The organism is Stenotrophomonas sp. CCNWLW162, assembly GCF_037203745.1.
Taxonomy (GTDB): domain Bacteria; phylum Pseudomonadota; class Gammaproteobacteria; order Xanthomonadales; family Xanthomonadaceae; genus Stenotrophomonas; species Stenotrophomonas maltophilia_AQ.
In genome coordinates, this window is sequence record NZ_JBBCBL010000005.1 from 57,614 (window position 1) to 115,284 (window position 57,671).

Sequence of the window (57,671 nt, forward strand, 5' to 3'; positions counted from 1 at the left end):
GCGGTGACCATGAAGATGATCAGCAGCACCAGCATGACGTCGATGTAGGGAACGACGTTGATTTCCGATTTCAGCTTGCGGCGCTTGCGGCGACCGATGGCAGCGGACATGGCATGGACTCCCGGGTCAGGCGCTTACTCGTCGCCAGCGCTCTGGCGCTGCAGGATCGAGCTGAACTCGTCGGCGAAGGTCTCGAAACGCACCGACATGCGCTCCACGCGGGTGGTGAAGCGGTTGTAGGCCCACACCGCCGGAATCGCCACGAACAGGCCGATGGCGGTGGCGAACAGTGCTTCGGAGATGCCCGGCGCGACGGCGGCAATACCGGCCTGCGCACCGCTGCTGATCATGTCGTGCATGGTCACCATGATGCCGAACACGGTGCCGACCAGGCCCACGTAGGGGGCGGTCGAGCCGATGTTGGCCAGCAGTTCCAGGTTGCGTTCGAGCTGGTCGACTTCGCGCGTGTAGGTGGTGCGCATGGCACGCTGCGCGCCTTCCAGCTGCGCACGGCCGTCCAGCCGGCGCTTGTCGCGCAGGCGGCTGTATTCGCGGAAGCCGGCTTCGAAAATCGCCTCCAGGCCTCCGACATTGCGGCTGCGGTCGGTGGCAGAGCTGTACAGCTTGCCCAGGTCGGCGCCGGACCAGAAGCGGTTCTCGAACTCGTCGGCTTCGCGCGTGGCCTGCTTGAAGATGCGGGCCTTGCGGAAAATGATCACCCAGCTGACGAACGAGCCGACCAGCAGCGCCAGCACGATGATCTTCACCGGCAGGCTGGCCTTGGCCATCAGTTCGAGGTAGTTGATGCCGCCGCCGGTGGTGGCCTGGGCAAGGGTCTGTGTCGCGGCGTTGCTGACGTCGGCCGGCAATGCCTCGGTGACCGTGGCCTGCAGGGCCAGGAGCGTTGCGATCATCCGTTGTTCCTCAATGTTCGGATTCGGGGTGGAGGTGGGGTTTCAGCACGGCAAGGACGGCTTCGTCCATGCCACGCGGGCGAAAACTGGCCGCTTCCAGTGCGGCGATGCGGACCTGGGCCGACAGCAGCAGCTCGCCGTCGCGCAGGATCTGCTGGTCGAAGGCCATGCTGGCCTTCTTCAGCTGGACCAGCGTTGCGCTCACCTGCAGGGTGTCATCCAGCCGTGCCGGCTTGATGAAATCCATCTGCATCGAACGCACCGCGAAGACCATCCCGTGCTCGGCACGCATGCGCTCCTGGCCATAGCCCAGCGCACGCATCCATTCGGTCCGGGCCCGTTCCATGAAGGCCACGTAGCGGGCGTGGTAGACCACGCCACCTGCGTCGGTATCTTCCCAGTAAATGCGTGTCGGCCAACTGAATCGGGGCTCAACCGACATCGGGAACCTCGGCGAACAGGTCCTGCGGCGGGTTCTTCGGCTTCAGGCCCATGTGCCGGTAGGCCTTGTGGGTGGCCATGCGGCCACGCGCGGTGCGCACCAGGAAACCCTGCTGGATCAGGTACGGCTCGACCACGTCTTCCAGCGTGCCGCGCTCTTCAGACAGCGCCGCAGCAAGCGATTCGATGCCGACCGGGCCGCCGTCGAAGTAATCAACCATGGTCTTGAGCAGTCGCCGATCGAGCTCGTCGAAGCCTTCCGGGTCGACCTTGAGCATCTTCATCGCAGCCTGAGCCACGGCTTCGTCGATGTGGCCGCCGGCCTTCACCTGCGCATAGTCGCGCACGCGGCGCAGGAGGCGGTTGGCGATACGCGGGGTGCCGCGCGCGCGGCGCGCGATCTCGCCAGCGCCATCGGCGGTGCAGTCGATGGCCAGGATCGCCGCCGAGCGGCGCACGATGCGGGTCAGCTCTTCAACGCTGTAGAACTCCAGGCGCTGGACGATGCCGAAGCGGTCGCGCAGCGGCGCGGTCAGCAGACCGGCACGGGTGGTGGCACCGATCAGGGTGAACGGCGGCAGGTCGATCTTGATCGAGCGGGCGGCGGGACCCTCGCCGATCATGATGTCGATCTGGAAGTCTTCCATCGCCGGGTACAGCACTTCCTCGACCACTGGCGACAGGCGATGGATTTCGTCGATGAACAGCACATCGTGCGGCTGCAGGTTGGTCAGCAGTGCGGCCAGATCGCCGGCCTTTTCGATCACCGGGCCAGAGGTGACCCGCAGGGCCACGCCCAGTTCGTTGGCGATGACATGGCTGAGCGTGGTCTTGCCCAGGCCGGGCGGCCCGAAGATCAGCACGTGGTCCAGCGCGTCGCCACGCCCCTTGGCCGCCTGGATGTAGATCTCCATCTGCTCGCGCACCGGCACCTGGCCGAGGTAGTCGGCAAGGCGCTTGGGGCGGATGCTGGCGTCGGCGGCGTCATCCTCGCGGGTGGCGCCGGCGGCGATGATGCGGTCGTCGGTCATGTGCTGATTATGCGGCAAAAGTACGGGTTTCGGCCGGGCTGCGCCCGGCACCCGCAGAAGACGAAGCAACGTCAAAGGCCGGGCTACTGAGGAATGGCGGGGTGGGTCCGGCAGCGGGGGACGCTGCAAGTACGTCCATGTAAGCTCGGTCGCCGCATCCATGCGGCTCACGCCCCCGCAACCGGACCCACCCCGCCTTCGACAGTTGGCCGCGATCTGTTGGAACCTGCTGCTGATGGTGGGTGCCGACCGTCGGTCGGCACGGGGCGGATCTGGTAGGTGTCGACCTTGGTCGACACGGTAGATCCACGCCATGCGCGGATAGACCTGAGGAGCCGAGTGGACTCTGCTTCCAGAGCGCACCGTCTCCGCAAGCGGAGCCCCCTTGTTGTTCAAGGGGGCGCGCCGACAGGCGGGGGGATAAGGTGGAATGCGGGCGGGGCCCACGATTTGCGCAGCAAATCGTGGGACGTAGCGCAGGTGGAGATTAAATCTCCACCTGCGCTCCGAGCTCCACCAACCGGTTGCCCGGAATCCGGAAGAACCCAGTCGCCGGGGCGGCGTTGCGATGCATCAGCGCGAACAGCTTGTCGCGCCAGATCGGCATGCCGCGGTTGGCGGTGGCGACGATGGTTTCGCGGCTGGCGAAGAAGGTGGTGTCCATCGGGTCGAAGTAGATGCCGCCGTGGTCGCACGAACGCATCAGCGCCAATGGTACGTCCGGAGTCTCCATGAAGCCGAAGCGCACGTAGACCCGGTAGAACTCGTCGCCCACCGATTCAATCTTGAGGCGCTGCCCCTCCGGCGCATACGGTACCGGCAGGGTCACCACGTGCAGGAACACGTTGCGCTCGTGCAGCACCTTGTTGTGCTTGAGGTTGTGCATCAACGCATGCGGGGCCACGGTCGGATCGGCGGTCAGGAACACGGCCGTGCCCGGTACGCGTACCGGCGGCGCCAGCATCAGGCCCGGCAGGAAGGTGTCGATGCGGATGCCGTCCTTGCGGATCTCGTCGCGCAGCAGTTCGCGGCCACGGCGCCAGGTGCGCATCATGGTGAACAGGAAGATGCCCAGCACCACCGGGAACCAGGCGCCCTGCAGCAGCTTGGCGCCGTTGGCGATGACAAAGCCCAGATCGATGATGAAGAACACCACGCACAGCGGCAGGATCCAGTTGCGTGCCTTGGGCCACAGCGAACGTGCGACCAGGGCCAGCAGCAGGGTATCGATCAGCATGGTGGCCGACACCGAGATGCCGTAGGCCACGGCCAGGTTGGACGAGCTGCGGAAGGCCAGCACCAGGCCGATCACCATCACCGCGATGCCCCAGTTGATGCCGGGGATGTAGATCTGGCCGATGGTGTCGTGCGAGGTGTGCTTGATGCGCATGCGCGGGATGTAGCCCAGCTGCATGGCCTGGCGCGAGACCGAGAACGCACCGGTGATCACCGACTGCGAGGCGATCACCGCAGCCATCGTGGCCAGGATGATCATCGGGTACAGCGCCCACGACGGCACCGCCTCGAAGAACGGGTTCTTCACCGCCTCGGGATGGTTGAGCACCAGCGCGCCCTGCCCCAGGTAGTTCAGCACCAGGCAGGGCAGCACGAAGAAGTACCAGGCGTGGCGGATCGGCTTGGCACCGAAGTGGCCCATGTCGGCATACAGCGCCTCGCCACCGGTCACCGCCAGCACCACCGCGCCGAGGATGAAGATGCTGTGCCAGCCGTGCTCCATGAAGAAGCGGATCGCCCACCACGGGTTGAACGCCTTCAGCACTTCCGGCGCGTCGACGATGTTGTAGATGCCGATCGCGGCCAGCGAAATGAACCAGATCGAGGTGATCGGGCCGAACAGCTTGCCGATCTTCGCGGTACCGAAGCGCTGCACCGCGAACACGGCCAGCAGCACCACCACGGTGATCGGCACGATGAAGGCGTGCAGCCCGGGCGCAGCGACCTCGAGGCCTTCGACCGCACCCAGCACCGATATCGCCGGGGTGATCACCCCATCGCCGAAGAACAGCGAGGCGCCGAAGATGCCGAGGATGCCGACCACATAGGCCGAACGCGACCCGTTGCGCAGCGTGCGCTGGGTCAGCGCCATCAGCGCCATGATGCCGCCTTCGCCGTCATTGTCGGCGCGCATGATGATGGTCACGTACTTCAGGGTGACCACGATGTTCAGCGCCCAGAACGCCAGCGACAGCACGCCCAGCACGGTGTCATGGTCGCTGTTGAGCCCGTAGTGCGGCGAGAACGCCTCCTTCAGGGTGTACAGCGGGCTGGTGCCGATATCGCCGAAGACCACGCCGATCGCACCGATGATCAGCGCCAGGCCTCCTGCTGGAGGGGCGTGACCGTGGCCGCCGGGGGCGGCTGCGTGCGGGGTTTGACTGCTGGACATGGGACTCCTGGCGAAGCTCAGGCGGTTCGTTGAGGGGAAGGAAAGCGGGTCAGCGCAACGCCGACTGCAGCGCCTTGCGGATCACGGTGGCCACTTCGTCACCTTCATTGAAGGCATCGCGGGCCATCCGCGCCGCTTCAGCCGGCTTGTAGCCCAGCTGCTGCAGGGCCACGGTGGCATCGGACAGCGGATCGGCCGGGGCCGGACCACTGCCGGTCGGCAGCGCGCCACCGGCACCGAACTGCGCCGCGCGGTCGCGCAGTTCCAGCACCATGCGCTCGGCGGTCTTCTTGCCGATGCCGGGGATGCGGGTCAGCGCCGTGATGTCGCCGGCCTGGACCATGCGGGCGAATTCTTCGACGGTGACGCCGGACAGTACGGCCAGCGCGATCTTCGCGCCGATGCCGCTGACCTTCTGCACGTCGCGGAACAGCCTGCGCTCGCCCTCGCGCAGGAAGCCGTACAGCGAGACGCTGTCTTCCTTCTGCGAGTAATGGGTGTACAGGGTGACCTCGCGGCCGAGTTCGGGCAGGTCGTAGAAGGTGCTCATCGGCGCCTCCAGCTCGTAGCCCACTCCGTTCACGTCCACCACCAGCCACGGCGGCGCCTTGTAGGCGACGATGCCGCGCAGTCGACCGATCATTGCGTGCAGCTCCTCATTTGCGGCCCCACGCCTGGCGGGCACTGAGCCCCAGGCGGTTGGCCGTTGCCCTTACGTGGGCATGGGTGATGGCCACCGCCAACGCGTCGGCCGCGTCGGCCTGCAGCTTGGTTTTCAGGTTGAGCATGAGCCCGACCATGTGTTGAACCTGTTGCTTTTCGGCGCCGCCACGGCCAACCACTGCCAGCTTGATCTCGCTGGCGGCATATTCGTGCACCGGCAGGTCGCGCAGCACCACGGCCGAAATCGCCGCGCCACGGGCCTGGCCCAGCTTCAGCGCCGAATCGGGGTTGCGTGCCATGAACACGCGTTCGATGGCCACTTCCTGTGGTTCGTACTCACGGCAGAGGTCGGCCAGGCCCAGTACCAGCAGCTTCATCCGCTGCGGGAAGTCATCGGCGCCCAGCAGCACCAGCGGTTGGTGATGCACATGGCTCACCCGGCCGGTGGCATCGACATCGATGATGCCGACCCCGGTCCGCTGCGAACCCGGGTCGATGCCAAGAATACGGGTCATGCGGCACACACGCGGCTGCCGAAGGTCCGGAACGGACGCTGGCAGCGGCAATGGCAGGAAACGGCTGGGGTCATCATGGTGCGCATTGTCCGCTCACCGGCCGCCAAAGGCGACCGGTGATGCGTCCGTTCAGGCGTACGCGTCCGCGCCGAGATCGGCGTTGGAGTACACATCCTGCACGTCGTCGAGGTCTTCCAGCATGTCCAGCAGCTTCTTGACCTGCAGGACGGTGTCGCCTTCGACCTTGATGTCGTTGTCGGCACGGAAGGTCAGTTCCGCATGATCCGGCGTGCGCCCGGCCGCTTCCATCGCTTCCTTGACCGCGTGGTAGCTGTCTGCGGCGGTGAGCACGTCGATCGCGCCATCTTCGGGATAGACCACGATATCGTCCGCACCGGCCTCGATGGCCGCTTCGGAAATGGCGTCCTCATCGGCACCTGCGGCGAAATGCAGCACGCCCACGCGCTTGAACATGAAGCTCACCGAGCCTTCGGTGCCCATGTTGCCGCCGCACTTGCTGAACGCATGGCGGACATCGGCCACGGTGCGCACGCGGTTGTCGGTCAGGCAGTCGACGATGACCGCCACGCCACCCGGGGCATAGCCCTCGTAGCGGATTTCCTCGTACTCGACGCCTTCCAGCTCGCCGGTGGCCTTCTTGATGGCCCGCTCGATCACATCCTTGGACATGTTCGCGGTCAGGCCCTTGTCCATCGCCACGCGCAGCCGCGGGTTGTTGTTGGGGTCGCCTCCACCGCCGCGCGCGGCAACGCCGATCTCACGGATGATCTTGGTGAAAATCTTGCCGCGCTTCGCGTCAGACGCGTTTTTGCGGTTTTCGATGGAGGGGCCTCTACCCATGGGTCTTTCCGTACGTGCGTTGATGGATAAGGCCGCGGATTCTACCTGATCGGGCCCGTTGACCGTGTCGAGGCCGGCCAGATGCCGCCGGGCATGGCCCGGCGAAGAGCGTGCGAACCAACGGTTCGCCCCCACCGATGGAGGTCGTTCGCACCCACCGACTTACGCGGCGGCGGCGTCGCGACCGTGCTGGAACTGACCGTGACGGAGGAAATGCGCGGTCTGCCGGGCCGCATCCGGCGACACCACCAGGCCGCTGTGGCTGGTACGCACCACGCAATGGTCGGCCAGCCCCGGCAGCCGGGTCTCGGCCAGCGCCACGGTACCGTCGGAGGCATCGTCAATGGCGCCGAGCAGGCTGCCCAGCCCGTGCGGGACCGAACCGGCGATCAGGCCGACCTCGGCTTTACCCTGCCAGTCCGGCAGGCCGTCCAGCAGCAGATCGCTGCTGCGGCCCAGGGCCAAGCCCCAGCCATGTTCGGACAACGAGCGCGCCGTGCCGCTGCCGCGCAGCGGCGACCCCAGGCAGACCACGCGCTGCACCGGCAACTGCGGATTGCGACGCAATGCCTCCAGCGCCAGCAGTCCGCCCAGGCTATGGCCCACCAGCGACAGCGGGCCGGCATCGGCCAGCCGCTCCAGCAACTGCGGCACGGCCACATCCGGGCCGCCGAACACCGAGGAGTAACCAAACGCATGCACCTGGAAGCCACGCGCACGCAGGCGCCAGGCCAGCGGCCCGACCCAGGCGCGGGCATTCCAGATGCCATGCAGCAGTAATACGGGGGGAGTCATGCAAACAGCCTGGCGGTCAGCGGGGCAGGAACGTACGGTGATTGGACACGCGCGCGCAGCAAGCGGCGGTGAACGTCAGGCCTCGCGCGGTGCGCGGCGCAGGATGAATTCAAGATCGTTCGTGTCGCCAACCGGGAACAGGTACTCGCCGACCTTCTCGAAACCATAACGGGCGTAGAAGCGCTGTGCACCGAAGTTTTCCGACCACACGCCCAGCCACAACGTACGCGGGCCCTCCTGTTCCAGCCAGGCCAGTGCGGTTTCCAGCAGCCGGCTGCCCCAGCCGCAGCTCTGCTGAGTCTTGATCAGGTACAGGCGCTTGAGTTCGCCGTCACCAGGTTTCACCTCGGGATGCGGCAGGCCACAGGGGCCGGCGGCGGCATGGCCGACCGCCTCCCCATCCAGTTCCAGCAGCCACACCGCGTAATCGGGGTGGGCCAGGATCGTGCGCTGGCGCTCGACCGTATAGGACTCCTCCAGGAACGCCTGCAGGTCCTGTGGCGGATAAAGATGTCCGAAGGTTTCGGTGAACGTGCGGGCGGCCAGCGCCGACAGGGTCGGCGCGTCGTCCACGGTAGCGCGGCGGATCGAATACATGGGTCGAGTTGACGTCAGGACAACGGTTCGGGTCAAGCCCGTTCTGCCGGTGCCTTCTCGTCTTCTTCCTCTTCCTCTTCGTATTCCTCGTCGTCCTCTTCTTCCTCGCCGTCTTCCTCTTCTTCGCCTTCCTCGTCCTCGTCGTACTCTTCCTCTTCGTCGTCCTCGTAATCCTCGACGCCGAAGTCCTCACCATCCCAACGGCCTTCGCCGTCGGCGACGAAGGTCAGGGCCATCGCCGCCGGGTTGGTACCGACACGGACCAGCCAACCACCGAACACACGTGCACGCTCGGTGACCAGGGTGGCCTCGGAGCCTTCATTGCCCAGCTTTTCCCACTCCAGCGAAAACGCAAACTCGGTCATTGCCTGGATCTCCTGATCAGTTGGTCTTGGGGCGAACCTGGATGTGTACTTCGGCCAGCTGCACGTCGACGATCGGCGACGGCGCGTCGGTCATCAGATCCTGTGCACCGGTGGTCTTGGGGAACGGGATGACGTCGCGGATCGACTCGGTGCCAGCCATCAGCGCAGCAATGCGATCGATGCCGAAGGCGATGCCACCGTGTGGCGGCGCGCCAAAGTTCAGCGCGTCGAGCAGGAAGCCGAACTTGGCGCGGGCCTCTTCGGCGCCGATGCCCAGCAGTTCAAACACCGCGCTCTGCATGTCCGGACGGTGGATACGGATCGAGCCGCCGCCGATTTCATTGCCGTTGAGCACCATATCGTAGCCGCGCGAAACGGCGGTACGGGCATTGGCACGCAGGTCGGCGATGTCGTCCACCGCCGGTGCGGTGAAGGGGTGATGCAGGGCGACGTAGCGCTGCGCTTCGTCGTCCCATTCGAACATCGGGAAGTCGGTGACCCACAGCGGGGCCCAGCCATCGGCGACCAGGCCGAAGTCCTTGCCGGCCTTCAGGCGCAGCGCGCCCATGAAGTCGGAGACCTTGTTGTAGCCGCCTGCACCGAAGAACACGATGTCGCCGTTGCCGGCACCGACGTGCGCGACCAGGGCGGCGAAGGATTCCTCGCTGAAGAACTTCTGGATCGGCGAGCTGACTTCGCCGTTGTCGGCGATCTTGATGTAGGCCAGGCCCTTGGCGCCGTACTTGGCGGCATGCGCGGCATACTCGTCGATCTGCTTGCGGCTGAGCGACGCACCGCCCGGAATGCGCAGCGCGGCCACGCGGCCGTCGGCATCGTTGGCCGGGCCGGTGAACACCGGGAACTCACTGTTCCTGACCAGCTCGGCCACGTCCACCAGCTCCAGCGCGATGCGCAGGTCCGGCTTGTCCGAACCGTAGCGACGCATCGCCTCGGCCCAGGTCATGCGCGGGAAGCTTGCATCCAGTTCGACGTTGACCACTTCCTTGAAGATGTCGCGGATCATGTCCTCGACGAAATCCTGCACGTCACGCTCGCGGACGAAGGCGAACTCCATGTCCAGCTGGGTGAACTCCAGCTGGCGGTCGGCACGCAGCGCTTCGTCGCGGAAGCAGCGCGCGATCTGGTAGTAGCGGTCGAAGCCGGCCACCATCAGGATCTGCTTGAACAGCTGCGGGCTCTGCGGCAGGGCGTAGAACTCGCCCGGGTGCATGCGCGCCGGCACCAGGAAGTCACGCGCGCCTTCCGGGGTGGCCTTGGTCAGGATCGGGGTCTCGATGTCCTGGAAGCCCTTCTCATCCAGGTGGCGGCGCAGGGCCTGCACCAGCTTGATGCGGGTGCGCTGCATGCGCTGCATTTCCGGACGGCGCAGGTCCAGGTAACGGTACTTCAGGCGGGTTTCTTCGCCCGGGTTCTCGTGGGCGTGGAACGGCAGCGGCGCGGCCTTGTTCAGCACGGTGATGGCAGTGGCGATCACTTCCACCTTGCCGGTACGCATCTTGTCGTTGACCGCGTGGCGAGCGCGCACGACGCCTTCCACCTGCAGCACGTCCTCGTAGCCCAGCGACGCGGCCACGGCGAACACTTCGGCGTTGTCGACCTCCACCGTCACCTGCACGATGCCTTCATGATCTCGAAGATCGATGAAGCAGACGCCGCCCTGGTTACGGGCCACGTCGGTCCAGCCGGCGAGGGTGACAGTCTGGCCAATCAGGGTCTCATCGACCAGGCCGCAGAAGTGGGTACGCATGGGGGGAAGCTCCGCTGGAGAACGCCGGCGCCCGATGGAGGCCGGAAAGCCTCGTATTCTGCGGCCGAGGCCCCGGCCGGGGCAAATCCTGCCAGTCACACCGGCTTGATCGCCCCTCTCCCTATAGTCGGGCACCTGCCACCGTATGGGATGCCGCCATGAAACCGCTGTCCCTGGCCAGCCTGGCCGTGAGCCTCACCCTGGGTGCACTGGGCACCCTTGCCCTGCCCGCCCCTTCCGCGCATGCGCAGAGCGGCGTGGTCCGCTGCGAAAGCCAAAACAACCGCGAACGGGTCTGCAACACCGGTTGGCGCGGAGCGCAGCTGGTCCGCCAGCTGTCCGGCTCGGACTGTGATGAAGGACGAACCTGGGGCAGCCGTAACGGCAGCATCTGGGTCACCAACGGCTGCCGCGCCGAATTCGTCGAGGCCCGCGGCGGCTGGGGCGGCGGCAACGGCGGTGGCTGGGGGGGCGGCAACGGCCGCCCGGGCGAAACGATCCGCTGCGAAAGCCAGAACAACCGCGAGCGCAGCTGCCAGGTCGGCTGGCGCAATGCCCGCATGGTCCGCCAACTGTCCGGCAGCCCCTGCGATGAAGGCCGCACCTGGGGCGTGCGCAATGGCTCGATCTGGGTCAGCGGCGGCTGCCGTGCGGAGTTCGCCGAGGCCCGCGGCTGGGGCGGCGGTGGCGGCGGCTGGGGTGGCGGCGGTGATCGCAACTACTCGGTTACCTGCAGCAGCAACAACAACCGCTCGCAGACCTGCGACTGGGATGAGCGCCAGGGCCGGCCGGTGCTGCAGCAGCAACTGTCCGGCAGCGCCTGCCAGGAAGGCCGCAGCTGGGGTTACTCGCGTGGCCAGGTGTGGGTAAGCAACGGTTGCCGGGCCCGATTCGGCACGCGTTGAGTGCAGGGTCGGATCCCTGGCCGACGGCCAGGGCGCTGACCCTTGGATTCAGCATCGGGGTCGGGGCCCTCCGCAGGAGGGATCCGACCCCTGGGTCACGGCGGGGCTGCCTTCTCGTCGCCCCACGGCGCTGGCGGCAGGTCCACCGGCTTGCTCAGATCGAACTGAACGCGGAAGCGACGGCCATCGGGTCGGGTCAGTTCGTAGACGAAGGTCTGGTCGGGATCGATCTCCATCGCCCAGGTGTTGTGGGTCGACGCCAGCATGTCGGCGCGGCGGAACATCGCCACCGAATCCGTATCGGCCGGGAACTGCTGGCGCTCGGCGGTCCCCGGCGGCGTGCTGTCGCCGCCATACAGCGTGATCGCATCGGGGCTGCCGTCTGCATGGCGATGATCGTGCTTCAGGCGCAGGCCGGTCGCGGTACGGGTCAGCACCCAGGTACGCGAGTGGTCATCGCCGACATGGAACGGGATACGCAGCTCATGCGCCGGGTCGGCACAACCACGAACGTGCATGACCAGGCGCTGGCCAGCGAACGGGTCCTTGCCAGTGGGTGCCGGGGTGTCCTCCACCACCTTGCCCGCGTAGGCCTGGCCGCAATGTGCGGCCACGGCGGCCATGAAGGCGTCGGCCGGTGCGGTCGCCAGATCATGGGCGACCGTGTCGGAGCGCTGCGTACACGCAGCGAGGCTGAGCAGGAGGGCGGATGCGGTGACGGCGGCGGGCAGTTTCATGCCCCAACCCTAACGGCCATGGCCGGTGGGCGCAAACCGCGCACGCTCCCCGATCAACGTTCAGCCGTCTGCGCCACCGGCAGCGTTTCAGTGGCGGCCACCGGTGCCGCCTCGCCCTCGCCCGCCGGCTCCTGTTCAACCGGATCGACATCGAACGGGGTGCGGAACACCAGCGACGGCAGCAGCGTGGTCAGTGCCGCATACAGCAGCAGCGCACCGAACAACACCGCCGGAATCTGGAAACGCTCGCGCATGATCGCCGCCAGCACCAGGGTGAAGATCAACGTCGGGGCCAGCGCCAGCGAAACCCGCAGGCTGCTGCGGAAGCTTTCGCCGAACATCACCCGGCGCTGCAGCCAGACCACGCCGATGCGCAACGGCAGCACCACCAGGGTGATCACGATACCCAGCCCCAGTGCCTCGAAGCTCAGCGCTTCGCTGGGCACCTTGGTGCCGGCATTGAAAAAGTAGAACGGCACGAAGAACGAGGCGAACAGGCGCAGCGCGTGCAGGTTCTCGTGCGAGGCCAGCAGCGGCATGCGCTGGTGCAGCAGGCGCGCGACCAGGCCGGCGATGAACGCGCCGACCAGGTAGTACACGCCCAGCAGGTAGGTGATATAGGCCGCGACCATGCCCACCATCACCAGCAGCGAGAACTCCGAGCCCGGCGCGTGCGGTGCCACCCAGCGCCCCAACGCAATGAACAGCAGCGGCAGGCCGATCATCATCGCCAGCAGGGCCAGGCTGGACAGCGCCATATGACCCGGATCGCCGGCCTGCAGCACGATGAACAACGCCGCCAGTGCCAGCAGTTCACCGGCAATGGCCTTGCTGGTGACCCAGAACCGCTCGTCCTCGCTCAGGCCCAGCCGCGACAGCGAATCCATGATGAAACCGGTGGAGGGGGTCAGCAGCGCCAGCGCCAGCAGGCCGGCGGCCTGCCACGGCAGCCCCGCGTAGCGCCAGGCCAGCCAGCCCACCCCGAACAGGGTCGCACTGCGGATCACCAGGTGCGCCAGCAACGGCCACATGCCGCGGCGCAGTGCCTGCAGGTCCACTTCCAGGCCAGCAAACAGGAACAACGAGGAAATGCCCAGCGTGGCCAGCAGGCCGATCACTGCGTCGTGCGCCTGGTCGCCCAGCCAGAGCATGCCGATGATGCCGAACAGCAGGCAGGTCAGCGGCGCCGGCAGGCTGAAACGCTGCAGCGCGCGCGGGATCACCAGCAACGCGAAGATCAGCAGCAGGTAGATCAGCTCATGGCTCATGGGGGACATCCATGTAGTTCGAAGGCGCGCAGGATGCGCGCGCCCGACCGATCCGGCAAGCGACTTTTGAATGACCCCGGTTACCTCAACCGATCAGGCGATCGGCGATCCGCCCCACCTGCGCCAGCACCGTGGCACGTTGTTCATAACTGATTGCACCCGCCTGCAGATAGGCGGTCAGCACCCACGGTGCGCCGCCGGCTACCGGCCACAGCACGGCGATATCGTTGCGCGCGTCTTCGCCATTGCTGCCGGTCTTGTCGCCGACCCGCCAGCGCTTGCCCAGGCCCGCGCGCAGGCAGGCATCGCCGGTTTCGTTGTCGATCAGCCAGTCGGCCAGCTGCTGCCGCGAGCCCGGTTGCAGCACTTCGCCCAGCACCACCCGTTGCAGGGTCGCGGCCATCGCCGCGGGCGTGGTGGTATCGCGCGGGTCACCCTTGGCAAAGCTGTTCAGCTCAGGCTCGAGCCGGTCGCTGCGGCTGAGCGCATCGCCACTGGCGCGCAGGAAGGCGGTCACCGCGGGCGGGCCACCGACCACGCCGAACAGCAGATTGGCGGCGGTGTTGTCGCTGGTGATCAGCGTCGCCCGGCACAGGTCACGCACGGTCATGTCCTTGCCGGCGTGGCGACGGGTGACCGGCGCATGCGAGAGCAGGTCGGCATCGCGCACCGGGACGCGCGTGTCCAGCAGCGCGGGAGTGCGCTCAGCCTGGCTGAGCACGGTGGCGGCCAGCACGCTTTTGAAAGTGCTGCACATCGGGAAACGCTCGTCCTGGCGATGGCCGATGCGGCGGCCGCTGGCGGTATCTAGCAGGGTTACGCCAAGGCGTCCCGCACAGGCCTTTTCCAGCGTCGCGAAGTCGGTGGCCGCGGTGATCGCAGCTTCGGCCGGCGCGTTGGCGGTGGTCTTGCCCGTCGCGCGTGCCAGCAACGGAAGAGCAAGCGAGGAAGCCACGGCAGCACCACTGAACTGCAGGAATCGGCGACGGGCGAGCATGCGGGGTTCTCCTGGGGGGACCGTTCGATTATTGAAGCCTCGCACGCAGGCGACCAGCGCGAAAAATCAGCGGAAGACATTAGCTTAATTCATGCCTGTCGCAATCAACCCATTAATTCTCCTGGAATTTGCATTGAGCAGGTAGGATCAGCCATCACCCTGACTCACGACTCCCCCGATGCTGCACCCGACCCTGCCGCTGAACGCCCTGCGTGCCTTCGAGGCGGCCGCACGCCACCAGAACTTCACCCGCGCCGCGCTGGAACTGTGCGTCAGCCAGGCCGCACTCAGCCACCAGATCCGCGGGCTGGAAGACCGCCTCGGCATCCGCCTGTTCCATCGCCTGCCGCGTGGCGTGGCGCTCACCGACGAGGGCGCGGCGCTGTATCCGGTGCTCAATGAATCGTTCGAGCGCATCTCGGCCAGCATCGCGCGCTACACCGGCGGCCCGGCGCGCGAGGTGCTGACCCTGGGCGTGGTCGGTACCTTCGCTACCGGCTGGCTGCTGCCACGGGTGGCCGCATTCGAGGCCGCGCATCCGGATATCGAGCTGCGCCTGCAGACCCACAACAACCGCATCGACCTGGCCGGCGAAGGCCTGGATCTGGCGATCCGTTTCGGCAACGGCGACTGGCAGGGCCAGGCCTGCACGGCGATCCTCGATGCGCCGTTCGCACCCCTGTGCGCGCCGGCATTGGCGCGGCGGCTGAAGCAGCCACGCGACCTGGGCACGCTGCCGCTGCTGCGCTCCTACCGCAGCGACGAATGGCCGCGTTGGCTGCAGGCCGCCGGGATCAGTGGCCTGGAAGCACGCGGGCCGGTATTCGATTCGTCGTTGACCGTGGCGATGGCCGCAGTCGGTGGCGCTGGCGTGGCACTGCTGCCCTTGCGCATGTTCGAGCAGGAACTGGCTGAAGGCCGGTTGCTGCAGCCATTCGGCACCACGCTGGATCTTGGCCGCTACTGGCTGACCCGGCTGCGCTCACGTACCGAACGCGAGCCAGCGAAGCGGTTCCGCGAATGGCTGCAGGCGCAAGGCACATAACAAAAAGGGGACGGAGGGGATTAAGTCGTTTGTGACACAAACGACTTAATCCCCTCCGTCCCCTTTTCTGCGTGATCAGGACTCCAGCAGCTCCATCCACGCCGCTTCGGCCTTCTCCAGCTGCGCGGCGGTGGTTTCGCGGTCGCGGCCGATCACCGCCATGCGGGTGGCATCGGCGTAGTTGGCCGGGTCAGCCAGCTGGCGGTCCAGCTCGGCCAGGACGCCTTCCAGCTCGGCCACCTTGGATTCGGCCGCGGCCAGCTTGTGCGGATTCACCGGCTTCTTCTGCACCACCTGCGCCACCGGCGCGGTCTTGACCACCACCGGCTCTTCCACCTGCTCCATGCGCGCCTTGGTGCCCTGCGCCTGCGGACGAGTGCGCAGCCATGCGGCGTAGGCGTCAAGGTCGCCGTCGAACGGCTCGACCACGCCATCGGCCACGCGCCAGTAGGTATCGCAGACCAGGCCGATCAGATGGCGGTCATGCGAGACCATCACGATCGCGCCTTCGAAGGTGGCCAGTGCCTCAGCCAGCGCCTCGCGCATTTCCAGGTCAAGATGGTTGGTCGGTTCGTCCAGCAGCAGCACGTTCGGCTGCTGCCAGGCGATCAGCGCCAGCGCCAGGCGCGCGCGCTCGCCGCCGGAGAAACCATCGACCGGCTCGAACGCACGGTCGCCCGGGAAGTTCCACTTGCCGAGGAAATCGCGGAACGACTGGTTCGGTGCGTCCGGGGCGATCTCGCGGAAATGCTCCATCGGCGACTGGCCTTCGTGCAGCGACTCCACCGTGTGCTGGGCGAAGTAGCCGATTTTCAGGTCAGGGTGCGCCATGCGCTCGCCGACGATTGGTGCCAGCTCGCCCACCAGGGTCTTCACCAGGGTGGTCTTACCGGCGCCGTTCGGGCCGAGCAGGCCGATGCGCTGGCCCGCTTCCAGGCCGAAGCCGACGTTGTGCAGGATCACCGCGTCCTTGCCGTAGCCAGCCTCGACGTGGTTCAGGCGGATCAGCGAGAACGGCAGCTTGGCCGGCGGCGCGAACTCGATGCGGAACTCGCGTTCGGCGCGTACCGCCTCGGTGCCAGCCAGCTTGGCCAGGCGCTTCATGCGGCTCTGCGCCTGCGCGGCCTTGCTGGCCTGCGCCTTGAAGCGGTCAATGAAGCTTTGCAGATGGGCGCGCTCGGCCTGTTCCTTGTCGTGCGCGATCTGCTGCTGGCGCAGCTGTTCGGCGCGCTGGCGCTCGAAGTCGGTGTAGCCGCCCGGGTAGAGCTTGGCGCCACCACCGTGCAGGTGCAGGGTGTGGGTGGCCACGTTGTCGAGGAACTCGCGGTCATGCGAGATCAGCAGCAGCGTGCCCGGGTACTTCAGCAGCCACTGTTCCAGCCAGTACACCGCGTCCAGATCCAGGTGGTTGGTCGGTTCGTCCAGCAGCAGCAGGTCGCTGGGCATCATCAGCGCGCGGGCCAGGTTCAGGCGCACGCGCCAGCCGCCGGAGAACGAGGACACCGCGCGGTGATGGGTCTCGGCCGGGAAACCGAGGCCGTGCAGCAGCTTGCCGGCGCGCGCTTCGGCGTCGTAGGCATTGAGCTCGGCCATTCTGGTGTGTGCCTCGGCCACGGCCTCCCAGTCCTCGCGGGCGGTGGCATCGGCCTCGGCGGCCAGCACGGCAGCCACTTCGGTATCACCGCCCAGCACGAAGCTCAGCGCCGGGTCCGGCAGCGATGGGGTTTCCTGGGCAACGCTGGCGATGCGCACCTTGCCGGGCAGATCGACGTCGCCCTTGTCCGCCTCCAGCTCACCCTTCACTGCCGCGAACAGGCTGGACTTGCCGGCACCGTTGCGGCCGACCACACCCACCCGGTAACCGGCATGCAGGGTCAGGTCGACATTGGACAACAGCAGCCGCTCGCCGCGGCGCAAGGCGAAATTACGAAGGGAAATCATCGGGGGAGGGGTCCATATAACCGAATGGAATGTGCTGGTGAGCACTGTTCCTGCGACGCAATTCTAACGTTAACGAATACTTGACGGGCCCCGGGATGCGCAGCGGCCGACGTTCCTCTCTCCCACGTTCTCGCCGCGCGCCTCCCGGGTCCCCTCCCCCGTCAGTGCCGATCCGGGCTAAATGGTTGCTGCTGCAACGTTTTTTCTGATGACCGGCATTTGACAGGCGCTGAATATCCCGTTAATTCCTGTATTGCGCACCGCAACAACCGCCGTCCGCCTCACCCCCGTGATGTCGATTCCGGTGCCGCCCCCGCCAACCGGAGCCCCATCCCGATGACCCGCAAGACCAGCCTGATCGCCGCCGCCGTCGCTGTCGCACTCGGTGGTTCTCCGTTCGTTGCCGCTGCCCAGCAGGCCGGCACCGCCGCCAACACCCTGGACACGGTGATCGTCACCGGTACCCGCGTGGCCGACCGCACGGTGGCCGAGTCACAGTCACCGATCGACATCATCACCCCCGAAGCCCTGCAGTCCACCGGCACCAGCGAGCTGGCCACCGCACTGTCGCGCGCCCTGCCCTCGCTGAACTTCCCCCGCCCTGCCCTGACCGATGGCACCAGCGGCGTGCGCCCGGCGCAGCTGCGCGGCCTGTCGCCGGACCAGGTACTGGTGCTGGTCGACGGCAAGCGCCGCCACACCTCGGCGATGATCAACGTCAACGGCAGCATCGGCCGTGGCTCGTCGGCCGTGGACATCAATGCGATCCCGATCGCTGCGATCGAGCGCGTGGAAGTGCTGCGCGACGGTGCGTCGGCGCAGTACGGCTCTGACGCCATCGCCGGCGTCATCAACATCGTGCTCAAGGGCAGCGGCAGTGGTGGCAGCCTGGCGGTGGACTACGGCCAGTACTCGGCCGGCGACGGCAACAAGTACCAGCTCTCCGGCGATACCGGCGTCGAGTTCGGCAACGGCCGTGGCCGCGTGCACGTCGCCGGCCAGATCAGCCAGCAGGACGAGAGCAACCGCGCCGGCCCGTACCGTGGCACCACGCCGAACACCGGCAACTTCCCCAGCATCGGCCAGACCACCTTCATCGTCGGCGACCCGCGCGTGGACGCCACCGCCGCCTCGGTCAACGCCAGCTTCGATTTCAGCGACCACGTGACCGGCTACGCCAGCGCGCTGCTCAGCAACCGCGACATCACCTCGTTCGCGTTCTACCGCTCGCGCAACCACAACAGCCAGGGCGCACTGCTGGCGCAGACCTACCCGGACGGCTTCGTGCCGGAGATCAACCAGTATTCCAAGGACCGCTCGCTGGTGGCCGGGGTCAAGGGCAACACCGACAGCGGCTGGACCTGGGACCTGAGCCTGAACCACGGCGAGAACACCCTCGACTTCCACACCCGCAACAGCATCAACTACAGCCTGGGTGCGACCAGCCCGCGCTCGTTCTACGACGGCACGCTGAAGTACCAGCAGGACATCTTCAATGCCGACCTGACCAAGTCGCTGGACTGGGGCCTGGCCTACCCGGTCACGCTGTCCTTCGGCGGTGAGTACCGCAAGGAAAAGTGGGACCAGAAGCCGGGCGAGCTGAACTCGTACACCGGCAGCGGCGCGCAGGGCTTCGGCGGCTTCACCCCGACCAATGAAGTGCATGCCGACCGCCACAACTACGCGGTCTATGCAGGTCTGGAAGCGGACCTGACCGAGAAATTCTCGGCCGGCGTCACCGGCCGCTACGAGGACTACTCGGACTTCGGCGACCGCTTCTCCGGCAAGCTGTCGGCGCGTTATGCGTTCACCGACAAGGTCGCGCTGCGTGCCACCGCCTCCAGTGGCTTCCGTGCACCGTCGCTGGCCCAGCAGGGCTACCAGGCGGTGACCAGCCAGTTCACCAACGGCGTGTTCGTCGAACGCGGCACGTTCCCCACCACCAGCCAGGCCGCGCAGGCGCTGGGCGCTTCGCCGCTGAAGGCCGAGACCTCCACCTCCTACAGCGTGGGCCTGGTGCTGCAGCCGGTCGACCGCCTGTACATCACCGTCGATGCCTACCAGATCGACATCGATGACCGTATCGCACTGTCCTCCAGCATCACCACCAATGCGGCAACCAGCGCGCTGCTGGGCACCCTGGGCCTGCCGCAGGTGACCGCGTTCTCGTACTTCACCAATGGCCTGGATACGCGTACCCGTGGCGTCGACTTCGTCTCCAGCTACACCGTGCCGTTCAGCGCCAGCAGCCTGGAACTGACCGCCGCCTACAGCTACAACGACACCGAAGTGCGCCGCGTTGGAGGCACCCCGGCGGTGTTCGGCACGCTGGGCCTGAACCAGTCGCTGATCGGCCGCGATGAAATCGGCCGCATCGAGGACAGCTTCCCGCGCGACAAGGCGATCCTGAGCGGCACCTGGCGTTCGGATCACTGGGAACTGGGTCTGGCGGCGACCCGTTACGGCAAGTTCACCGTGCGCAACTCGGCCACCGCGCTGCGAGACCAGACCTACGGCGACGCCTGGGTGGTGGATGCCTCGGCCAGCTACAAGCCGAGCAGCAACTGGACCCTGACCGTGGGCGCCGACAACCTGCTGGACAAGTACCCGGACCGCACCGAAGACCTGCAGAACTCGACCTTCGGCATGCTGCCGTACAGCAACTACTCGCCGTTCGGCTTCAACGGCGCGTACGTGTACGGCCGGGTCAAGTACACCTGGTAAGTGGTAGTGCCGGCCCCTGGCCGGCAACTCCGTGGCGGGGTCAGATCCCTTTTCCTGCGGGAAAAGGGATCTGACCCCATTCGCATTTAAGGTTTGCCGTATCTGGCGTCATCGGTGAAAATCGGGATACCCCCGTTTTTCTGCGAGAGCCGATGCACCATGACACCGACCTGATCAACATCGTTGCCGTTGGCCTGGGGCTCGCCTTCATCTTTGGCGCGCTGGCCAACAAGCTGCGTTTGTCTCCGCTGGTCGGTTACCTGGTTGCTGGCATCTGTGTAGGTCCGTTCACCCCCGGCTTCGTCGCCGACCAGGCGCTGGCCAACCAGCTGGCCGAACTGGGGGTGATGCTGCTGATGTTCGGCGTCGGCCTGCACTTCTCGCTGAAGGACCTGATGGCGGTCAAGGCCATCGCCATTCCCGGTGCGATCGGCCAGATCCTGGTCGCCACCCTGCTCGGCTGGGGCCTGGCAGCCTTGATGGGTTGGCCGGTCATCCACGGCATCGTGTTCGGTTTCGCGCTGGCCACCGCCAGTACCGTGGTGCTGCTGCGGGCGATGGAAGAGCGGCGCCTGCTGGAAACCCAGCGCGGCAAGATCGCGGTCGGCTGGCTGATCGTGGAAGACCTGGCCTGTGTGCTGGCGCTGGTGATGATGCCGGTGATGGCCGGCGTGTTCGGTCCCGATGCGGCCAACGAGCAGCACACCCTCGGCAGCGTGCTCGCAAGCATCGGCTGGACCTTCGTGCAGCTGGGCCTGTTCGTGGCGGTGATGCTGGTGGTCGGCCGCCGGGTCATTCCATGGATCCTCGAACGCATTGCCGGTACCGGTTCGCGCGAGCTGTTCACACTGTCGGTGCTGGCGATCGCGCTGGGCGTGGCGTTCGGGTCGGCGATGCTGTTCGGCGTGTCCTTTGCGCTGGGCGCATTCTTTGCCGGCATGCTGCTCAACGAATCCGAACTGAGCCACAAGGCGGCCAGCGATTCGCTGCCGCTGCGCGATGCGTTCGCGGTGCTGTTCTTCGTCTCGGTGGGCATGCTGTTCAATCCCAGCATCCTGATCGAGCACCCGTGGCAGGTGCTGGCCACCGCCGCGATCATCATGTTCGGCAAGTCCGCCGCCGCGTTCTTCATCGTGCGAGCGTTCGGCCATCCCACCGGTACCGCACTGACCATCTCCGCCAGCCTGGCGCAGATCGGTGAGTTCGCCTTCATCATCGCCGGCCTCGGCGTGACCCTGAAGATCCTGCCACCCACCGGGCAGGCTCTGGTGCTGGCCGGCGCGCTGATCTCGATCATGCTCAACCCGCTGGTGTTCGGCCTGCTCGACCGCTGGCTGCTGAAGCACCAGGAAACCACGCCGGCCGCGGTGGAAACCGAGTTGCCACCTGGGCCGTCGCTGGACCTGCACGACCACGCCATCGTCATCGGCTACGGTCGGGTCGGCAGTGCGCTGGCGCAGGTTCTGCGCGACCGTGGCGTGCCGGTGATGATCATCGACGACAACAAGGAGCATGTCGCCGAAGCGCATGCGGCGGGACTGCCCGGCATCCGCGGCAGTGCGGCCTCGGACAAGGTGCTGGCCGAAGCCCATCCCGAGCGCGCCAAAATCGCCGTGCTGGCAATCCCACAGCCGTTGGAAGCCGGCGAGACCCTGGCCAAACTGCGTGCCCTGAACCCGAATCTGACCCTGCTGGCGCGAGCACACAGCGATGCCGAGGTGAAGCACCTGCTGGAGCATGGTGCCGACGGGACGGTGATGGCCGAGCGCGAGCTGGCCTATTCGCTGGCCGAGATGGTGATGGCCACGCCGCCGTATCGCAACCTGGGCCAGCACAGCATTCCGGTGGTGTGAGGGTTCTGCGGCAGGGCGGCGCCCTGCACCCGCAGAGGCGACAGCAAAAGCCAGAGCAACAACAAAAGCGGGCTTCCTGCGGCTGTTGGTAGGTGTCGACCTTGGTCGACACGGCGTCGCATGGGGTCAGATCCGTTTCCCGCAGGAAAACGGATCTGACCCCGGAAACAAAAAATCCCCGGTCGACCCGCATCGACCGGGGATCTGGATCGCCACGTTGCCATTGCCTTGGAGAGGCAGTTCCACCGTAGCGCATTGCACGGCCGATGGTGATCGCCTGTGGCGATGACGACCAAGCGCGTGGCTATCAGGCGCCAGCCAAAGCCTGCTCCAGGTCGGCACGCAGGTCGCCGATGTGCTCGATGCCGATCGACAGCCGCACGGTGTCTTCGCTGACACCGGCCTTGGCCAACTCGACGGCGTCCAGCTGGCGGTGGGTGGTCGAGGCCGGGTGGGTAGCCAACGACTTCGCATCACCCAGATTGACCAGCCGGGTGAACAGTTTCAGGGCATCGAGGAAACGTGCACCTGCCTCGCGCCCGCCAGGCAGGCCGAAGGTCAGTACGCCCGAGCCGTGCCCACCCAGATAGCGCTGTGCGGCGGCATGCTCGGGGTCGTCAGCCAGCCCGGCGTAGCGCACCCAAGCCACCTTTGCGTGCGCCTGCAGGAACTGTGCGACCGCCAGCGCGTTGGCGTTGATGCGCTCCATGCGCAGGGCCAGGGTTTCGATGCCCTGCAGGATCAGGAACGCATTGAACGGCGACAGCGCCGCGCCGGTATTGCGCAGCGGCACCACCCGCGCGCGGCCGATGTAGGCGGCCGGTCCGAGTGCTTCGGTATAGACCACGCCGTGGTAACTCGGGTCGGGCTGGTTGAGGCGGGCGAAGCGCTTGGGCTGAGCGGCCCAGTCAAAACGCCCCGAGTCGATGATCGCACCGCCCAGGCTGGTGCCGTGGCCGCCCAGGTACTTGGTCAGCGAATGCACCACGATGTCGGCGCCATGCTCGAACGGGCGCAGCAGGAATGGCGTGGCCACGGTGTTGTCGACGATCAGCGGCACGCCGGCGGCATGGGCGACCTCGGCGATGGCGGCGATGTCGGTGACGTTGCCGCGAGGATTGCCGATCGACTCGACGAACACCGCCTTGGTGCGTTCATCGATCAGCGCGGCGAACGCGGATGGATCGGCCGGATCGGCGAAGCGGGTCTGGATGCCGTACTGCGGCAACGTATGCGCCAGCAGATTAAGGCTACCGCCATACAGCGCGCTGGAGGCGACGATGTTGTCGCCGGCCTCGGCGATGGTCTGGATGGCGTAGGTGATCGCGGCCTGCCCCGAAGCCAGCGCCAGCGCACCGATGCCCCCTTCCAGCGCCGCCACGCGCTGCTCCAGCACATCGGTGGTGGGATTCATGATGCGCGTGTAGATGTTGCCGGCCACTTTCAGGTCGAACAGGTCGGCACCATGCTGGGTGTCATCGAAGGCGTATGCCACGGTCTGGTAGATCGGCACCGCCACCGCGCGGGTGGTCGGATCGGGACGATAGCCGCCATGCACGGCCAGGGTTTCCAGTTGCCACTGCGGGTCGCTCATTGCGCCAGGCTCCATCCGGGGAAACGGCCACGATAGGCCAGCCGGCAGAGACCGCTGAGAGCCACTGGCGATAACGCCCGTACCGGTGGTTATCAGGTTGGCCGCGATTCAGGCAGCCGTCATGGGCCGTTGCTAGGCTTCGCCGCCGGGCGCTCCTGCCCGGGCACGGAGGCCCAAGCGCATGCAGTCATCCCCCTGGACACCCGCCGCCAACGGCTCGCCGACCCCAGTGCTGCTGGTGGAGGATGACCGCCGCCTGGCCGAACTGGTCAGCGACTACCTGCACGAACATGGCTTCGCCGTGCAGCACGTCGCCCGCGGCGACCTGGCCGGCTCCGCTTGCCGCCAGCACGCCCCGGAGCTGGTGGTGCTGGACCTGATGCTGCCGGGCCTCGGCGGCATCGACGTGTGCCGGCAGATCCGCAGCTTCTCCGACGTGCCGATCCTGATGCTGACCGCCTGCGAGGACGACATCGAGCAGGTGCTCGGCCTGGAGTCCGGCGCCGACGACTATGTGCACAAGCCGGTCGAACCGCGCCTGCTGCTGGCCCGCCTGCGCGCCCTGCTGCGCCGCCGGCACGGCAGCGGCAGCACCGGTTCGCCTTGCCGGCTGATGCATGGCGGACTGCTGATCGATCGCATGCAGCGCGACGTTCACCTGCACGGCCTGGCAGTGGAGCTGGGTACCACCGAATTCGAGATCCTGTGGCTGCTGGCCAGCCAGCCGGGGCAGATCCTCTCGCGCGACCAGATCCTGCAGGCGGTGCGCGGCATCGGCTTCGATGGGCTGGACCGCAGCGTCGACGTCAGCATCGGCAAGCTGCGCCGCAAGCTGGGCGATGACGCGCGCGAACCGCGCCGGATCAAGACCGTGTGGGGCCGGGGCTACCAGTTCAACCCCTCGGCCTGGTCGGCGTGAAGCGCCTGTTCCTGTGGCTGTGGTTCGTCACCGGTGCCTGTTTCCTGGTCTCGGTGTTCTTCCTCAACCACATCCTGGATGGCATCTACACGCCCGTCCAGGACCGCGTGTTCGTTCAGCAGGTGCGCGGGCAGGTGTACGCTCTGCGCAGTGGCCTGACCGGCCTGGATGCAGAACAGCAGCGTGAGCGCCTGCAGCAGTGGCAGCCGCACTACGGCATCGCCCTGACCCTGCTCGACAGGCCTCCCGCGCTCAACCCGCAGGAACAGGCGGCGGCGCGGGCCGACGGCTTCATCGTGCGCGACCTCTACCAGCAGGTACTGCTGCCCATCGACGGCGTGGACGGCCGCTGGCTGCACCTGCGCCTGCCCGGTGCGGTGTCGATGACAACGTATATGACCATCGCTGCCTACCTCGGCATCCTGCTGCTGGTCGGCGCCAGCCTGTATGCCTGGGTACGCCTGCTCTGGCGCGACCTGGAGGCACTGCGCATGCATGCCGATCGCATCGGTGCCGGCGACCTGCAGGCGCGCGCGCAGGTGTCGCCACGCTCGCAGATCCGGGTCATTGTCGATCATTCCAACCGCATGGCCGCGCGCGTGGCTGAGCTTGTGCAGCGCCAGCGTGACCTCACGCATGCCATCTCGCATGAACTGCGCACGCCGATCGCACGCGTGGCCTTCGGCCTGGACCTGATGCGGGACAGCAACGACCCGGCACGACGCGCGCGCTTGGCGCAGGGGCTTCACGGTGACCTGGCCGAGCTCAACGGACTGGTCAGCGAACTGCTGGCCTACGAGCGCCTGGAACATCCCAACGAAGCCGAGCCCCTGCAGCGCATCGAAGCCAATGACTGGTTGCAGGCCTGCCTGGCCGATGCGCGCCGCGATGCCGAACGCGCCGGCCTGGTACTGCGCGTGCAACCCAGCGCACTGCCGCGGGTGGACGCAGAACCACGCCTGCTGCAGCTGGCACTGAGCAACCTGGTCGGCAACGCGCTGCGCCATGCGCGCTCGCAGGTGGAGGTTTCTCTTGTCGGCGTCGGCGGTCGCGCCTGCCTGCGCGTGGATGACGACGGCCCAGGCATCGCCGAAGCCGACCGCGAGAAAGCAATCCGCCCGTTCACCCGCCTGGACGACAGCCGCAGTCGCGATACCGGTGGCTTCGGACTGGGCCTGGCCATCGTCAGCCGCATCGCGGCACGCCATGGCGGGGAACTGCACATCAGCCGCGCCACGCTGGGCGGCGCACGCTTCGAAATGCACTGGCCGCTGGCTGCCAGCTGAACGCCCACGGGCGCGATTACAATTGATTACAACTCCCGCACAACTGCGGAGGGAACGGCCGCTGGCGTATCGCCACGCTAGCGACCCTGCAGCACTCGCCGGATGCGCGTGCTGCATTCCTCCCTTCGTCGAGAGTGCCCATGTCCCTGCGTCACCGTACCCCCACCCTGCTCTGCCTCGCCCTGCTGCCGTTGTTCGCCGCGCCGATCGCCCACGCCAAGGATGACCACTGGACCTTCGAAGTCGCCGCCGGTGCCGGTGCGACACCGCGCTACAGCGGCAGCAAGGAGTACCAGGCGTCGCCCATGCTGTCCTTCGATGCCATGTCACCCGGTGGCTGGTTTCTGGGCACCAGTGGCCTCGGCTGGGGTACGGCCATCGGCGAACACACCCACCTGCGTGCCTACATCGGTGCCAGCGGCAGCCGCCGCGACAAGGACTCCGCGCTCGGCGGTTCGGACTTCCTGCGCGGCATGGGTGATATCCGTACCCGTCCCCTGGTCGGCCTCTCGGCTGGTTATACGCTGGGCGAAGCCGTGCTGAGCGGCAGCTGGCAGTTCACCCGCAAGGATGAAGACAAGGGTGACAACGGCCTGGCCACCCAGCAGATGCAGCTGAGCCTGTCGATGCCGCTGTTCGATTTTGCCGGTGGTGTGGTCAGTGGCAGTGTCGCCACCGAGTACGGCAATCGCGGCTACATGCAGACCTGGTACGGCGTGAGTCCGGAACAGGCAGCGCGCACCGGATTTGCCCAGCACAAGCCGAAAGCAGGCCTGGTCAGTGCCGGGCTTGGCCTGAAGTGGAGCCACCGCGTGGGCCGCAATGGCAACTGGTACATCTCGGCGGAAGGCACGCGCCTGCTCGGCGATGCGGCCGACAGCCCGATCGTGCAGAAGCCGAATCAGTTCGGCTTGATGAGCGGATACACGCACCGCTTCTGAGGGGACGCCGGGTGTGACCCGGTGCTACACGCAGGAAACGGGGCGCTGCGACCAGGCAGCGCCCCGTGTGAATCACGCCTTGGCGAACACCAGGTGGCCGCCGTCGTTGCCGACTTCGATGGTATCGCCGTTGACGAAGGCGCCGGACAGGATCTTCTGCGCCAGCGGGTTCTCCAGCTGCGCCTGGATCGCACGCTTCAACGGACGTGCGCCGTACACCGGATCGAAGCCGACGTTGCCGAGCAGATCGAACGCCGCATCGGACACCACCAGCTTCAGCCCACGCTCGGCCAGCCGCTTCTCCAGGCCACGCATCTGGATGCGCGCGATCTGCTTGATCTGCTGCTTGTCCAGCGGGTGGAACACCACGATGTCGTCCAGGCGGTTGATGAACTCCGGACGGAAGTGCGCCTGCACCACGCCCATCACCGCCGCCTTCATCTGCATGTAGGCCTCCGGGCTGTCATCACTGCTCATGTCCTGGATCTGGTGCGAGCCCAGGTTGGAGGTCATCACGATGACGGTGTTGCGGAAGTCCACAGTGCGGCCCTGGCCATCGGTCAGGCGGCCATCGTCCAGCACCTGCAGCAGGATGTTGAACACATCCGGATGCGCCTTCTCCACTTCGTCCAGCAGGATCAGCGAGTACGGACGGCGACGCACCGCCTCGGTCAGGTAGCCACCCTCTTCGTAACCGACGTAGCCCGGGGGCGCACCGATCAGGCGGGCGACGCTGTGCTTCTCCATGAACTCGCTCATGTCGATGCGGATCATCGCGTCGGCACTGTCGAACAGGAACTCGGCCAGCGACTTGCACAGCTCGGTCTTGCCAACGCCGGTCGGGCCGAGGAACAGGAACGAACCGGCCGGACGATTCGGATCGGACAGGCCCGCACGCGAGCGGCGCACGGCGTCGGAGACGACCTTGATCGCTTCCTCCTGGCCGACCACGCGGTTGTGCAGCACCTCTTCCATCCGCAGCAGCTTGTCGCGCTCGCCTTCGAGCATCTTGTTGACCGGAATGCCGGTCCAGCGCGAGACAACCTCGGCGATCTCCTCATCGGTGACCCGGTCCTGCACCAGCTTGAAGTCCTTGTGCTCGGCTTCCTGCGCGGCGGCCAACTGCTTTTCCAGCTGCGGCAGCAGGCCGTACTGGATCTCGCTCATCTTGGCGAAATCCTGGCGGCGCTGCGCGGATTCCAGCTCCAGCTTGGCCTGCTCGACCTGCTCCTTGATCTTGGTTGCACCCTGCAGCGCGGCCTTCTCCGACTTCCAGATTTCATTGAGGTCGGAGAACTCGCGCTCCAATCCATCGATGTCGTTTTCCAGATCGGCCAGGCGCTGCCGCGAGGCCTCGTCCTTTTCCTTCTTCAGCATCTCGCGCTGGATCTTCAGCTGGATCACCCGGCGTTCCAGGCGGTCCAGTTCCTCTGGCTTGGAGTCGATCTCCATGCGCAGGCGCGAAGCAGCCTCGTCCATCAGGTCGATGGCCTTGTCCGGCAGCTGGCGGTCGGTGATGTAGCGGTTGGACAGGGTCGCCGCCGCCACGATGGCCGGATCGGTGATTTCCACGCCGTGGTGCACCGCGTACTTTTCCTTCAGCCCGCGCAGGATCGCGATGGTGTCCTCCACCGACGGCTCGCCCACGAACACCTTCTGGAAACGACGCTCCAGCGCGGCATCCTTTTCGATGTACTTGCGATACTCGTCCAGCGTGGTAGCGCCTACACAGTGCAGCTCGCCGCGTGCGAGCGCAGGCTTCAGCATGTTCCCGGCATCCATCGCACCGTCGGCCTTGCCGGCGCCGACCATGGTGTGCAGCTCGTCGATGAACAGGATGATCTGCCCTTCGCTCTTGGCCAGATCGTTGAGCACGCCCTTCAGGCGCTCCTCGAACTCACCGCGGAACTTGGCACCGGCAATCAGCGCGCCCATGTCCAGCGACAGCACGCGCTTGCCGCGCAGGCCTTCGGGCACTTCGTCGTTGATGATGCGCTGGGCCAGGCCTTCCACGATGGCGGTCTTGCCCACGCCGGGTTCGCCGATCAGCACCGGGTTGTTCTTGGTCCGGCGCTGCAGCACCTGGATGGTGCGACGGATTTCTTCATCGCGGCCGATCACCGGATCGAGCTTGCCGCTCTCGGCACGTGCGGTCAGATCAATGGTGTACTTCTCCAGCGCCTGCCGCTGTTCTTCAGCATTTTCCGACTGCACGTTCTCGCCGCCACGCAGCTTGTCGATGGCGGCCTGCAGGCGGGTCTTGTCGGCACCGGCGGCGCGCAGCGCCATGCCCAGCGTGCCGCTGTCGTCCAGCGCGGCCAGCACGAACCACTCGCTGGCAATGAAGGCATCGCCGTTCTGCTGGGCCAGCTTGTCGGTCTGGTTGAGCAGGCGCCCCAGGTCATTGCCCATCGAAACGTTGCCGGCCTGGCCGGACACCTTGGGCAGCGCATCCAGCGCCTCGGTCAGGCGCTCGCGCAGTACCGGCACGTTCACCCCGGCCTGGGCCAGCAGCGGGCGCGTGCTGCCGCCCTGCTGGTCAAGCAGCGCGCTGAACAGGTGAACCGGTTCGATGATGCTGTTGTCGCGGCCCACGGCCAGCGACTGTGCGTCTGCCAGCGCCTGCTGGAAACGCGAGGTGAGCTTGTCCATCCGCATTGCGAATCCTCATCGGTCATCAGGGCCGGCCTGCGCCGGCGATGCTGGAAAGATGCGGTTGCCCCACCCGGTTTCAAGGGTGGCTGCGACTGCACCCCGAGGCCAGTCAGCCTGCGGCCAGCATGCCGGAGCGGGTGTGGTCGGCGCGTTGATCCAGCGCAAGCCACTGCGCGCCAAGCACTGGAATCCGGGCATCGCGGATGCGATACTTGCGAATCATTCTCATTTCGATCAAGGCCACACATCCCCTTTCATGGGCCCCCGACACGAACAACTGGGCATGCTGTACCGCGACCATCGCCTCTGGCTGCACGGCTGGCTGAGCGGGCGCGTGGGCAATCGCGATGTGGCTGACGATCTAACCCAGGACACCTTCGCGCGGCTGCTGCAGGGGCGCGATCTCGCTGCCCTGCGTGAGCCCCGTGCCTTCCTGACCACGGTAGCGCGCGGGCTGGCCGCCAACTGGTTCCGCCGCCAGGCGCTGGAGCGCGCCTACCTGGAATACCTGGCCCAGTTTCCAGAGCCGGTGTTGCCCTCGCTGGAAGAACAGGCCCTGGTACGTGAGGCCCTGCAGCAGATCGATGCGATGCTGGACGGGTTGCCGGCGATGGCGCGCCGGGTGTTCCTGCTGGCGCAGTTCGATGGGCTTCGCTATGAGGCCATCAGCGAACAGCTGGGGTTGTCGTTGTCCACGGTGAAGCGGCACATGAAGCGGGCGCTGCTTGGCTGCCTTGCGCATGCCGGCTGAGACCGCCACCGCACCGGCCCTACCGCCACGTGTGCTGGAGCAGGCCGCCGACTGGCTGATGCGCCTGCACGAGGACGGCAGCGTAGCGCAGCGTGCGCAGTGGCAGCGCTGGCACGATGCCGACCCTGAGCATGCACGCGCGTGGCAACGCGCGGAACGCTTGCTGGCGCTGAGCGGGCAGGTTCCACCGCCATTGGCCCACAGCGCACTGCAGCGCGCGCGCTCGCCGGGCCGGCGTGCGCTGCTGCGCAGCGTCGCCGCACTGCTGGTCGCCCCGCTGGGTGGCTGGCTGGCCTGGCGAATGTACGACGAGGCCGCATGGGATGCCAGCGCACGCACGGCCGTGGGCGAGCGCCTGCGCCATGTACTGGACGACGGCAGCGTGCTGCTCCTGGACACCGATACCGCCATGGACATCGCCTTTGATGACCAGCAGCGCCTGCTGCGGCTGCGGCACGGACAGGTGCTGGTGGAAACCGCCGCAGATTCCCGGCGACCGGCGCGTCCCTTCGTGCTCGCCAGTCCGGCAGGGCGCATGCAGGCCCTGGGCACGCGCTTCAATGTGCAGCATGCCGATGCGACCACCGTAGTGGCCGTGCTCGAAGGAACGGTACGGGTCATGTTGGCCGCAACAGGGCAACAGCGTGTCGTCGATGCCGGAAGGCAGCTGAGCTTCCGCGCAGATGCCTTCGCGTCGGTGCAGGCCATCGCACCGGCCGTCGACGCCTGGCGCCACGGCATGCTGGTGGTCGATGCGCAGCCCCTGCGCCGCGTGCTGGAACAGCTGGGCCGCTATCAATCCGGCTGGCTGGGCTGCGACGATGCGATCGCATCCCAGCGGGTGTCAGGTGCATTCCCCGTGGATGACCTGGACCGCGCCGTAGCCATGCTGGCAGCCGTCCACGGACTGGAGATCCAGCGCGGACCAGCGGGACTGTGGACGCGGCTGCGCGCAGGAACGCCACGGTGAGCGGGCCGCATCGCCAGCAGTGACACTTTTTCCGCGTCCGGGTGGCAGAGGGAGTGAATCCCTTCCTTACGTGCCCTCCATGCCCTCCATGATCCGACCCTTCCGGCTGAGCCTGCTGGCCATTGCTCTGGCGACCACGCCGGTGTTTGCCCAGGTGGCATCGCTGCAGGCCGTAGCCGCTACCGAACAGGCCGCCAGCCCGCTCGGCCTGGCCCTGAGCACCTTCGCTGCCCAGCGTGGTATCGCCCTGTCCTTCGACCCCGCGCTGGCCGCCGGACGCATGGCACCGGCACTGTCGGGTACCTTCAGCACCGAACAGGGCTTTGCACGCCTGCTGACCGGTACCGGCCTGCGCATCCAGCCTGGCGCAGACGGCAGCTACACGCTGCAGGCGGCAGGCAACGTTGTACCGGTGTCAGCAGCGCGAAAGACCCTGCCACTGCGCGTGAGCGGTGAAGTGCAGCCGTTCCGCTATGCCGAAGGCCTGCGCCTGGACGAGGACTACATGCATGCCCAGGCCACCGGCAACGGTGACATCGGGCGCCTGTTGAGGATCAACCCCGCCGTCCAGTTCGACAACGCCCAGTTGAGCAGCTTCACCCCCGGCGACATCTCGCCGGCCAATGTAAGCATCAATGGTGCGCCGTTCTACCAGAATGCCTTCGTGGTCGATGGCATGAACTTCAACAACGACATCGATCCCGGTGGCGATCCATCGCCCTACCGCCTGGCGACCGCCCCCGGCAACAGCCAGGCCTTCGCCCTGGACACCGACCTGCTGGCCGACCTGACCGTGCTGGACAGCAACGTGCCGGCGGCCTACGGCGGATTCAGCGGTGGCGTCATCGAGGCCAACGTGCGCAAGCCGAAGGACGCCTTTTCCGGCAGCGTGTCCTACCAGACCACGCGCTCGTCCTGGACCCGCTACCTGCTGGATGAAAGCATGCGCGAGGACTATGCCAATGCTTCTTCGTGGGGCGATGGTCAACCCGAGTTCACCAAGGAAACATGGCGCGCCACGCTGGAAGGCAAGGTGACCGATACGCTGGGCGTACTGGCCAACTTCACCCGCAAGCGCTCCTCGATTCCCACCTACTTCTATTCCGCACACCTGGTGGACAGCTACGGCTCGGAACGCGAAGTACAGCGCCAACGCTCGGACCAGGCGATGCTGAAGGCGGTCTGGGAGGCCAGCGACCGGCTGACCGTCGATGCGTCCGTCACGCATGCGCCATCGGAGAACCAGCTGTTCCGGTCCAACATCCGCGGCGCCGGCGTGCGCATCGACAGCGGCGGCACGATGATCAACCTGGGAGCCACCTGGCAGGCGGACTGGGGCACGATCACCCAGCGCCTAAGCTGGAGCGGCACCGAGCAGTCGCGTGATGCGCAGAGCGATGACTATTTCACCTGGCTGCGCTCGGCCAGCAAGGACTGGGGCACCAACGCGTCCACGCTGGAAGGCGAGTTCGGTGACATCGAACAACGGCAACGACGTCTTACCTACAGCGCGCAGGCACAGACCCACGCCTTCGACCTTGGCGGTGGGGTCCACCAGCTGACCACGGGCGTGGAGCTGACCCGGCAGAGGTTCGACTATCGTCGCCTGACCGAGAACAGCACCTATGTCACACCGGCCCGCACCACGACGTGCACCCTCAACTCCGGCGAGATCGATACCGCCTGTGACATGGGCCTGACCGCGGCAGCAGGCTGGCCAGGCCAGTACTTCACCCGCCGTACCCGCTACGCCACCGGCCACATCGGCTTCGATGTGGAGAGCTTCGCCGCACACATCGACGACGACATGCGCTACGGCGCGGTCTCGATCCGTCCGGGTCTGCGCATCGAGCGCGACAGCTACATCGGGCAGACCACCATCGCACCCCGCTTCGCGCTGAGCTGGGAGCCGCGCGATGGCACCCTGCTCACCGCAGGCGCCAACCGCTACTACGGCCGCAACATGGCCACCTGGAAGCTGCGCGATGGTGTCAACCGGCTGCGCTACAACAACGAACGCCGTACCAGCCTGAACGGGGCGTGGACCACCGGCACCCAGGCCGGAAATGACACCTACTTCAACATCGACAAGGTGGGCTATGCCGATGAGCTGATGCTGGCGTGGCGTCAGGATTGGGCGGGTTGGCGCTTCAACCTGAAGGCCGTCAACCGCCGGCTGCGCGACCAGGTCATCAACGTGAGCGGGCGCATCACCGGCATCACACCCGACGACCCCACATTGGCCGGCAATTACAGCACCTGGTCCAGCACCGGCAGTGGCCTGAGCAACATCTATTCCCTGACCGCGCAGCCGCTGCGCGGCTGGACAGCCGGGGCGACGCATACCCAGGCGCTGCTCTCTCTGGACTGGACCGACGTGCGCAAGGCGGTGCCGTTCTACGACGACAGCGCCGACCAGTTCTACCTGAACCCATGGATCCGCTACGACGGCCGCTACATGCGCTACCAGCAGAAGCCCGCCGACAACTACACACGCCCGTGGTCGGCGCGCGTGAACACGATCACCCGCATTGCACCGCTGGACCTGACCGTGACCAACATGCTGACCTACTCGGCCGGCTACCGCCGGATCGCCAGGACTTCGCTGACCGAGATGTACCAGGGCGAGCGCATCGACGTATGGGAGGAGCGGCAGTTCTCCCCGTCGCTGACCTGGAACGTCCGCCTGGGTTGGGAACGCGAGCTGTCCGCCCAGGCCGGAACGGTCTACGCGAATGTGGACATCACCAATGTACTGAACCGGCGCAATGTCTACGGCGCATCCTCCGCCGTTGGCAACGCACCGCTGTATGACATCGGACGGCAGTTCTGGCTGGAAGTGGGCTACCGCTACTGACTGCATCGTGCCGTTGAACGCCGTACCGGCGTCATACATGCGCGCCTATCCAAGCCTGCGTCTGCTGCTGCCCGTCGCCGCCCTGTTGCTGGGCGGCGCGGGCATGCCTGCACCTGCGCGTCATACCCCGTGCCCCGACGTGCTTCCCGCGCGTCCGGACAGCGCCTGCCTGCGCGCGCTCTACAGCAACCCCAGCATGCAGTGGCCAGCGCCAGAGGTGGAACCCGGCGTCGCCTGGCAGGAGCTGGCTCCGCTACCTGCCCCGGCCGATCCACCCGGCCATCCATCAACGCCCGCAAAAGTCGCCTTGGGCCGTCGGCTGTTTTTCGATCCGGTTCTTTCGAAGTCGCGGCAATTGGCCTGTGCCAGTTGCCATGACCCGGACCTGGGCTGGGCCGATGGCCGCCGCGTATCGTTCGGCCACGACCGCCAGCCCGGTCGCCGCAATGCACCCAGCGTGGTGGCCAGTGCGCACGTGGCGCCGCTATTCTGGGATGGGCGCGCCGCCACGCTGGAGGCGCAGGCGCTGCATCCGATCGCCGATCCCGTCGAAATGGGCTTCACCACGCAGGGCGCCGTGCGTCGCTTGCGCCGGGATGCGTCCTACCGTCGTGCGTTCAACGAGGTGTTCGCGCAGCCGCGCATCGATGCCGCGCAGCTCGGCCAGGCCATCGCCGCGTTCGAACGCAGCCTGTCGCCACGCAACAGTCGCTTTGATCGCTTCCTGCTTGGCAATGCGCGTGCGCTGGACGATGCCCAGCTGCGTGGCCTGCACCTGTTCCGCACGCAGGCCGGCTGCATGAACTGCCACAGCGGGGCGGCGCTGACCAACAACGGCTTCCACAATCTGGGCCTGCATTTCCACGGGCGTTCGCGGCAGGATCTGGGGCGTTATGAGGTCACCGGTGATCCCGCCGACAGCGGCCGTTTCCGTACACCGTCGCTGCGTGGCGTTGCCGCCACAGCGCCCTACATGCACAACGGCATGATCCCGAAATTGTCTGGCGTGCTGGCGTTCTACAACGTGGGCGGTGCCCGACCGCGGGCTCCGGCGGGTCTCCCGCCAGACGCAGCCCCCTTCCCGGCACCCGATCCGTTGCTGCGTCCGCGCGGGCTCAGCAGGCGGGACCTGCAGGACATCGAAGCCTTCCTGCTGGCCCTCTGACGCCTGCAGGCTCAGCCGCGGGTGATGGCAGTACGGATCGCCCGCAGCTGCTGCTTGATGGCCCTTGCCTGCGCCACATCCATGCGCAGCAGGGCTTTCTGCCCGATCGAGCGCGACTGCAGGGTGGCGTCGACGAAGCGGTAGCGGCCACGCTCGTCGCGTTCCACCAACGGCGGCTGGGCCAGCTCCGGGGTGTCCAGCAAGTGGTCGATCACCGCCACCAGACGGTCGTTGAAATAGCCGTCGGGCCGGCCAAGATCGACGTAGGCCTGCTGGATCAGCGGATAGAAGCGCTTGTAGGCCGTGGCCGTTGCCGCCGGGTCGAGCGCGGTAAATGCCTGCACGTAGGGCGCATAGCGCGTCGCGTTGCTGGCGGCGATGCGTTCGCCGCCCTCACCCGCCTCGACCTGCAGGTTGCCCGGCAGCGGCCGCGCGGCCAGTGCGGTCGGCGGCACGCTCGGCTTGTCCAGGTTGTCGACCTGGGTGACCAGGCGCTGGATCAGATGATCGCGCAACAGCAGGGTCAGCGGGCCCTCGCCCTGGAACAGCTGGCTCAGCGCGCCCCAGGCAGCGGCATCGCTGTCGGCCAGTTTCGGCAGTGCTGGATCAGCGGCCGCCTCTGTCTCCAGCGGGTGCCTGATCGGTGGAGGTGCCGGGGCCTGTTGCTCGGCCGTCATTGGCTGTGGAGGTGCAGCGCTGCTGGCGGGAGTGGATTGCACCGGCACCGAAACGCCGTCCGCCAGGCTCTTCAGCTGATCGCGGAACAACCACCCGCCCGCACCGCCGATCACCACCACGCCCAGCACCCAGGGCCATACCGCCTTTCCACTCTGCATGATGCAGCACCTCGTTTTCACACGCATGGAGATGGTGTGACCCCCCGTGTCGGCGAGGGTTCCCCCTTCGTTCGGCTGCGGTTTGGGTTGGGCAGGACCTGCAGCCACGCTCACGCCTGCTTTGCACGCCGCGCGCGAGGCTGTTGCTCTTGTCGTGTGGAGACGTTGCCATGCAATACGCGCTGTACTACTGGACCGGCATCCAGGGCCGCGGTGAATTCGTGCGGCTGGCGCTGGAAGATGCCGGCGCCGACTACATCGACATGGCACGGGTACACGGCGATGCAGTGATGCAACCTTTCCTTGATGGGAAAAGCGAGGGGACGCAGCCATTCGCGCCGCCATTCCTGAAGGCCGGCCGCCAGGTCATCGCACAGGTCGCGGCGATCCTGGATTTCCTTGGCCCGACGTTGGACCTGGTGCCACAGGCGGCCTCGCGGCGGATGCAGGCGCTGCAGTTGCAGCTGACCATCGCCGATCTGGTGGCCGAGGTGCATGACACCCACCATCCGATCGCCGTATCAAAGTACTACGAAGAGCAGAAGATCGAAGCCAAGGCACGCGCCGCCTCTCTGCGCAGCGAACGGCTGCCGAAGTTCCTCGGCTACTTCGAGCAGGTGCTGGCCGCCAATGGCGGCCGCCATACGCTGCGCGAGCATTCCTACGTGGATCTGTCGCTGTTCCAGCTGCTGAGCGGGCTGGATTACATGTTCCCACGCCGCATGCAGGCACTGGGCCCAACCCTGCCCCTGCTGCGTGCGCTGCAGGAGCGGGTGGCGAAGCGGCCGGCCATTGCCGCCTACCTGGCCTCGGAACGGCGCTTGCCGTTCAACACCAATGGCATCTTCCGCCACTACCCGGAGCTGGATGGGGAGCGGTAGTGCCGGCCGCTGGCCGGCAGCTGCACACTGCGTCCGAGGTCCATGAGGATGCCGGCCAGCGGCCGGCACTAACTTGGGGTCAGCTGTTTTCACCCAGCGGCTTCACCGCCTGCTTCTGCAGCGACAGCAGGCCCAGCAGCACTGCCAGTGCCACGTAGGCGCCGGCGAACTGCCAGCTGATGATGCGTGCCAGCCCTTCCAGCTCCCAAGGCAGATAGATGCCACCGCGCGGGTCCACCGAGTGGATCAGGCCGAACAGGGTCAGCACGGCGGCCACCAACAGGAAGCCGCAGGCACGGCGCAGACGGCCATCGACCATTGCCGCCACCGCCGAGATCCACAGCATCGAAGTGATGATGAAGCCATTGCCGAGGGTGAAGATCACCGCCAGCTCCGGCAGGCCGTGGCCGTCGAGCTTGGTCAGCAGCTGCGGCAACTGGTCCGGCGCGATCCAGCCCGGCGCCTTGATCGCCAGCAGGTAGGCCACCGACGGCAGGAAACCGAACACCATCGCACCGGTATGGTGACGCGGCGTGGCCTGGAAGGCCTGGGTGGTGATGTCGATGGCCACGTACACGATGATCGGCGCCAGCACCGCCAGCGGCAGCCACTGCACCAGCCCGGAGATGATGCCAAGCATGCCGCCGATGCCGACGAACAGGCCGGTCAGCAGCGTGTAGCCGCTGCGCGCACCCATGTGCTTGTAGGCCGGCTGGCCGATGTACGGCGTGGTCTGCGCGACGCCGCCGCAGACGCCAGCCACCAGCGTGGCCACCGCTTCCACCAGCAGGATGTCGCGGGTGCGGTAATCATCGCCGGCCGCGCGTGCGCTTTCGGAGACGTTGATGCCACCGACCACCATCAGCAGGCCGAACGGCAGCAGCAGCGGCAGGTAGGTCATCGCGGTGGGCAGGCCATCAAGGAAACCCAGCGTCGGCAGCGGCAGCACCACCTGCGGCGGCACCCACTCCGGTACGTGGAAGCCCGGTGCGCCGAGCCCGGCCAGGCCAAGGCCGTAATACAGCACGGTGCCGAACACGAAGGCCAACAGCACGCCCGGGCCACGCACCGGCAGCTTGCCCTTGGCGATCAGCACGTACAGCAGCAGGCCCAGCGTCGTGAAACCAACCAGCGGCGAGCGCAGCGTTTCCAGCAGCGGCAGCAGGCCCATCAGCACCAGCGCGATGCCGGCGATGGAACCCAGCAGCGCAGCACGCGGCAGCGCGCGGGTGACCGCTTCACCGAAGAATGACAGCACGAACTTGAGCACGCCCATGATGACCAGCGCGGCCATGCCCAGCTGCCAGGTCGCAATACCCGCGGCATGCGGGTCCATGCCCTGCTGCTTGAACGCAATGAAAGCCGGGCCGAGCACCAGCAGGGCCATGCCGATGCTGGTCGGTGCATCCAGGCCGAGCGGCATGGCGGTGACATCGTCGCGGCCGGTGCGCGTGGCCAGGCGGCGCGCCATCAGGGTGTACAGCAGGTTGCCAACCAGCACGCCGAAGGCAGTGCCGGGGAACATGCGGCCGAACACTACGTCGGCGGGGAACTGGAAGATCCCGACCAGGGCCATGGCGATGAAGCCGAGGATGGAGAGGTTGTCGACGACCAGGCCGAAGAAGCCGTTGAAGTCGCCGGCGACGAACCAGCGACGCGGTGCGGCGGGAGCGGGAGCGGACATGGAAGGGGCGGTGGGAGTGGAGACCGCCGATGGTAGGCCCAGCGAGGCCGGTGCGCCAATTCCGTCGTGGAATGATGGGTTCCAGCCAACGGCGGAGCCCCTCGTGGTTGGTCGCGAACTACGATTTCCCGTGTTGGGCCGGGTGGGTAGGCTACGCGGGGGACGCCGTGAACCCATCCTTGGGGGCTTGGCCGCGGCATCCATGCCGCGGACACCCCCGCGCAGCCTACCCGCCCGGCCCCTGACAGTTTCCTGCGGGCGCCAGCCACGGAAGAGAATCAAAAGATCAAAAGCAGAAGCCGGTCGCTGCGCTCTCAAGCGCCGGATCGCAGGCATCTGCCTGGTTGCCGGCCAGCGGCCGGCACTACCGGGAAGCATCCACGCATGGCGTGGATCTACTGTGCCGACCAAGGTCGACCCCCACGAGCAACAGGCCATGCCATTCCAACGGATCGCGGAAATCTGTCGAAGGCGGGGTGGGTCCGGCTGCGGGGGTGTCCGCGGCATGGATGCCGCGGCCAAGCCCCCAAGGATGGGTTTACGGCGTCCCCCGCAACCGGACCCACCCCGCCATCCCACCGATACCCCGCTTTTGACGTTGACGTTGACGTTGATTCGGCGGGTGCAGGGCGCAGCCCTGCATCAGACCCCAACCCTCACTTCTTCAGGAAGTTGTCCACCAGCAGATGCTTCACGTCGTCGAAGCGGCCGTTCAACACCGCCTTGGCCGCATACAACGCCGTGCCCGCCACCTGCTTGGCTTCGATCTGCGGTGGCATCACCAGCTCCGCGCGACTGGTATGTACATCCAGCAGCGCCGGCCCACGCTGGGCCAGGAAATCCTGCACCGCTTCTTCCAGGTCCTCGCTGCGGGTCACGGTGCGGCCGTGGAAGCCGATCACCTCGGCCAAGCGGCCGAAGTCCGGATTCTTCAGGTCGGTGTAGTTGTCCAGAAGGCCTTCCACCTTCTGCTCCAGCTCGACGAAATTCAGCGAGCCGTTGTTGAACACCACCACCTTGATCGGCAGGTTTTCCTGCACGGCCGTCAACAGATCGCCCAGCAGCATCGCCAGGCCACCATCGCCGGACAGCGAAATCACCTGCCGCCCCGGGAAGGCCTTCTGCAGCCCCAGCGCCTGCGGCATCGCGTTGGCCATCGTGCCGTGCAGCAGGCTGGTCAGCGTGCGGCGCCGGCCGTTCACCCGGATGTGCCGCAGCACCCACACCATCGGCGAGCCACCATCCGCGGTGAACAGCGCATCGTCGGTAGCGTACTTCGACAGCAGCGCGGTCAGGTGCTGCGGGTGGATCAGTTCGCCTTCGCCGGGTTGTTCCTCCTGCTCGCGCTTCTTCAGCGCCTTGTCGCGGTGCTCGATGCATTCGTCCAGGAAACTGCTGTCTTCGCGCGGAGGCAGCATCGGCAGCAGCGCGTCCAGTGTCGGAGCGATATCACCGACCACGCCCAGGTTCACCGGATGGCGTCGACCGAGGTGGCTGCCGTCGCGGTCGACCTGGATGATCGTGGCCTTGTCCGGATAGAACTGGCCCCAGGCGAAATCCGCGCCGAGCAGCAGCAGCGTGTCGCACTCCATCAACGTGTGGAACCCGGATTCGATGCCGAAGACTCCGGTCATGCCCATGTTGTACGGGTTGTCCGGTTCGACGAAGTCCTTCGCACGCGATGTGTGCGCCACCGGTGCCTGCAGGCGCCGCGCCAGTTCCAGCAGCTGCGCATGTGCCCCCTGGCAACCGGCGCCGGCATAGATGCCGATACGCTTGCCCTGCCCCAGCAGTTCGGCGATGTGCTGCAGCTCGGCCTCGGAGGGGCGCAGCACCGGCTGGGTGTAATGCACCGAGAACGGCACATCGTGCTTCACTTCCGCTTCGCTGATGTCGGCCGGCAGGATCACCACCGCCACACCGCGGCGGCTGATCGCCGCCTGGCAGGCCAGCGCCACCACGCGCCGTGCCTGGGCCGGGCTGTGCACCTGCTCGCAGAACACGGTGCAGCTGCCGTACACCGCCTTGAAATCCACTTCCTGCGGGAACTCCATGCCCAGTTCGCTGGTGACCACCTGGCTGGCGATCAGCACCATCGGCGCGCGGTTGCGGTTGCTCTCGAAGATGCCGTTGATGAAGTGCAGACCGCCAGGACCGCACGAACCCGCGCAGGCGGTCAGCTGGCCGCTGATCAATGAATCGGCACCGGCCGCGAACGCCGCGACCTCTTCATGGCGGACATGCACCCACTCGATCTCACTGCGATGCAGTGCGTCGGTGACATGGTTCAGGGTGTCGCCGACGATGCCATAACAACGGCGGACGCCCGCCTGCTGCAGGGTATCGACGACGATCTCGGCAACGCGCTTGCTCATGGGACTACAGCCTTGCAAGGGGGAACCCCGAGGCTAGTCCCGGTGAAGTGATGCTTCCGTGGGCAAGAGGCCGATCGCCTTGTCGTGCAAACTCCGGGCAGGGCTGCCGTCAATCGTTGACGTTGATCCACCCCGTCACCGCGCCGCGCTTCGGGTTGCGGTAGCGCACCTGCAGCCAACCATCCTGCTCATCCAGCATCTCCACGCGATCACCCTGCACCAGGTAGCGCTGCGTGCTCGATGCACCAGGGCGGTCGAACAGGAACAGGCGCGCAGGCAGCACGCTCGCCATCAGCCCCACCAGCGGCGCACCGCTTGCTGGTGCGCCGAGCCCGTCGCCGATGGCGCTTTCCAGCACCTTGCCGGAGGGATCGTAGGTGCGCCACACCGCCAGTGGCCCCTGGTTCTCGGTCTCTTCCCAGTGCAGCGCACGGTTCAGCGTATCGCCCAGCATCAACACGCTCTCACCGCGGTACAGATAGAGCTGCGGTCCGTTGAAGCGATACACGTCGGTGTACCACATCGGCCCGCTGCGGCAGCTGGCGGTCAGCGTGCGCGTGGCGGCGTCGGCGGTAAGGCCCATCAGGTCACCGCACTGGTCGTGTCCATGGGTCACCGCCTTCAGTGCGCGGAACTCACCGCTGCCTACGTCGAAGCGATAGACCGCCACCGCTTCGTTGACCATGCCCACCGATGCACGTGCAATCAATTCCGGGTAGCCATCGAAATCGACGTCCTCCAGACCCCATCGCGAATTGCCGTCCGCATCCGCCGCACCCTCCAGCCTCTGGCGCTTGCCCGACGGCGACAACTGCACCGCGATGCTGCCGTCCTGCTGGGGATCGGCGTGTGCCTGCACGTGAGCGGCGACCTGGAACCGTAGCGTTTCGCCGTCGCCCTCATTCGCCTCCGCCGTCGGCAGCCACAGGCCTGCCAGCAGCAGGCCCAGCACGTAGTCCCTGTGTTTCATCGTCCATCCCTGTGGCGCCACGATGGCCCCTTCAGGTCAGAACGATACCTCGACCGGCTGCCGCGACCACAGCACCGACTGATGCTTGGTCTGCTGCTTCCACGCCAGGCGGATCGCTTCGATATCGGCGCGGCGCTGCGGGGTGTCCTCGTGCAGCACCACCAGCACCTTGGTGCGCAGGCGGTTGGGTGCGGCATCGCCGCGGAACAGCCACTGGCCATAAGCATCGAACACGGTCAGGCCATCCGGGAAGCGCGGGGTCACTTCCTTGTCCAGGAAAGTGCGCCACTGCGCATCGCTGATGGTGTCGGCCTGCGGGCGGTTGCCGGCGCCCTGCTCCTCGCCCACGCCGAAGTACAGCTCGCTGCGCACCCAGCCGTGGCCGGCGGACGGGCGGGCGGCATCGCCCTTCAGTTCGGCGGTGGTGGCCGTGGCATAGGCGCTGGGCGCCTGCGAAGAGAGGCTGGCGCAGCCGCTGGTGGCCAGCAGCACGGCGAAGACGAGGCCAAGGTGTTTCATCGGTACAACTCCGGGGGAAGGGGGACAAGGCGAGGCGGCAGCGTACAGCGCCACCGGCCCGGCGTGCTGATGCCAGCGGGGCATCAGCTCATGCCGGACCGGCAGGGCTTGCATCGGCACCGGCCATCACGCGAAGATAATATATCGCTTCATCCGGATGGATGTAAGTGAAACTATCTCCCCCCTTCCCCGTCGTCGTTGTTGCTGGAGCCCCCATGTCCGTCCGCCTTCCTGCGTCGCCACTCGGCCTCGCCATCGCCCTCGCGCTTTCCGCCGCCGCCCCGGCCCTGGCCCAGGACGCCACCAACCTGGACACGGTGATCGTCACCGGCACCCGCGCGGCCGACCGCACCGTGCTCGAATCCACCTCGCCGGTGGATGTGCTCACCGCCGAGGACATCCGCAAGGCCGGCGTGGTCAACGGTGAGCTGGGCAGTGCGCTGCAGGCGCTGCTGCCGTCATTCAACTTCCCGCGCCAGTCCAACTCCGGCGGCGCTGACCACGTGCGCGCCGCGCAGCTGCGCGGCCTGTCGCCGGACCAGGTGCTGGTGCTGATCAATGGCAAGCGCCGCCACCACACTGCGCTGGTCAACACCGACAGCAAGATCGGCAAGGGCACCACCCCGGTCGACTTCAATTCGATCCCCGTCAGCGCGATCAAGCGCATCGAAGTGCTTCGCGACGGCGCCGGTGCGCTGTACGGCTCCGATGCGGTGGCCGGCGTGATCAACGTGATCCTCGACAACGGCGGCGACGGTGGCGAGATCGAGGCCAGCTACGGTGCCAACCACACCGACCTCAAGCCGATCGGCCGCACCCTCACCGATGGCCAGACCGGCAACATCAGCGCCAAGGTCGGCACTTCGCTGGGCGAGGACGGCGGCTTCCTGCGCGTCGGCCTGGAGTACAAGCACCGCAACGGCACCAACCGTGCCGGCTTCGACCAGATTCCGCCGTGGGACCAGACCCCGGGCAACCTCGCGCTGCAGGGCAAGCGCAACTACGTGCTGGGTGACGGCAAGAGCAAGGACATCAACCTGTGGCTGAACACCGAGATCCCGGTGGGCCAGACGTCGACGTTCTACGCGTTCGGTACCTTCAACCAGCGGGATACCGAAGGCGCGAACTACTTCCGCTATCCCGATGGCGATGCCAACTGGAAAGAGGTCTATCCGAACGGTTACCGACCGATCTCCGAAGGCGAGAACCGCGACGTGCAGGCCGTGGCCGGCGTGCGCGGCCAGTGGGGTGAGTGGAGCTACGACGGCAGCCTGGATTACGGGCAGAACGATTTCACCTACCGCCTGCGTGATTCGCTCAACGCATCGCTGGGCCCGACCAGCCCGACCCGCTTCAAGACCGCCGACTACGAATACGCACAGACCGTGGGCAACCTCGACCTGAGCCGCGTGTTCACCCAGAGCGACAGCATCAGCCACACCCTGGGCCTGGGCGTGGAAGCGCGCCATGAGCGCTACCAGACCCGTCCCGGCGACCCGGCCAGCTATGCGGCCGGCCCGTACACCGACCGCCCGACCGGCTCGCAGGCCGGTGGCGGCCTGACCCCGCAGGACGCGGCGCGCCTGTCGCGCGACGTGGCCAGCGCCTACGCCAGCCTGTCCAGCCAGTTCGGCGAGAAGTTCTCCACCGACCTGGCCGCGCGCTACGAGCACAATGACGACTTCGGCGGCGAACTGACCGGCAAGCTCGGCCTGCGCTACGAATTCACCCCGGCGTTCGCGCTGCGCGGCGCCATCTCCAACAACTTCCGCGCACCGTCGCTGGCGCAGATCGGTTACGAATCCACCTCCACCGGCTACAACGCCGGCGGCCAGCTGGTGCAGGGTCGACTGCTGTCGGTCAACAATCCGATCGCACGTGGCCTGGGTGCGCAGAATCTGAAGCCGGAGAAGTCGATCAACACCTCGCTGGGCTTCACCAGCCGCATCGGCGAGCACTTCGACCTGTCGCTGGACTTCTTCCAGATCGACATCGACGACCGCATCGCGCTGTCGGAAAGCATCACCGGCGATGCACTGACCGACTACGTGGCGGCCAACTACGGCGTCACCGGCCTGCAGAGCGCCAGTTTCTTCGTCAACGCCGCCGATACCCGCACCCGCGGTGCCGAGCTGGTGAGCAACTGGCGGCAATCGCTGGGCAACGGTCAGCTGCTGCTGACCGGCACCTATGCGTACACCAAGACCACGCTGAAGAACGTGCTGGCCACGCCGGCACAGCTCCGTGCACTGAACCCGGACTACGTGCTGTTCGGTATCGAAGAGACCAACACCCTCACCGATGCCACGCCGCACACCCGTGGCAGCTTCTCGGCCGCCTGGAGCAACGACCACTGGTCGCTGAGCACCCGCGTGAACCGCTATGGCAGCGCCACCCGCGTGTTCAACTTCGGTGACGGCTACATCCCGCGCCAGACCTACCAGGCCGAATGGCAGCTGGATGCCGAAGTCGAGTACCGCATCACTCCGCAGTGGAGCGTGGCCATCGGCGGCCAGAACCTGACCGACAACTACCCGGATCGATCCAACAGCGATATCCACTACTTCGGCAACCTGCCGTATGACGTGCTGTCACCGATCGGCAGCAACGGCGCGTACTACTACGGCCGCGTCCGCTATACGTTCTGATCGCATTGGGTGTGATTGCCTTCGGTGGGTGCGGACCGTTGGTCCGCACTACACGGTAGTGCCGGCCGCTGGCCGGCAACCGCAGGGTGCATCCATGGACCATGAAGTTGCCGGCCAGCGGCCGGCACTACCAAATCCGTAGCCTGCCCTCGACCCCACGTACACGCCCGCGCTGGCAAGCTGGGCGTCATGGCTGAACCGCTCCCCCTGCGTCCGCCACCTCCATTGCTGGACGATGCCTGCGCGTTGTTCCTCGATGTTGATGGCACCCTGATCGAATTCGCTGCACGCCCGGATGCCGTGCAGTTGCTGCCCGACGTGCGCGAAGCCATCGGCCGCATCAGCGACCGCCTGGAAGGTGCCGTGGCACTGGTCAGTGGTCGCCCGCTCGAGCAACTGGACCAGTTGTTCGCTCCCCTGCAGCTTCCCGCCGCCGGCCTGCATGGCCACGAACTGCGTGGCGAGGATGGTCGCGTGCTGCGCGACGCACATGATGACGACACCGCCGACTGGCTGCACGCGCTGCACCAGCAGGCGATGCGTTTCGCGCATGGACATCCTGGCGTGCTGGTGGAAGACAAGGGCGTCGGCCTGGCCCTGCACTGGCGCGGCGCACCGAACGCAGCAGCCGATGTGCGCGCCTTTGCCGACCGCCACCTGCGCGGTCGCAGCAGCCATCGCCTGCAGCCCGGCGATCATGTGGTGGAATTCGTGCCGGTCGGCTCCGACAAGGGTCGCGCGGTGCGGCGGATGATGCAGTACCTGCCGTTCCGTGGCCGCCTGCCCGTGTTCATGGGTGACGACCTCACCGATGAGTTCGGCTTTGACGCCGCCAACGGCCAGCACGGCTGGAGTGTGCTGGTGGGTGAACGCGAACCCAGCGCGGCGGTGTTCGCACTGCCCGACATACGCAGCGTGCACGCCTGGCTGCGTGAGAATGCCTATTGACCCGGCCACCCCCCACGGCCGCAACCGAGATGTAGCACGTGATGACCCAACCCGATCTTGATCTGGGCGTGGTCGGCAACGGCAGCTTCGGCGCCCTGGTCGACAAACATGCCCGCGTAGTCTGGAGCTGCCTGCCCACCTTCGACGGCGACCCCACCTTCTGTGCCCTGCTCGGCCCCAACCAGCAGACCGGCGGCGACTTCGCCATCGAGCTGGAGGATTTCAGCAGCAGCGAGCAAGAGTATCTGACCAACACCGCGATACTCCGCACCGTGCTGCACGACAGCCACGGCGGCTCGCTGGAAATTCTCGACTTCGCCCCGCGCTGGCGCCAGAACGATCGCTTCTACCGCCCGGTGAGCCTGATCCGCCAGGTGCGTCCACTGGCGGGCAGCCCGCGCATCACTGTACGCGCGCGGCCGCTGGCCGACTGGGGCGCACGCGTGCCCGAGTCCACCTGGGGCAGCAACCACGTGCGCTGGATCCTGCCTGAGCACGTACTGCGGCTGACCACCGATGTGCCGGTGCGGCTGGTGCGCGATGGCCTCCCCTTCGTGCTCAACCATCCGGTCCACCTGATTCTGGGCGTGGACGAATCGCTCGACCGCTCGATCAGCGGCTACGTGCAGGACGCCTTCCAGCGCACCCGCGACTACTGGCGCGAATGGGTGCGCTACCTGTCCATTCCGCTGGAATGGCAGGACGCAGTGATCCGCAGTGCGATCACCCTCAAGCTGTGCCAGTACGAGGACAGCGGCGCGATCATCGCGGCGATGACCACCTCCATTCCCGAAGCGCCCGGCAGCGTGCGCAACTGGGACTACCGTTACTGCTGGCTGCGCGATGCCGCGTTCGTGGTGCGTGCGCTGAACCGCCTCGGCGCGACGCGCACGATGGAACAGTTCCTCGGCTACATCTTCAACCTGGCCAGCAACGATGGCACGCTGCAGCCGCTGTATGGCATCGGCTTCGAAGCCAAGCTGGACGAGGACGAAGTACCCAGCCTGTCCGGTTACCGCGGCATGGGCCCGGTGCGCCGCGGCAACCTGGCCTGGGTGCAGCGCCAGCATGATGTCTATGGCAGCGTGGTACTCGCCTCCACGCAGCTGTTCTTCGATCGTCGCCTGCAGGATCCTGGCGATGCGCACACCTTCGCGCGGCTGGAACCCCTCGGCGAACAGGCCTTCGCCCTGCATGACGTGCCCGATGCCGGCCTGTGGGAGTTCCGCGGCCGCACCGAAGTGCACACCTATACCAGCGCAATGTGCTGGGCAGCCTGCGACCGCCTGTGCAAGATCGCCGTGCGCCTGAAGCGTGATGACCGCGCACGCTACTGGCGCGAGCGCGCCGACACCATCCACGCCCGTATCATGGCCGAAGCCTGGAGCGAAGAACGGGGCCACTTCACCGATACTTTCGGTGGTCATCGCCTGGATGCCTCGTTGCTGCTGCTGGCCGACATCGGCTTCATCGACGCAATGGACGCCCGCTTCGTCGCCACCGTCGAGGCCATCGGCCGTGACCTCAAGCATGGCAACTCGCTGTACCGCTATGTCGCCCCGGATGACTTCGGTGAACCGGAAACCAGCTTCACCATCTGCACGTTCTGGTACATCGATGCGCTGGCCGCGATTGGTCGCATGGAAGAAGCGCGCGAGATGTTCGAGCTGCTGTTGAAGCAGCGCAACCACCTGGGCCTGCTGTCGGAGGATCTGGCCTTCGACAGCGGCGAGGCCTGGGGCAATTTCCCGCAGACCTATTCGCACGTCGGCCTGATCACCGCCGCGATGCGCCTGTCGCGGTCGTGGCAGGAGGCATCGTGAGTCGTCTTGTCGTGGTTTCAAACCGTGTGGCCGTGCCGGGTGAAAACCGCGCCGGCGGCCTCGCGGTCGGCCTGCTGGCCGCACTGAAGGAACGCGGCGGCCTGTGGTTCGGCTGGAGCGGCAAGAGCGTGCGCGATGGCAGTGGCACGCTGCACACGCAGAAGGATGGCGACATCGAGTTCGTCACCCTGGACCTGAGCAAGCGCGAGGTCGATGGCTACTACAACGGCTTCGCCAACCGCACGTTGTGGCCACTGCTGCATTTCCGCCTGGACCTGGTCGATTACGATCGCGGCACCCGCGAGACCTACCACAAGGTCAACGCGCTGTTCGCCGACAAGCTCGCGCCGTTGCTGCGCGAGGACGACATCGTCTGGATCCACGACTACCACCTGATTCCACTGGGCGCGATGCTGCGCGAACGGGGCATCGGCTGCCGCATCGGTTTCTTCCTGCACATCCCGATGCCGTCGGCCGACCTGCTGCAGGCGATGCCCGACCATCTGCGGTTGTTCTCGGCGCTGTATGCCTACGACCTGGTCGGCTTCCAGACCCAGCGCGACGCCGACCGTTTCCAGACCTACCTGCGCCTGTTCGGCGGTGGCAAGGTGCTCGAGAACGGTGAACTGGAAGCGCCGGGCGGCCGCCGCTTCCGTGCGGCCGCCTTCCCGATCGGCATCGATACCGAACTGATCGCCCGCCAGGCCGGTACCGCTGCCACCAAGGCCGCGGTGAAGAACCTGCGCGCCAGCCTGCGCGACCGCCAGCTGGCGATCGGCGTGGACCGCCTGGACTATTCCAAGGGCCTGCCCGAGCGCTTCCTCGGCTTCGAGCGTTACCTGGAACGGCATCCGGACCAGCACGGCTCGCTGACCTACCTGCAGATCGCCCCGGTCTCGCGCGGCGATGTCACCGAGTACCGCCAGCTGCGCAGCCAGCTGGAACAGATCGCCGGGCACATCAATGGCGGCCACGCCGCACCCGACTGGACCCCGCTGCGCTACGTCAACCAGAACTTCACCCATGCCACCCTGACCGGCCTCTACCGCGCTGCCGCAGTGGGCCTGGTCACCCCGCTGCGCGATGGCATGAACCTGGTGGCCAAGGAGTACGTGGCCTCGCAGGATCCGGAAGATCCCGGCGTACTGGTGCTGTCGCTGCTGGCCGGGGCCGCCGACGAACTCAAGCAGGCGTTGCTGGTGAACCCGCATGACCTGGACGGCGTCGCCGATGCCATCGCCACCGCGGCGACGATGTCACTGCACCGGCGCAAGGAGCGCTGGCACGCGATGATGGAGCACCTGCGCACCTACGACATCAACCACTGGCGACGCAGCTACCTCGACGCGCTGGAGGGCTGAGGGAAAAAGGGGACGGAGGGGATTAAGTCGTTTGTGCACAAACGACTTAATCCCCTCCGTCCCCTTTTTTCTTCAATCCAGGAACCGTGCGGCCTGCTCCGGTGCCGGCAGATAGCAGCCGTCATGCCGCCCGAACCAGCGATAGCGGTTGCGGGCGAGCACGCGGTACGCCGCGTCGCGCCAGCTGCGCGGCAGCACGCGCAACGCACCAGTGAGGCGCCAGCCACCACCGAGTCCTGCCAGCACGCGCAGGATCGCATCGGTATCGGTCCAGGCGCCCTGTTCGTCCAGCAACAGGAACGACATCGGGTCCTGCGGATCCAGCCCGTGCGCGCGCAGCAGGGCGCTGCCCTGCGCACCCTGCATTGCCGCGAAGCGATAGCGTCCCTTGCGATCAAAGCGCAGCAGGAAGCGCACCCAGCGGTTGCACAGTGCGCAGACACCATCGAACACGATCACCGCGCCGCCCGCGTCGGTGGCGGCTTCACTGCGGTTCGAGCCAGCCTTCATAGCGGATCAGGGCTCCTGCCCAGGGCAAGGTCACATCGACCAGGAAAGTGTAGCGCTGGTCGTCCCAGGCCTCGCGGCAACGTACGCCACCAAACCAGCGCGTCGGCAGCGGCAGCAGGCCAAATGCCCAGACCCGCCGCACCGACCAGTCGATGCCACCGTCGCGGGCCTGCAGGTCGAACTCAAAACGCACCGCACCCAACTGCTCGTGCAGATACCCTTCGTGCGCCCACAGCCTCGATACCATCGGCCAGCGGCCGAAGCGTCGTGCCCAGCGTTCACCCTGCCCGTGTGCGCTGAACGCCACCTCGGTCGGCAGCGCCTCGCCATCCCTTGGCAACCGCGCCAGCGCGGCCAGCAGCGGCACCAGCCAGTGCCGGCCGCGCTCGATCCGCGCCTGGCCCACGTAGCGGCAGGGCAGCGGCGCGGCATGCAGTGCCTGCACCGGTGCGACCAGGGTGGCGAAGGCCGGCCCCAGCACGCGCGCGAACAGCGGCACGCTCAGGGCGCGATCCAGGCCAGGGTTGCCATGCGTCCGGTACGACGATCGCGCCGGTGCGAATACAGGTCCGGATCGGCCATGGTCGACACCGTACCGCCGTGAATCTGCGCCGGGTCCATCCCCGCCGCCTGCAGGCGCTGCCGGGCCAGGGCGAACAGGTCCACCTTCCAGTGGCCAGCACGGGTTGCCATGAATGCAGCCTCGGCGGCCGGATCGTGGCCGACGAAGGCGTGATAGACCTCCTCGCCGATCTCGTAATCGGCCGGTCCGGCCGCCGGGCCCAGCCAGGCGCGCAGCTGCGCCGGTGGCGTCTGCATGGCGGCCACGGTGGCCTCCAGCATGCCGTCGGCCAGGCCACGCCAACCGGCATGGGCGGCGCCCACCTCGCTGCCATCGACGGCGGCGAACACCACCGGCAGGCAGTCAGCAGTCAGGATCGCCAGCACCACGCCCGGCACCGAGGTCACCGCGGCGTCGGCGACCGGTTCGCTGGCACCGGCCACTGGCGGCGCGTTGAAGCGCAGTACGGTGCTGCTGTGCACCTGGCGCAGCCAATGCGGCGCCGACGGCAGCGCCAACCCCTGCTGCAGCAGCTGGCGGTTGTGCTCGACGTTGGCCGGGGTGTCACCATCGGCCGCGTGCCGGTTGCCCAGGTTGAACTGCGCGAACGGCGCCGGCGAGATGCCGGCACCATGCCGCCGCGTGGTCAGCGCGTGGACGCCCGCAGGCGCCGGCCAGTCCGCCTGCAGCAATGGCAGCGCGGCAGCCATCACCAGCGGTCCCGCTCGCGTGCGGCGAAGGCGTCGCTGTCTTCGCGCAGCACCTTCAGCAGGTGCAGCATGTCGGCCGGCACCGGCGCAGTGTTGCGCACCGTCTCACCGGTGATCGGGTGCACGAACTCCAGCGTCTCGGCATGCAGCGCCTGGCGCTTGAAGCCGCGCAGCGCGGCCACCAGCTCGTCGCTGGCGCCCTTGGGCAGCTTCAGCGCGCCGCCGTACAGCGGATCGCCCACGATCGGATGGCGGATATGTGCCATGTGCACGCGGATCTGGTGGGTACGGCCGGTTTCCAGGCGGCATTCCAGGGCGGTATGTGCACGGAAACGCTCGCGCAGGCGGTAATGGGTCACCGCTTCCTTGCCATCCTCGCGCACGCCCATCTTCAGGCGGTCGCGCGGGTGGCGGTCGATCGGCGCATCGGCAGTGCCGCCGGCCACCAGCGCGCCCATCACGATGGCCAGGTACTGGCGGTGCACGTCGCGTGCGGCCAGCTGCTCGACCAGCGCGGTCTGCGCCTCCAGGGTCTTGGCCACCACCATTACGCCGCTGGTGTCCTTGTCCAGGCGATGCACGATGCCCGCGCGCGGCAGCACCGCAACCGACGGGTCGCGGAACAGCAGAGCGTTGACCAGGGTGCCGCTGTGGTTGCCGGCGCCGGGGTGTACCACCAGGCCGACCGGCTTGTTGATCACCAGCAGGTACTCGTCCTCGAACAGCACGTCCAGCGGGATGTCCTCCGGCTGGGCGTCGGTCTGGGTTTCAAGCACCACGGTGAGGGTGACCACCTCGCCGCCGCGCAGCGGATCGCGCGGGCGGGCCTGGGCGCCGTCCAGCAGGACATCGCCGGTCTTGATCCACTCGGTCAGGCGCGAACGCGAGTATTCGGGGAACAATTCGGCCACGACCGCGTCGAAACGGCGGCCGGCAGAGGTGTCGGGGACGATGGCCTGGCGGGCCGATTCAGAGGGTTGTTCAGACATGGCAGGGGGCATTCTTTGAAATTTTGGGGTCCCGGCGGCCGGTTTCAGTCGCTGGACAGGACACTAGGCTATCATCGACCCTTCGTATTCCAGCCGCGTCCCGCCTCGACCTCATGATCCGACGCTCCGTCATGCTCTCTGCGCCCGTCCGCCTCACCGCCCTGTTGCTGGTGCTGGTCATCGCCGCCACCGGTTGCCATCGTGGTGCCAAGAAGGGTGATCGCCCCGATGAAGGGACGCCGGTCGAACAGTTGTACGAGAAGAGCCACAAGCTGATGCAGGGTGGCAACTGGAGCGGCGCCGAAGGCAGCTTCCGCCGCCTGGTGGCCCAGTATCCGTACGGCCCGTACACCGAACAGGCGATGATCGAAACCGCCTATGCCCAGTACAAGGCCGGCAAGCACGATGACGCGGTGTCCAGCATCGACCGCTTCATCCGTACCTACCCGACCCACCGCAACATCGCCTACCTGTACTACCTGCGCGGCCTGGCCAACTCCAACCGCAGTACGGTTTTCCTTCGCCGCGTATGGTCTCTGGATGCAAGCCGCCGCGACCTGTCCACGCCGCACCAGGCGTACTCGGACTTCAACATCGTGGTAGACCGCTACCCGAACAGCCGCTACGCCGCTGATGCGCGCCAGCGCATGCTGGAGCTGCGTGACGTGTTCGCCCAGCACGAGCTGGACAACGCCCTGTACTACATGCGCCGCGGCGCATGGGTCTCGGCCGCGGGCCGCGCCAACTACCTGCTGGAAACCTACCCGCAGAGCGCCTTCCAGTACGACGCCGTCGCCGTCCTGGCCGATTCCTACACCCACCTGGGCAACAAGACCCTGGCCGACGACGCCCGCCGCGTCCTGCAGCTGAACCAGCCGGACCACCCGTGGCTGGAAGGCAAGTGGCCGAAGTACCCGTGGATGGTCCGCAAGCTGAACCCGTTCGCCGGCGAGAAGTCCGCCAGCACCGGCCAGCGCAACGCGCGACTGGAAAAGAAGTAAGAAAAAGGCCCCGCGAGGGGCCTTTCTTCTTTCTGTAGAGTCGAGCCGTGCTCGACTGCTCTCAGCAGGACGCTCCACGCGCGACGGCTTCCCGGGTGCCGCCTAGGAATTCTCCGAATCCCCGGTGGATGCGACGCCGGTCCCAATCGGCGCGGGCAAGGCCCTCCACACTGCGGCGCAACGGCCATCCTGGCCGGCAAGGAGCGCCCCATGACACCACCGCCCCGCCGTTTGCGGCACCTGACCACCCTGATCGCTTCGGCCGTGCTGGCGCTGGCCTCCGGCCCGCTGGGCGCCACCCCGGCCGCCCCCGGCGACCTGCTCTCCGCCGCGCCCTATCGCGCCAGCTGGGTGCCGTCTGCGGCCGCCCAGGCCTACAAGCTGCACTACCGCACCCCAGACCACCGTGGCCAGTTGGCCGAAGGCACCGGCCTGCTGTACCTGCCGGCCGGCGCGGCTCCGGTCGGTGGCTGGCCGGTGGTGTCGTGGGCACACGGCACCCAGGGCATCGCCGATCGCTGCGCCCCCTCCGTGTCCGGCCCCTACCAGCCTGAACGCGACGGGCGTTTCCTCGACCTGTTCCTGGCACAGGGCTATGCCGTCGTCGCCGCCGACTACCAGGGCCTCGGCAGCCCCGGTGACCACGCCTACCTGCACGTGCGCACCGCCGCACGCAACGCCATCGATCTGGTCAAGGCCAGCCATCAGTACCTCGGCCGCACCACACTGTCGCCGCGCTGGGTCTCGGTTGGCCATTCGCAGGGCGGTGCCGCCGCGCTTACTGCCGGCCACATCGCGGATGCTTACGGCGGACCATCACTGCGGTACCGCGGCAGCTTCACCACCGGCACGCCCACCGCCGTCGAACTGACCGCGCTGGTGATGAAACCGGACAACCGCACCGCCAATCCCGGCGCGCTCAACGCCTATCACGCCTATCTGCTGGATGGCCTGCTGCAGGTCGCCCCGCAGATCGACCGCGTGCTCAGCGATGAGGGGCGTGCACGGGTCGCGCTGGCGCGCGGGCAATGCCTGGGCGAACTGGCCTCCACGCTGGAAGGCGCCGATACCGGCGCGATGTTCATCTCACCGCTGACCGACGTGGCGGGTATCTGGACCTTGCTGCACGACTACCTGGGCGTGCCGCGCCGCGGTTTCAGCCAGCCGCTGATGCTGGGCCATGGCAGCGAGGACCGCGACGTGCCGTACATGACCACCCTGCTGTATGCCGCGGGGCTGGTCCTGCGTGGAGAGCCCGTGGCATTCCGGCGCTATCCGGTCGACCACCGCGGCACGCTGGATGCGGCGGCTGCGGATGGCCTGGCGTTCGTGCGTGCGCGGCTGGGGGACAGCCCGTTCGACGAAGCCACCGAAACCGCCGGCTTCGAACAGCTGCTCGACCAGGCCCGGTAGATTCACGCCATGCGTGGATACGTGGTCTACGGGATTGCCGGCCAGCGGCCGGCACTACCTGGTAGCGCCTGGCCCTGCCCGGCGACCTGCGCTCAGCCCTTGTAGCCGTTGCTGATCGGGTAGCGGCGCTCACGGCCGAACGCACGCCGCGAGACCTTCGGCCCCGGCGCGGCCTGGTGCCGCTTCCACTCACTGATGCGCACCAGGCGCAGCACGCGGTCGACCACGGCCGCGTCGTAACCGGCCGCAACGATCTCCGTGCGCGACTGCTCCTGGTCGATGTAGCGGTACAGGATGCCGTCCAGCACGTCATAGGCCGGCAGCGAATCCTGGTCCAGCTGGTTCTCGCGCAGTTCGGCCGAAGGCGGGCGGCTGATCACCGCCGGCGGGATCACCGGCGCACCGCCCACGGTGTTGCGCCACTTCGACAGACCGAACACTTCGGTCTTGTACAGGTCCTTCAGCGGCGCGTAGCCACCACACATGTCGCCGTAGATCGTGGCGTAACCCACCGCGTACTCGCTCTTGTTGCCGGTGGTCAGCAGCAGGCCGCCGAACTTGTTGGCCAGCGCCATCAGGATCACGCCACGGCTGCGCGACTGCAGGTTCTCCTCGGTCACGTCCGGGGTGGTGCCTTCGAACATCGGCGCCAGCGATTCCATCAGGCCCTTGAATGCTGGCTCGATCGACACCGCTTCCAGCTTCACGCCCAGCGCCTGGCACTGTTCGGCGGCCAGATCATTGGACAGGCCAGCGGTGTAGCGCGACGGCAGTCGCACTGCGGTGACGTTTTCGGCACCCATTGCATCCACGGCCATCGCCAGCACCAGCGCCGAGTCAATGCCACCGGACAGGCCCAGCCACACTTTCCTGAAGCCGTTCTTGCGGCAGTAGTCCTGGATGCCACGGGTCACAGCACGCCAGGCCAGCGCGTCCATGCTCTCATCGCCATCGTCCATCCACACGTGCGGCATGAAGCGACGGGTTTCACCGTCGTACTCCACCACCAGCCACTGATCGACGAAGGCCGCCGCGGCCGGATGCACGGTACCGTCGCCGTCGGCCACCACCGAAGCACCATCGAATACCAGCGCGTCCTGGCCACCGACCACATTGAGATAGGCGATCGCCGCCCCGCTCTCGCGGGTTCGCGCGGCCAGCACGGCATCGCGCTGGGCGTGCTTGCCGCGCTCGTACGGCGAAGCATTGGGCACCACCACCAGCTGCGCACCTTCGCGCACGGTGTCGGCCAGCGGCTCGGCGAACCACAGGTCTTCGCAGATCAGCAGGCCCACCGGAATGCCGTTGACCTCAAACACGCAGCTGCCGCCATCCGGATCGACATCGAAGTAGCGACGCTCGTCGAACACCGCGTAGTTGGGCAGTTCGCGCTTGCGGTAGGTCTGCTCGACCAGACCATCGCGCAGCACGCTGGCGGCGTTGTAGACCACCGCACCTGCTGCCTGCGGCCAGCCGACCACGGCGGTGATGCCACGGCAGGCGGTTGCGATGCGGGTCATCGCCTGCTCGCATTCGTACAGGAAACCGGGGCGCAGCAGCAGGTCCTCCGGCGGATAACCGCTCACGGCCAGCTCGGGGAACATCACCAGCTCGGCGCCGTACTCGTCGCGCGCCTGGCCGATCATCTCGATGATGCGCTCGGTGTTGCCGGCGACATCGCCGACCGGGAAGTCGAACTGCGCCATCGCGATGCGGATCGAAGCCATGGGAATCCAGCCTGTGGTTGCAATGCGGCCATTGTAACGCCGGGGTCAGATCCCTTTTGCGCAGCAAAATGGATCTGACCCCACACCAGACGCAGAAAGGCCGCCCGGAGGCGGCCTTTCTGTTTCAAGCAGCCGGCCAGCGGCCGGCTCTACAGAATCGTCTGCCGGAGGCAGTCGATCTTATTTCACCAGCTTGGCGATGGCAGCGCCCAGGTCGCCCGGCGAACGCACGGTGACGACGCCAGCAGCTTCCATGGCAGCGAACTTGCCTTCTGCAGTGCCCTTGCCGCCCGAGGCGATCGCACCGGCGTGGCCCATGCGCTTGCCGGCCGGAGCCGACGCACCGGCGATGAAACCGACGACCGGCTTCTTCACGTGGTTCTTGATGTACTCGGCGCCGGCTTCTTCAGCGTCGCCGCCGATTTCGCCGACCATGATGATGCCTTCGGTCTGCGGGTCTTCGTTGAACAGCTTCAGGCAGTCGACGAAGTTCAGGCCGTTGATCGGGTCACCACCGATGCCGATGCAGGTGGACTGGCCCAGGCCGACTTCGGTGGTCTGCTTGACCGCTTCATAGGTCAGGGTGCCCGAACGCGACACGATGCCGATCTTGCCCGGCTGGTGGATGTGGCCCGGCATGATGCCGATCTTGCACTCACCCGGGGTGATGACGCCCGGGCAGTTCGGCCCGATCAGCACGGTGTCCGGATGCGAACGGGTCAGCACGTTCTTGACGCGCAGCATGTCCAGCACCGGGATGCCTTCGGTGATGCAGACGATGACCTTGATGCCGGCAGCAGCGGCTTCCAGGATCGCGTCGGCCGCGTACGGCGGCGGCACGTAGATGACCGAAGCGTTGGCGCCGGTGCTCTGCACGGCGTCGGCAACGGTGTTGAAGACCGGCAGGTCGATATGGGTGGTGCCACCCTTGCCCGGGGTCACGCCGCCAACAACCTGGGTGCCGTACTCGATCATCTGAGTGGCGTGGAAGGTGCCCTGCTGGCCGGTGAAGCCCTGCACGATCACCTTGGTGTTCTTGTTAATCAAAACAGACATGGGAATTCCTTGGTGTCGGATCAGGCAGCGTTCTTGACAGCTTCAACGATCTTCTTGGCGCCATCGTTGATGTTGTCAGCCGGGATGATGGCCATGCCGCTGTCACGCAGCAGCTGCTTGCCTTCTTCCACGTTGGTGCCTTCCAGGCGCACCACGACCGGAACCTTGACGCCCACTTCCTTCACGGCGGCGATGATGCCTTCGGCAATCATGTCGCAGCGGACGATGCCGCCGAAGATGTTGACGAAAATGCCTTCGACCTTGTCCGAGGACAGGATCAGCTTGAAGGCTTCGATGACGCGCTGCTTGTTGGCACCGCCGCCCACGTCCAGGAAGTTCGCCGGCTCGCCGCCGTTGAGCTTGATGACGTCCATGGTGGCCATGGCCAGGCCTGCGCCGTTGACCATGCAGCCGATGTTGCCGTCCATGGTGACGTAGTTGATGTCCAGCTCCGAAGCGATCACTTCGGTCGGATCTTCCTGGGTCTTGTCGCGCATGGCGACCAGGGCCTTCTGGCGGAACGCGGCGTTGTCGTCGCTGTCGAACTTGCCGTCCAGCGCGTACAGGTTGCCGTCGTCCAGGATGGCCAGCGGGTTGATTTCAACCAGCGCCAGGTCCTTTTCGTTGAACAGGCGGTACAGGTTCACCATGATGCTGGCGAACTGGCCGGCCTGCTTGGCGGTCAGGCCCAGC

Annotated in this window: 48 protein-coding genes (2 of these 48 running past the window's edge); 18 read left to right on the plus strand and 30 right to left on the minus strand. The window is 66.8% G+C overall.

Annotated elements, in window-relative coordinates:
- From tolR to aspS, 12 genes are all read right to left on the minus strand, one after another.
- Positions 1-110, minus strand: partial view of a protein TolR gene (gene tolR, locus V9K93_RS15270; protein WP_006386166.1) — the start only. 319 nt of this gene lie to the left of the window's left edge; the window shows 110 of its 429 coding nt (coding positions 1-110); its start codon is at positions 108-110; its stop codon lies off the left edge, out of view.
- A 24-nt stretch (positions 111-134) separates the two neighbouring features.
- Positions 135-914: a protein TolQ gene (tolQ, locus tag V9K93_RS15275; RefSeq protein ID WP_046983215.1), complete on the minus strand. Its 780-nt coding sequence runs from the start codon at positions 912-914 to the stop codon at positions 135-137.
- 10 nt (positions 915-924) lie between these two features.
- On the minus strand, positions 925-1,356 hold the full coding sequence (ybgC, locus tag V9K93_RS15280; protein ID WP_006386170.1) for a tol-pal system-associated acyl-CoA thioesterase: 432 nt from the start codon (positions 1,354-1,356) through the stop codon (positions 925-927).
- A complete protein-coding gene (gene ruvB, locus V9K93_RS15285) occupies positions 1,346-2,386 on the minus strand; it encodes a Holliday junction branch migration DNA helicase RuvB (protein ID WP_046983214.1) in 1,041 nt (346 codons plus the stop codon). Before ruvB ends, ybgC begins: the two co-directional genes overlap by 11 nt.
- A gap of 487 nt (positions 2,387-2,873) precedes the next feature.
- Positions 2,874-4,793 (minus strand): potassium transporter Kup, encoded by a 1,920-nt coding sequence (locus tag V9K93_RS15290; protein ID WP_136639861.1) that lies wholly within the window; start codon positions 4,791-4,793, stop codon positions 2,874-2,876.
- 49 nt (positions 4,794-4,842) lie between these two features.
- Positions 4,843-5,436: a Holliday junction branch migration protein RuvA gene (gene ruvA, locus V9K93_RS15295; protein ID WP_005410756.1), complete on the minus strand. Its 594-nt coding sequence runs from the start codon at positions 5,434-5,436 to the stop codon at positions 4,843-4,845.
- Positions 5,437-5,449: 13 nt separating this feature from the next.
- Positions 5,450-5,971, minus strand: coding sequence for a crossover junction endodeoxyribonuclease RuvC (ruvC, locus tag V9K93_RS15300; RefSeq protein ID WP_006386268.1), 522 nt, complete (start codon positions 5,969-5,971; stop codon positions 5,450-5,452).
- 129 nt (positions 5,972-6,100) lie between these two features.
- Positions 6,101-6,832, minus strand: coding sequence for a YebC/PmpR family DNA-binding transcriptional regulator (locus V9K93_RS15305; RefSeq protein WP_006386270.1), 732 nt, complete (start codon positions 6,830-6,832; stop codon positions 6,101-6,103).
- A 162-nt stretch (positions 6,833-6,994) separates the two neighbouring features.
- On the minus strand, positions 6,995-7,627 hold the full coding sequence (locus V9K93_RS15310) for an esterase/lipase family protein (protein WP_012511900.1): 633 nt from the start codon (positions 7,625-7,627) through the stop codon (positions 6,995-6,997).
- A 75-nt stretch (positions 7,628-7,702) separates the two neighbouring features.
- Positions 7,703-8,224, minus strand: a complete 522-nt coding sequence (locus tag V9K93_RS15315; RefSeq protein WP_136639860.1) for a GNAT family N-acetyltransferase — start codon at positions 8,222-8,224, stop codon at positions 7,703-7,705.
- Between the two features lie 32 nt (positions 8,225-8,256).
- On the minus strand, positions 8,257-8,589 hold the full coding sequence (locus tag V9K93_RS15320; RefSeq protein WP_253078802.1) for a DNA primase: 333 nt from the start codon (positions 8,587-8,589) through the stop codon (positions 8,257-8,259).
- Positions 8,590-8,605: 16 nt separating this feature from the next.
- Complete coding sequence (gene aspS, locus V9K93_RS15325) at positions 8,606-10,357, minus strand: aspartate--tRNA ligase (RefSeq protein ID WP_136639858.1); 1,752 nt, start codon at positions 10,355-10,357, stop codon at positions 8,606-8,608.
- A 158-nt stretch (positions 10,358-10,515) separates the two neighbouring features.
- On the opposite strand from aspS, the gene V9K93_RS15330 reads away from it, so the two are divergent.
- Positions 10,516-11,262, plus strand: coding sequence for a DUF3011 domain-containing protein (locus V9K93_RS15330; RefSeq protein WP_337302823.1), 747 nt, complete (start codon positions 10,516-10,518; stop codon positions 11,260-11,262).
- A gap of 95 nt (positions 11,263-11,357) precedes the next feature.
- On the opposite strand, the gene V9K93_RS15335 is transcribed toward V9K93_RS15330, so the two are convergent.
- The 3 genes from V9K93_RS15335 to blaL2 all read right to left on the minus strand — a co-directional run bounded on the left by V9K93_RS15335 (position 11,358) and on the right by blaL2 (position 14,264).
- Positions 11,358-11,999, minus strand: coding sequence for a hypothetical protein (locus V9K93_RS15335; protein ID WP_337302824.1), 642 nt, complete (start codon positions 11,997-11,999; stop codon positions 11,358-11,360).
- Between the two features lie 53 nt (positions 12,000-12,052).
- Positions 12,053-13,267 (minus strand): cation:proton antiporter, encoded by a 1,215-nt coding sequence (locus tag V9K93_RS15340; protein ID WP_012511906.1) that lies wholly within the window; start codon positions 13,265-13,267, stop codon positions 12,053-12,055.
- Positions 13,268-13,352: 85 nt separating this feature from the next.
- Positions 13,353-14,264, minus strand: a complete 912-nt coding sequence (gene blaL2 / locus V9K93_RS15345) for a L2 family extended-spectrum class A beta-lactamase (protein WP_136639824.1) — start codon at positions 14,262-14,264, stop codon at positions 13,353-13,355.
- Between the two features lie 178 nt (positions 14,265-14,442).
- Between blaL2 and ampR the strand changes: the two genes are divergently transcribed.
- Complete coding sequence (gene ampR, locus V9K93_RS15350) at positions 14,443-15,309, plus strand: LysR family transcriptional regulator AmpR (protein ID WP_337302825.1); 867 nt, start codon at positions 14,443-14,445, stop codon at positions 15,307-15,309.
- A 75-nt stretch (positions 15,310-15,384) separates the two neighbouring features.
- On the opposite strand, the gene V9K93_RS15355 is transcribed toward ampR, so the two are convergent.
- Complete coding sequence (locus tag V9K93_RS15355; protein WP_295380452.1) at positions 15,385-17,250, minus strand: ABC-F family ATP-binding cassette domain-containing protein; 1,866 nt, start codon at positions 17,248-17,250, stop codon at positions 15,385-15,387.
- Positions 17,251-17,586: 336 nt separating this feature from the next.
- Here V9K93_RS15355 and V9K93_RS15360 point away from each other — a divergent pair, with 336 nt between their 5' ends.
- On the plus strand, positions 17,587-19,974 hold the full coding sequence (locus tag V9K93_RS15360; protein ID WP_337302826.1) for a TonB-dependent receptor plug domain-containing protein: 2,388 nt from the start codon (positions 17,587-17,589) through the stop codon (positions 19,972-19,974).
- A 152-nt stretch (positions 19,975-20,126) separates the two neighbouring features.
- Positions 20,127-21,827, plus strand: a complete 1,701-nt coding sequence (gene ybaL, locus V9K93_RS15365; RefSeq protein ID WP_006386675.1) for a YbaL family putative K(+) efflux transporter — start codon at positions 20,127-20,129, stop codon at positions 21,825-21,827.
- 307 nt (positions 21,828-22,134) lie between these two features.
- Here ybaL and V9K93_RS15370 read toward each other — a convergent pair whose 3' ends face one another.
- Positions 22,135-23,421, minus strand: a complete 1,287-nt coding sequence (locus V9K93_RS15370) for an O-acetylhomoserine aminocarboxypropyltransferase/cysteine synthase family protein (protein ID WP_046984073.1) — start codon at positions 23,419-23,421, stop codon at positions 22,135-22,137.
- A gap of 181 nt (positions 23,422-23,602) precedes the next feature.
- On the opposite strand from V9K93_RS15370, the gene V9K93_RS15375 reads away from it, so the two are divergent.
- The 3 genes from V9K93_RS15375 to V9K93_RS15385 all read left to right on the plus strand — a co-directional run bounded on the left by V9K93_RS15375 (position 23,603) and on the right by V9K93_RS15385 (position 26,567).
- Positions 23,603-24,340, plus strand: a complete 738-nt coding sequence (locus V9K93_RS15375; protein WP_046984072.1) for a winged helix-turn-helix domain-containing protein — start codon at positions 23,603-23,605, stop codon at positions 24,338-24,340.
- The gene (locus V9K93_RS15380; protein WP_337302827.1) at positions 24,337-25,626 is read left to right on the plus strand and encodes an ATP-binding protein; all 1,290 of its coding nucleotides are present in this window, start codon (positions 24,337-24,339) and stop codon (positions 25,624-25,626) included. Before V9K93_RS15375 ends, V9K93_RS15380 begins: the two co-directional genes overlap by 4 nt.
- Before the next feature lie 140 nt (positions 25,627-25,766).
- A complete protein-coding gene (locus tag V9K93_RS15385) occupies positions 25,767-26,567 on the plus strand; it encodes a MipA/OmpV family protein (protein ID WP_253078793.1) in 801 nt (266 codons plus the stop codon).
- 72 nt (positions 26,568-26,639) lie between these two features.
- On the opposite strand, the gene clpB is transcribed toward V9K93_RS15385, so the two are convergent.
- Positions 26,640-29,225, minus strand: coding sequence for an ATP-dependent chaperone ClpB (gene clpB, locus V9K93_RS15390; RefSeq protein WP_337302828.1), 2,586 nt, complete (start codon positions 29,223-29,225; stop codon positions 26,640-26,642).
- 253 nt (positions 29,226-29,478) lie between these two features.
- On the opposite strand from clpB, the gene V9K93_RS15395 reads away from it, so the two are divergent.
- The 4 genes from V9K93_RS15395 (at position 29,479) to V9K93_RS15410 (ending at position 34,965) form a co-directional block, all read left to right on the plus strand.
- Complete coding sequence (locus V9K93_RS15395) at positions 29,479-29,973, plus strand: sigma-70 family RNA polymerase sigma factor (protein ID WP_106468930.1); 495 nt, start codon at positions 29,479-29,481, stop codon at positions 29,971-29,973.
- The gene (locus V9K93_RS15400; RefSeq protein ID WP_136639814.1) at positions 29,963-30,943 is read left to right on the plus strand and encodes a FecR domain-containing protein; all 981 of its coding nucleotides are present in this window, start codon (positions 29,963-29,965) and stop codon (positions 30,941-30,943) included. Before V9K93_RS15395 ends, V9K93_RS15400 begins: the two co-directional genes overlap by 11 nt.
- Positions 30,944-31,031: 88 nt before the next feature.
- The gene (locus V9K93_RS15405; RefSeq protein WP_169050366.1) at positions 31,032-33,800 is read left to right on the plus strand and encodes a TonB-dependent receptor; all 2,769 of its coding nucleotides are present in this window, start codon (positions 31,032-31,034) and stop codon (positions 33,798-33,800) included.
- A gap of 37 nt (positions 33,801-33,837) precedes the next feature.
- Positions 33,838-34,965 (plus strand): cytochrome-c peroxidase, encoded by a 1,128-nt coding sequence (locus tag V9K93_RS15410; protein ID WP_337302829.1) that lies wholly within the window; start codon positions 33,838-33,840, stop codon positions 34,963-34,965.
- Between the two features lie 11 nt (positions 34,966-34,976).
- On the opposite strand, the gene V9K93_RS15415 is transcribed toward V9K93_RS15410, so the two are convergent.
- Complete coding sequence (locus V9K93_RS15415) at positions 34,977-35,801, minus strand: DUF3014 domain-containing protein (RefSeq protein ID WP_337302830.1); 825 nt, start codon at positions 35,799-35,801, stop codon at positions 34,977-34,979.
- A 170-nt stretch (positions 35,802-35,971) separates the two neighbouring features.
- Here V9K93_RS15415 and V9K93_RS15420 point away from each other — a divergent pair, with 170 nt between their 5' ends.
- Positions 35,972-36,682, plus strand: a complete 711-nt coding sequence (locus tag V9K93_RS15420; RefSeq protein WP_337302831.1) for a glutathione S-transferase — start codon at positions 35,972-35,974, stop codon at positions 36,680-36,682.
- 79 nt (positions 36,683-36,761) lie between these two features.
- Here the strand turns inward: V9K93_RS15420 and V9K93_RS15425 are convergent, their stop codons facing one another.
- The 4 genes from V9K93_RS15425 to V9K93_RS15440 all read right to left on the minus strand — a co-directional run bounded on the left by V9K93_RS15425 (position 36,762) and on the right by V9K93_RS15440 (position 42,230).
- The gene (locus tag V9K93_RS15425) at positions 36,762-38,366 is read right to left on the minus strand and encodes a SulP family inorganic anion transporter (protein ID WP_337302832.1); all 1,605 of its coding nucleotides are present in this window, start codon (positions 38,364-38,366) and stop codon (positions 36,762-36,764) included.
- 656 nt (positions 38,367-39,022) lie between these two features.
- Positions 39,023-40,741, minus strand: a complete 1,719-nt coding sequence (locus tag V9K93_RS15430) for a thiamine pyrophosphate-dependent enzyme (protein ID WP_337302833.1) — start codon at positions 40,739-40,741, stop codon at positions 39,023-39,025.
- Between the two features lie 109 nt (positions 40,742-40,850).
- On the minus strand, positions 40,851-41,711 hold the full coding sequence (locus V9K93_RS15435) for an SH3 domain-containing protein (RefSeq protein ID WP_337302834.1): 861 nt from the start codon (positions 41,709-41,711) through the stop codon (positions 40,851-40,853).
- A gap of 36 nt (positions 41,712-41,747) precedes the next feature.
- Positions 41,748-42,230, minus strand: coding sequence for a DUF3574 domain-containing protein (locus V9K93_RS15440; protein WP_136639324.1), 483 nt, complete (start codon positions 42,228-42,230; stop codon positions 41,748-41,750).
- Positions 42,231-42,445: 215 nt separating this feature from the next.
- Here V9K93_RS15440 and V9K93_RS15445 point away from each other — a divergent pair, with 215 nt between their 5' ends.
- The 4 genes from V9K93_RS15445 (at position 42,446) to otsA (ending at position 49,010) form a co-directional block, all read left to right on the plus strand.
- Positions 42,446-44,878 carry a TonB-dependent receptor plug domain-containing protein gene (locus tag V9K93_RS15445; protein ID WP_337302835.1) on the plus strand — a complete coding sequence of 811 codons (2,433 nt, stop codon included), beginning with the start codon at positions 42,446-42,448 and terminating at the stop codon, positions 44,876-44,878.
- Between the two features lie 189 nt (positions 44,879-45,067).
- A complete protein-coding gene (gene otsB / locus V9K93_RS15450) occupies positions 45,068-45,826 on the plus strand; it encodes a trehalose-phosphatase (RefSeq protein WP_065723853.1) in 759 nt (252 codons plus the stop codon).
- Positions 45,827-45,867: 41 nt separating this feature from the next.
- Positions 45,868-47,649, plus strand: a complete 1,782-nt coding sequence (locus tag V9K93_RS15455) for a glycoside hydrolase family 15 protein (RefSeq protein WP_006386902.1) — start codon at positions 45,868-45,870, stop codon at positions 47,647-47,649.
- Complete coding sequence (gene otsA, locus V9K93_RS15460) at positions 47,646-49,010, plus strand: alpha,alpha-trehalose-phosphate synthase (UDP-forming) (protein ID WP_337302836.1); 1,365 nt, start codon at positions 47,646-47,648, stop codon at positions 49,008-49,010. The genes V9K93_RS15455 and otsA overlap by 4 nt, the downstream gene beginning before the upstream one ends.
- A 72-nt stretch (positions 49,011-49,082) precedes the next feature.
- Here otsA and V9K93_RS15465 read toward each other — a convergent pair whose 3' ends face one another.
- The 4 genes from V9K93_RS15465 to rluD are packed head-to-tail and all read right to left on the minus strand — an operon-like array spanning position 49,083 to position 51,781.
- On the minus strand, positions 49,083-49,520 hold the full coding sequence (locus V9K93_RS15465; RefSeq protein WP_337302837.1) for a thiol-disulfide oxidoreductase DCC family protein: 438 nt from the start codon (positions 49,518-49,520) through the stop codon (positions 49,083-49,085).
- Positions 49,495-50,019 (minus strand): DUF4166 domain-containing protein, encoded by a 525-nt coding sequence (locus tag V9K93_RS15470; RefSeq protein ID WP_169050352.1) that lies wholly within the window; start codon positions 50,017-50,019, stop codon positions 49,495-49,497. The genes V9K93_RS15465 and V9K93_RS15470 overlap by 26 nt, the downstream gene beginning before the upstream one ends.
- 2 nt (positions 50,020-50,021) lie before the next feature.
- On the minus strand, positions 50,022-50,792 hold the full coding sequence (pgeF, locus tag V9K93_RS15475; protein ID WP_136639329.1) for a peptidoglycan editing factor PgeF: 771 nt from the start codon (positions 50,790-50,792) through the stop codon (positions 50,022-50,024).
- Positions 50,792-51,781: a 23S rRNA pseudouridine(1911/1915/1917) synthase RluD gene (gene rluD / locus V9K93_RS15480; protein WP_080103094.1), complete on the minus strand. Its 990-nt coding sequence runs from the start codon at positions 51,779-51,781 to the stop codon at positions 50,792-50,794. The genes pgeF and rluD overlap by 1 nt, the downstream gene beginning before the upstream one ends.
- 113 nt (positions 51,782-51,894) lie before the next feature.
- Here rluD and V9K93_RS15485 point away from each other — a divergent pair, with 113 nt between their 5' ends.
- Together V9K93_RS15485 and V9K93_RS15490 are read left to right on the plus strand one after the other, a co-directional pair.
- A complete protein-coding gene (locus tag V9K93_RS15485) occupies positions 51,895-52,782 on the plus strand; it encodes an outer membrane protein assembly factor BamD (RefSeq protein WP_046985444.1) in 888 nt (295 codons plus the stop codon).
- Positions 52,783-52,992: 210 nt separating this feature from the next.
- A complete protein-coding gene (locus V9K93_RS15490; RefSeq protein ID WP_337302838.1) occupies positions 52,993-54,195 on the plus strand; it encodes an alpha/beta hydrolase family protein in 1,203 nt (400 codons plus the stop codon).
- A 92-nt stretch (positions 54,196-54,287) separates the two neighbouring features.
- Here the strand turns inward: V9K93_RS15490 and V9K93_RS15495 are convergent, their stop codons facing one another.
- From V9K93_RS15495 to sucC, 3 genes are all read right to left on the minus strand, one after another.
- Positions 54,288-55,922, minus strand: coding sequence for an NAD+ synthase (locus tag V9K93_RS15495; RefSeq protein ID WP_046985446.1), 1,635 nt, complete (start codon positions 55,920-55,922; stop codon positions 54,288-54,290).
- Positions 55,923-56,102: 180 nt separating this feature from the next.
- A complete protein-coding gene (gene sucD / locus V9K93_RS15500; protein WP_005410793.1) occupies positions 56,103-56,978 on the minus strand; it encodes a succinate--CoA ligase subunit alpha in 876 nt (291 codons plus the stop codon).
- A 20-nt stretch (positions 56,979-56,998) separates the two neighbouring features.
- Positions 56,999-57,671: the 3' portion of an ADP-forming succinate--CoA ligase subunit beta gene (gene sucC / locus V9K93_RS15505; protein ID WP_004154430.1), read on the minus strand. Its footprint extends 497 nt past the window's final position; the window shows 673 of its 1,170 coding nt (coding positions 498-1,170); its start codon lies beyond the right edge, outside the window; the stop codon is at positions 56,999-57,001.

Coding starts and splice junctions, on each gene's coding strand:
- tolQ (WP_046983215.1), bottom strand. CDS start 914: ATGATCGCAACGCTCCTGGCCCTGCAGGCCACGGTCACCGAGGCATTG.
- ybgC (WP_006386170.1), bottom strand. CDS start 1,356: ATGTCGGTTGAGCCCCGATTCAGTTGGCCGACACGCATTTACTGGGAA.
- ruvB (WP_046983214.1), bottom strand. CDS start 2,386: ATGACCGACGACCGCATCATCGCCGCCGGCGCCACCCGCGAGGATGAC.
- V9K93_RS15290 (WP_136639861.1), bottom strand. CDS start 4,793: ATGTCCAGCAGTCAAACCCCGCACGCAGCCGCCCCCGGCGGCCACGGT.
- ruvA (WP_005410756.1), bottom strand. CDS start 5,436: ATGATCGGTCGACTGCGCGGCATCGTCGCCTACAAGGCGCCGCCGTGG.
- ruvC (WP_006386268.1), bottom strand. CDS start 5,971: ATGACCCGTATTCTTGGCATCGACCCGGGTTCGCAGCGGACCGGGGTC.
- V9K93_RS15305 (WP_006386270.1), bottom strand. CDS start 6,832: ATGGGTAGAGGCCCCTCCATCGAAAACCGCAAAAACGCGTCTGACGCG.
- V9K93_RS15310 (WP_012511900.1), bottom strand. CDS start 7,627: ATGACTCCCCCCGTATTACTGCTGCATGGCATCTGGAATGCCCGCGCC.
- V9K93_RS15315 (WP_136639860.1), bottom strand. CDS start 8,224: ATGTATTCGATCCGCCGCGCTACCGTGGACGACGCGCCGACCCTGTCG.
- V9K93_RS15320 (WP_253078802.1), bottom strand. CDS start 8,589: ATGACCGAGTTTGCGTTTTCGCTGGAGTGGGAAAAGCTGGGCAATGAA.
- aspS (WP_136639858.1), bottom strand. CDS start 10,357: ATGCGTACCCACTTCTGCGGCCTGGTCGATGAGACCCTGATTGGCCAG.
- V9K93_RS15330 (WP_337302823.1), top strand. CDS start 10,516: ATGAAACCGCTGTCCCTGGCCAGCCTGGCCGTGAGCCTCACCCTGGGT.
- V9K93_RS15335 (WP_337302824.1), bottom strand. CDS start 11,999: ATGAAACTGCCCGCCGCCGTCACCGCATCCGCCCTCCTGCTCAGCCTC.
- V9K93_RS15340 (WP_012511906.1), bottom strand. CDS start 13,267: ATGAGCCATGAGCTGATCTACCTGCTGCTGATCTTCGCGTTGCTGGTG.
- blaL2 (WP_136639824.1), bottom strand. CDS start 14,264: ATGCTCGCCCGTCGCCGATTCCTGCAGTTCAGTGGTGCTGCCGTGGCT.
- ampR (WP_337302825.1), top strand. CDS start 14,443: ATGCTGCACCCGACCCTGCCGCTGAACGCCCTGCGTGCCTTCGAGGCG.
- V9K93_RS15355 (WP_295380452.1), bottom strand. CDS start 17,250: ATGATTTCCCTTCGTAATTTCGCCTTGCGCCGCGGCGAGCGGCTGCTG.
- V9K93_RS15360 (WP_337302826.1), top strand. CDS start 17,587: ATGACCCGCAAGACCAGCCTGATCGCCGCCGCCGTCGCTGTCGCACTC.
- ybaL (WP_006386675.1), top strand. CDS start 20,127: ATGCACCATGACACCGACCTGATCAACATCGTTGCCGTTGGCCTGGGG.
- V9K93_RS15370 (WP_046984073.1), bottom strand. CDS start 23,421: ATGAGCGACCCGCAGTGGCAACTGGAAACCCTGGCCGTGCATGGCGGC.
- V9K93_RS15375 (WP_046984072.1), top strand. CDS start 23,603: ATGCAGTCATCCCCCTGGACACCCGCCGCCAACGGCTCGCCGACCCCA.
- V9K93_RS15385 (WP_253078793.1), top strand. CDS start 25,767: ATGTCCCTGCGTCACCGTACCCCCACCCTGCTCTGCCTCGCCCTGCTG.
- clpB (WP_337302828.1), bottom strand. CDS start 29,225: ATGCGGATGGACAAGCTCACCTCGCGTTTCCAGCAGGCGCTGGCAGAC.
- V9K93_RS15395 (WP_106468930.1), top strand. CDS start 29,479: ATGGGCCCCCGACACGAACAACTGGGCATGCTGTACCGCGACCATCGC.
- V9K93_RS15400 (WP_136639814.1), top strand. CDS start 29,963: ATGCCGGCTGAGACCGCCACCGCACCGGCCCTACCGCCACGTGTGCTG.
- V9K93_RS15405 (WP_169050366.1), top strand. CDS start 31,032: ATGATCCGACCCTTCCGGCTGAGCCTGCTGGCCATTGCTCTGGCGACC.
- V9K93_RS15410 (WP_337302829.1), top strand. CDS start 33,838: ATGCGCGCCTATCCAAGCCTGCGTCTGCTGCTGCCCGTCGCCGCCCTG.
- V9K93_RS15415 (WP_337302830.1), bottom strand. CDS start 35,801: ATGCAGAGTGGAAAGGCGGTATGGCCCTGGGTGCTGGGCGTGGTGGTG.
- V9K93_RS15420 (WP_337302831.1), top strand. CDS start 35,972: ATGCAATACGCGCTGTACTACTGGACCGGCATCCAGGGCCGCGGTGAA.
- V9K93_RS15425 (WP_337302832.1), bottom strand. CDS start 38,366: ATGTCCGCTCCCGCTCCCGCCGCACCGCGTCGCTGGTTCGTCGCCGGC.
- V9K93_RS15430 (WP_337302833.1), bottom strand. CDS start 40,741: ATGAGCAAGCGCGTTGCCGAGATCGTCGTCGATACCCTGCAGCAGGCG.
- V9K93_RS15435 (WP_337302834.1), bottom strand. CDS start 41,711: ATGAAACACAGGGACTACGTGCTGGGCCTGCTGCTGGCAGGCCTGTGG.
- V9K93_RS15440 (WP_136639324.1), bottom strand. CDS start 42,230: ATGAAACACCTTGGCCTCGTCTTCGCCGTGCTGCTGGCCACCAGCGGC.
- V9K93_RS15445 (WP_337302835.1), top strand. CDS start 42,446: ATGTCCGTCCGCCTTCCTGCGTCGCCACTCGGCCTCGCCATCGCCCTC.
- otsB (WP_065723853.1), top strand. CDS start 45,068: ATGGCTGAACCGCTCCCCCTGCGTCCGCCACCTCCATTGCTGGACGAT.
- V9K93_RS15455 (WP_006386902.1), top strand. CDS start 45,868: ATGACCCAACCCGATCTTGATCTGGGCGTGGTCGGCAACGGCAGCTTC.
- V9K93_RS15465 (WP_337302837.1), bottom strand. CDS start 49,520: ATGAAGGCTGGCTCGAACCGCAGTGAAGCCGCCACCGACGCGGGCGGC.
- pgeF (WP_136639329.1), bottom strand. CDS start 50,792: ATGGCTGCCGCGCTGCCATTGCTGCAGGCGGACTGGCCGGCGCCTGCG.
- rluD (WP_080103094.1), bottom strand. CDS start 51,781: ATGTCTGAACAACCCTCTGAATCGGCCCGCCAGGCCATCGTCCCCGAC.
- V9K93_RS15485 (WP_046985444.1), top strand. CDS start 51,895: ATGATCCGACGCTCCGTCATGCTCTCTGCGCCCGTCCGCCTCACCGCC.
- V9K93_RS15490 (WP_337302838.1), top strand. CDS start 52,993: ATGACACCACCGCCCCGCCGTTTGCGGCACCTGACCACCCTGATCGCT.
- V9K93_RS15495 (WP_046985446.1), bottom strand. CDS start 55,922: ATGGCTTCGATCCGCATCGCGATGGCGCAGTTCGACTTCCCGGTCGGC.
- sucD (WP_005410793.1), bottom strand. CDS start 56,978: ATGTCTGTTTTGATTAACAAGAACACCAAGGTGATCGTGCAGGGCTTC.